Source organism: Albibacterium profundi, assembly GCF_042159835.1.
GTDB classification, from domain to species: Bacteria; Bacteroidota; Bacteroidia; order Sphingobacteriales; family Sphingobacteriaceae; genus Albibacterium; species Albibacterium profundi.
The window spans coordinates 115,344-173,014 of sequence record NZ_JBBVGT010000003.1 but is presented as its reverse complement, the minus strand read 5'-3'; the positions used below and the strand labels follow the sequence as shown (position 1 = coordinate 173,014).

The 57,671-nt window shown below is 41.1% G+C and carries 58 protein-coding genes and 5 tRNA genes (2 of these 63 cut by a window edge); 34 read left to right on the top strand and 29 right to left on the bottom strand.

What is annotated here, in order from left to right; all coding sequences use genetic code 11:
• On the top strand, nucleotides 1-78 hold the 3' end of the coding sequence (locus tag WKR92_RS12265; protein ID WP_375558124.1) for a hypothetical protein. The gene continues 129 nt to the left of window position 1, outside the view; 78 of the gene's 207 nt are visible here — the last part of the coding sequence; its start codon lies beyond the left edge, outside the window; the stop codon is at nucleotides 76-78.
• A gap of 91 nt (nucleotides 79-169) precedes the next feature.
• On the opposite strand, the gene WKR92_RS12260 is transcribed toward WKR92_RS12265, so the two are convergent.
• Complete coding sequence (locus WKR92_RS12260; RefSeq protein WP_375558123.1) at nucleotides 170-436, bottom strand: TFIIB-type zinc ribbon-containing protein; 267 nt, start codon at nucleotides 434-436, stop codon at nucleotides 170-172.
• A gap of 134 nt (nucleotides 437-570) precedes the next feature.
• Here WKR92_RS12260 and WKR92_RS12255 point away from each other — a divergent pair, with 134 nt between their 5' ends.
• On the top strand, nucleotides 571-1,260 hold the full coding sequence (locus WKR92_RS12255) for a DedA family protein (RefSeq protein WP_375558122.1): 690 nt from the start codon (nucleotides 571-573) through the stop codon (nucleotides 1,258-1,260).
• Nucleotides 1,261-1,283: 23 nt separating this feature from the next.
• Here the strand turns inward: WKR92_RS12255 and WKR92_RS12250 are convergent, their stop codons facing one another.
• Nucleotides 1,284-2,210, bottom strand: a complete 927-nt coding sequence (locus WKR92_RS12250; protein ID WP_375558121.1) for a DUF4412 domain-containing protein — start codon at nucleotides 2,208-2,210, stop codon at nucleotides 1,284-1,286.
• 101 nt (nucleotides 2,211-2,311) lie between these two features.
• Here WKR92_RS12250 and WKR92_RS12245 point away from each other — a divergent pair, with 101 nt between their 5' ends.
• From WKR92_RS12245 to WKR92_RS12210, 8 genes are all read left to right on the top strand, one after another.
• Complete coding sequence (locus WKR92_RS12245) at nucleotides 2,312-2,452, top strand: hypothetical protein (protein WP_375558120.1); 141 nt, start codon at nucleotides 2,312-2,314, stop codon at nucleotides 2,450-2,452.
• Between the two features lie 55 nt (nucleotides 2,453-2,507).
• Nucleotides 2,508-3,854 carry a sensor histidine kinase gene (locus WKR92_RS12240; RefSeq protein WP_375558119.1) on the top strand — a complete coding sequence of 449 codons (1,347 nt, stop codon included), beginning with the start codon at nucleotides 2,508-2,510 and terminating at the stop codon, nucleotides 3,852-3,854.
• 192 nt (nucleotides 3,855-4,046) lie between these two features.
• Nucleotides 4,047-5,993 carry a tetratricopeptide repeat protein gene (locus WKR92_RS12235; protein WP_375558118.1) on the top strand — a complete coding sequence of 649 codons (1,947 nt, stop codon included), beginning with the start codon at nucleotides 4,047-4,049 and terminating at the stop codon, nucleotides 5,991-5,993.
• A 1-nt stretch (nucleotide 5,994) separates the two neighbouring features.
• Nucleotides 5,995-6,765 (top strand): LytR/AlgR family response regulator transcription factor, encoded by a 771-nt coding sequence (locus WKR92_RS12230; RefSeq protein WP_375558117.1) that lies wholly within the window; start codon nucleotides 5,995-5,997, stop codon nucleotides 6,763-6,765.
• A gap of 262 nt (nucleotides 6,766-7,027) precedes the next feature.
• Nucleotides 7,028-7,264: a hypothetical protein gene (locus WKR92_RS12225; protein ID WP_375558116.1), complete on the top strand. Its 237-nt coding sequence runs from the start codon at nucleotides 7,028-7,030 to the stop codon at nucleotides 7,262-7,264.
• Between the two features lie 4 nt (nucleotides 7,265-7,268).
• On the top strand, nucleotides 7,269-7,976 hold the full coding sequence (gntA, locus tag WKR92_RS12220) for a guanitoxin biosynthesis heme-dependent pre-guanitoxin N-hydroxylase GntA (RefSeq protein WP_375558115.1): 708 nt from the start codon (nucleotides 7,269-7,271) through the stop codon (nucleotides 7,974-7,976).
• 31 nt (nucleotides 7,977-8,007) lie between these two features.
• The gene (locus WKR92_RS12215; protein ID WP_375558114.1) at nucleotides 8,008-8,595 is read left to right on the top strand and encodes a DUF1989 domain-containing protein; all 588 of its coding nucleotides are present in this window, start codon (nucleotides 8,008-8,010) and stop codon (nucleotides 8,593-8,595) included.
• 148 nt (nucleotides 8,596-8,743) lie between these two features.
• Entirely contained in the window at nucleotides 8,744-9,799 is a 1,056-nt protein-coding gene (locus WKR92_RS12210) for an NAD(P)-dependent alcohol dehydrogenase (RefSeq protein WP_375558113.1), read from the top strand.
• 30 nt (nucleotides 9,800-9,829) lie between these two features.
• Here WKR92_RS12210 and WKR92_RS12205 read toward each other — a convergent pair whose 3' ends face one another.
• Nucleotides 9,830-11,188, bottom strand: coding sequence for a hypothetical protein (locus tag WKR92_RS12205; protein WP_375558112.1), 1,359 nt, complete (start codon nucleotides 11,186-11,188; stop codon nucleotides 9,830-9,832).
• 169 nt (nucleotides 11,189-11,357) lie between these two features.
• Here WKR92_RS12205 and WKR92_RS12200 point away from each other — a divergent pair, with 169 nt between their 5' ends.
• Nucleotides 11,358-11,591 carry a PLDc N-terminal domain-containing protein gene (locus WKR92_RS12200; protein WP_375558111.1) on the top strand — a complete coding sequence of 78 codons (234 nt, stop codon included), beginning with the start codon at nucleotides 11,358-11,360 and terminating at the stop codon, nucleotides 11,589-11,591.
• A 48-nt stretch (nucleotides 11,592-11,639) separates the two neighbouring features.
• Here WKR92_RS12200 and WKR92_RS12195 read toward each other — a convergent pair whose 3' ends face one another.
• Nucleotides 11,640-11,855, bottom strand: coding sequence for a hypothetical protein (locus WKR92_RS12195; RefSeq protein WP_375558110.1), 216 nt, complete (start codon nucleotides 11,853-11,855; stop codon nucleotides 11,640-11,642).
• 103 nt (nucleotides 11,856-11,958) lie between these two features.
• Here WKR92_RS12195 and WKR92_RS12190 point away from each other — a divergent pair, with 103 nt between their 5' ends.
• Complete coding sequence (locus tag WKR92_RS12190; RefSeq protein ID WP_375558109.1) at nucleotides 11,959-12,501, top strand: HD domain-containing protein; 543 nt, start codon at nucleotides 11,959-11,961, stop codon at nucleotides 12,499-12,501.
• A 69-nt stretch (nucleotides 12,502-12,570) separates the two neighbouring features.
• Nucleotides 12,571-13,032, top strand: coding sequence for a methyltransferase family protein (locus tag WKR92_RS12185; protein WP_375558108.1), 462 nt, complete (start codon nucleotides 12,571-12,573; stop codon nucleotides 13,030-13,032).
• A 21-nt stretch (nucleotides 13,033-13,053) separates the two neighbouring features.
• Here the strand turns inward: WKR92_RS12185 and WKR92_RS12180 are convergent, their stop codons facing one another.
• On the bottom strand, nucleotides 13,054-13,533 hold the full coding sequence (locus WKR92_RS12180) for a DUF4488 domain-containing protein (RefSeq protein WP_375558107.1): 480 nt from the start codon (nucleotides 13,531-13,533) through the stop codon (nucleotides 13,054-13,056).
• Nucleotides 13,534-13,777: 244 nt separating this feature from the next.
• Between WKR92_RS12180 and WKR92_RS12175 the strand changes: the two genes are divergently transcribed.
• Together WKR92_RS12175 and WKR92_RS12170 are read left to right on the top strand one after the other, a co-directional pair.
• Nucleotides 13,778-15,223: a sodium:solute symporter family protein gene (locus tag WKR92_RS12175; protein WP_375558106.1), complete on the top strand. Its 1,446-nt coding sequence runs from the start codon at nucleotides 13,778-13,780 to the stop codon at nucleotides 15,221-15,223.
• Nucleotides 15,224-15,274: 51 nt separating this feature from the next.
• Nucleotides 15,275-15,880 carry an OmpH/Skp family outer membrane protein gene (locus tag WKR92_RS12170; RefSeq protein ID WP_375558105.1) on the top strand — a complete coding sequence of 202 codons (606 nt, stop codon included), beginning with the start codon at nucleotides 15,275-15,277 and terminating at the stop codon, nucleotides 15,878-15,880.
• A gap of 56 nt (nucleotides 15,881-15,936) precedes the next feature.
• Here WKR92_RS12170 and WKR92_RS12165 read toward each other — a convergent pair whose 3' ends face one another.
• Nucleotides 15,937-17,913: an alpha-amylase family protein gene (locus WKR92_RS12165; RefSeq protein WP_375558104.1), complete on the bottom strand. Its 1,977-nt coding sequence runs from the start codon at nucleotides 17,911-17,913 to the stop codon at nucleotides 15,937-15,939.
• A 345-nt stretch (nucleotides 17,914-18,258) separates the two neighbouring features.
• Between WKR92_RS12165 and WKR92_RS12160 the strand changes: the two genes are divergently transcribed.
• Together WKR92_RS12160 and WKR92_RS12155 are read left to right on the top strand one after the other, a co-directional pair.
• Complete coding sequence (locus tag WKR92_RS12160) at nucleotides 18,259-19,203, top strand: polysaccharide pyruvyl transferase family protein (RefSeq protein WP_375558103.1); 945 nt, start codon at nucleotides 18,259-18,261, stop codon at nucleotides 19,201-19,203.
• A 21-nt stretch (nucleotides 19,204-19,224) separates the two neighbouring features.
• Nucleotides 19,225-20,244, top strand: a complete 1,020-nt coding sequence (locus WKR92_RS12155) for a glycosyltransferase family 2 protein (RefSeq protein ID WP_375558102.1) — start codon at nucleotides 19,225-19,227, stop codon at nucleotides 20,242-20,244.
• Between the two features lie 15 nt (nucleotides 20,245-20,259).
• On the opposite strand, the gene WKR92_RS12150 is transcribed toward WKR92_RS12155, so the two are convergent.
• Entirely contained in the window at nucleotides 20,260-21,282 is a 1,023-nt protein-coding gene (locus WKR92_RS12150) for a glycosyltransferase family 2 protein (RefSeq protein ID WP_375558101.1), read from the bottom strand.
• 60 nt (nucleotides 21,283-21,342) lie between these two features.
• Between WKR92_RS12150 and WKR92_RS12145 the strand changes: the two genes are divergently transcribed.
• The 4 genes from WKR92_RS12145 (at nucleotide 21,343) to WKR92_RS12130 (ending at nucleotide 25,754) form a co-directional block, all read left to right on the top strand.
• Nucleotides 21,343-22,542 carry a glycosyltransferase family 4 protein gene (locus tag WKR92_RS12145; protein ID WP_375558100.1) on the top strand — a complete coding sequence of 400 codons (1,200 nt, stop codon included), beginning with the start codon at nucleotides 21,343-21,345 and terminating at the stop codon, nucleotides 22,540-22,542.
• A gap of 183 nt (nucleotides 22,543-22,725) precedes the next feature.
• A complete protein-coding gene (locus WKR92_RS12140) occupies nucleotides 22,726-23,520 on the top strand; it encodes a glycosyltransferase family 2 protein (RefSeq protein ID WP_375558099.1) in 795 nt (264 codons plus the stop codon).
• Between the two features lie 5 nt (nucleotides 23,521-23,525).
• Nucleotides 23,526-24,554, top strand: coding sequence for a glycosyltransferase (locus tag WKR92_RS12135; protein ID WP_375558098.1), 1,029 nt, complete (start codon nucleotides 23,526-23,528; stop codon nucleotides 24,552-24,554).
• Between the two features lie 6 nt (nucleotides 24,555-24,560).
• Nucleotides 24,561-25,754 (top strand): glycosyltransferase family 4 protein, encoded by a 1,194-nt coding sequence (locus WKR92_RS12130; RefSeq protein WP_375558097.1) that lies wholly within the window; start codon nucleotides 24,561-24,563, stop codon nucleotides 25,752-25,754.
• Here the strand turns inward: WKR92_RS12130 and WKR92_RS12125 are convergent.
• Nucleotides 25,751-26,167: an Hsp15 family ribosome-associated heat shock protein gene (locus tag WKR92_RS12125; protein WP_375558096.1), complete on the bottom strand. Its 417-nt coding sequence runs from the start codon at nucleotides 26,165-26,167 to the stop codon at nucleotides 25,751-25,753. The genes WKR92_RS12130 and WKR92_RS12125 overlap by 4 nt on opposite strands.
• Nucleotides 26,168-26,231: 64 nt before the next feature.
• Between WKR92_RS12125 and WKR92_RS12120 the strand changes: the two genes are divergently transcribed.
• The 7 genes from WKR92_RS12120 to miaA all read left to right on the top strand — a co-directional run bounded on the left by WKR92_RS12120 (nucleotide 26,232) and on the right by miaA (nucleotide 32,868).
• Complete coding sequence (locus WKR92_RS12120; RefSeq protein WP_375558095.1) at nucleotides 26,232-27,050, top strand: 2,3,4,5-tetrahydropyridine-2,6-dicarboxylate N-succinyltransferase; 819 nt, start codon at nucleotides 26,232-26,234, stop codon at nucleotides 27,048-27,050.
• Nucleotides 27,051-27,070: 20 nt separating this feature from the next.
• Nucleotides 27,071-28,189 (top strand): glycosyltransferase family 4 protein, encoded by a 1,119-nt coding sequence (locus tag WKR92_RS12115; RefSeq protein WP_375558094.1) that lies wholly within the window; start codon nucleotides 27,071-27,073, stop codon nucleotides 28,187-28,189.
• 5 nt (nucleotides 28,190-28,194) lie between these two features.
• Entirely contained in the window at nucleotides 28,195-29,289 is a 1,095-nt protein-coding gene (locus tag WKR92_RS12110) for a glycosyltransferase family 4 protein (RefSeq protein ID WP_375558093.1), read from the top strand.
• Between the two features lie 17 nt (nucleotides 29,290-29,306).
• A complete protein-coding gene (locus tag WKR92_RS12105; RefSeq protein ID WP_375558092.1) occupies nucleotides 29,307-29,879 on the top strand; it encodes an L-threonylcarbamoyladenylate synthase in 573 nt (190 codons plus the stop codon).
• Nucleotides 29,880-29,944: 65 nt separating this feature from the next.
• A complete protein-coding gene (locus tag WKR92_RS12100; protein WP_375558091.1) occupies nucleotides 29,945-31,360 on the top strand; it encodes a CCA tRNA nucleotidyltransferase in 1,416 nt (471 codons plus the stop codon).
• Between the two features lie 12 nt (nucleotides 31,361-31,372).
• Nucleotides 31,373-31,954 (top strand): IS1096 element passenger TnpR family protein, encoded by a 582-nt coding sequence (locus WKR92_RS12095; RefSeq protein ID WP_375558090.1) that lies wholly within the window; start codon nucleotides 31,373-31,375, stop codon nucleotides 31,952-31,954.
• Nucleotides 31,954-32,868 carry a tRNA (adenosine(37)-N6)-dimethylallyltransferase MiaA gene (gene miaA / locus WKR92_RS12090; RefSeq protein WP_375558089.1) on the top strand — a complete coding sequence of 305 codons (915 nt, stop codon included), beginning with the start codon at nucleotides 31,954-31,956 and terminating at the stop codon, nucleotides 32,866-32,868. The genes WKR92_RS12095 and miaA overlap by 1 nt, the downstream gene beginning before the upstream one ends.
• Here the strand turns inward: miaA and WKR92_RS12085 are convergent.
• The 17 genes from WKR92_RS12085 to WKR92_RS12005 form a co-directional block, all read right to left on the bottom strand.
• On the bottom strand, nucleotides 32,852-33,163 hold the full coding sequence (locus WKR92_RS12085; protein ID WP_375558088.1) for a DUF3467 domain-containing protein: 312 nt from the start codon (nucleotides 33,161-33,163) through the stop codon (nucleotides 32,852-32,854). The genes miaA and WKR92_RS12085 overlap by 17 nt on opposite strands.
• Before the next feature lie 121 nt (nucleotides 33,164-33,284).
• Nucleotides 33,285-37,562, bottom strand: a complete 4,278-nt coding sequence (gene rpoC / locus WKR92_RS12080; RefSeq protein ID WP_375558087.1) for a DNA-directed RNA polymerase subunit beta' — start codon at nucleotides 37,560-37,562, stop codon at nucleotides 33,285-33,287.
• Nucleotides 37,563-37,580: 18 nt separating this feature from the next.
• Nucleotides 37,581-41,390 carry a DNA-directed RNA polymerase subunit beta gene (gene rpoB / locus WKR92_RS12075; RefSeq protein ID WP_375558086.1) on the bottom strand — a complete coding sequence of 1,270 codons (3,810 nt, stop codon included), beginning with the start codon at nucleotides 41,388-41,390 and terminating at the stop codon, nucleotides 37,581-37,583.
• Between the two features lie 161 nt (nucleotides 41,391-41,551).
• Nucleotides 41,552-41,932, bottom strand: coding sequence for a 50S ribosomal protein L7/L12 (gene rplL, locus WKR92_RS12070; RefSeq protein ID WP_375558085.1), 381 nt, complete (start codon nucleotides 41,930-41,932; stop codon nucleotides 41,552-41,554).
• A 67-nt stretch (nucleotides 41,933-41,999) separates the two neighbouring features.
• On the bottom strand, nucleotides 42,000-42,521 hold the full coding sequence (gene rplJ, locus WKR92_RS12065) for a 50S ribosomal protein L10 (RefSeq protein WP_375558084.1): 522 nt from the start codon (nucleotides 42,519-42,521) through the stop codon (nucleotides 42,000-42,002).
• Between the two features lie 2 nt (nucleotides 42,522-42,523).
• The gene (gene rplA, locus WKR92_RS12060) at nucleotides 42,524-43,222 is read right to left on the bottom strand and encodes a 50S ribosomal protein L1 (RefSeq protein WP_375558083.1); all 699 of its coding nucleotides are present in this window, start codon (nucleotides 43,220-43,222) and stop codon (nucleotides 42,524-42,526) included.
• Nucleotides 43,223-43,246: 24 nt separating this feature from the next.
• Nucleotides 43,247-43,690 (bottom strand): 50S ribosomal protein L11, encoded by a 444-nt coding sequence (gene rplK, locus WKR92_RS12055; protein WP_375558082.1) that lies wholly within the window; start codon nucleotides 43,688-43,690, stop codon nucleotides 43,247-43,249.
• Between the two features lie 73 nt (nucleotides 43,691-43,763).
• Nucleotides 43,764-44,309 carry a transcription termination/antitermination protein NusG gene (gene nusG / locus WKR92_RS12050; RefSeq protein WP_375558081.1) on the bottom strand — a complete coding sequence of 182 codons (546 nt, stop codon included), beginning with the start codon at nucleotides 44,307-44,309 and terminating at the stop codon, nucleotides 43,764-43,766.
• 13 nt (nucleotides 44,310-44,322) lie between these two features.
• Nucleotides 44,323-44,517 (bottom strand): preprotein translocase subunit SecE, encoded by a 195-nt coding sequence (gene secE / locus WKR92_RS12045; protein WP_375558080.1) that lies wholly within the window; start codon nucleotides 44,515-44,517, stop codon nucleotides 44,323-44,325.
• Between the two features lie 17 nt (nucleotides 44,518-44,534).
• Nucleotides 44,535-44,605 (bottom strand) — tRNA-Trp (locus WKR92_RS12040).
• Nucleotides 44,606-44,675: 70 nt separating this feature from the next.
• Nucleotides 44,676-45,863: an elongation factor Tu gene (gene tuf, locus WKR92_RS12035; RefSeq protein WP_375558079.1), complete on the bottom strand. Its 1,188-nt coding sequence runs from the start codon at nucleotides 45,861-45,863 to the stop codon at nucleotides 44,676-44,678.
• A gap of 62 nt (nucleotides 45,864-45,925) precedes the next feature.
• Nucleotides 45,926-45,997, bottom strand: a tRNA-Thr gene (locus tag WKR92_RS12030).
• Between the two features lie 65 nt (nucleotides 45,998-46,062).
• A tRNA-Gly gene (locus WKR92_RS12025) sits at nucleotides 46,063-46,135 on the bottom strand.
• Between the two features lie 84 nt (nucleotides 46,136-46,219).
• A tRNA-Tyr gene (locus tag WKR92_RS12020) sits at nucleotides 46,220-46,303 on the bottom strand.
• Nucleotides 46,304-46,344: 41 nt separating this feature from the next.
• Nucleotides 46,345-46,417: transfer RNA gene (locus tag WKR92_RS12015), tRNA-Thr, on the bottom strand.
• A 296-nt stretch (nucleotides 46,418-46,713) separates the two neighbouring features.
• Entirely contained in the window at nucleotides 46,714-47,193 is a 480-nt protein-coding gene (locus tag WKR92_RS12010) for a Dps family protein (protein WP_375558078.1), read from the bottom strand.
• A 69-nt stretch (nucleotides 47,194-47,262) separates the two neighbouring features.
• Nucleotides 47,263-48,633 carry an NfeD family protein gene (locus WKR92_RS12005; protein WP_375558077.1) on the bottom strand — a complete coding sequence of 457 codons (1,371 nt, stop codon included), beginning with the start codon at nucleotides 48,631-48,633 and terminating at the stop codon, nucleotides 47,263-47,265.
• Between the two features lie 157 nt (nucleotides 48,634-48,790).
• On the opposite strand from WKR92_RS12005, the gene WKR92_RS12000 reads away from it, so the two are divergent.
• Nucleotides 48,791-49,684: a DPBB and LysM peptidoglycan-binding domain-containing protein gene (locus WKR92_RS12000; protein WP_375558076.1), complete on the top strand. Its 894-nt coding sequence runs from the start codon at nucleotides 48,791-48,793 to the stop codon at nucleotides 49,682-49,684.
• 6 nt (nucleotides 49,685-49,690) lie between these two features.
• Nucleotides 49,691-50,332: a uridine kinase family protein gene (locus WKR92_RS11995; protein ID WP_375558075.1), complete on the top strand. Its 642-nt coding sequence runs from the start codon at nucleotides 49,691-49,693 to the stop codon at nucleotides 50,330-50,332.
• A 32-nt stretch (nucleotides 50,333-50,364) separates the two neighbouring features.
• On the opposite strand, the gene WKR92_RS11990 is transcribed toward WKR92_RS11995, so the two are convergent.
• The 4 genes from WKR92_RS11990 to WKR92_RS11975 form a co-directional block, all read right to left on the bottom strand.
• Nucleotides 50,365-51,027, bottom strand: a complete 663-nt coding sequence (locus WKR92_RS11990) for a 3-oxoacid CoA-transferase subunit B (protein WP_375558074.1) — start codon at nucleotides 51,025-51,027, stop codon at nucleotides 50,365-50,367.
• 3 nt (nucleotides 51,028-51,030) lie between these two features.
• Nucleotides 51,031-51,726, bottom strand: coding sequence for a CoA transferase subunit A (locus WKR92_RS11985; RefSeq protein WP_375558073.1), 696 nt, complete (start codon nucleotides 51,724-51,726; stop codon nucleotides 51,031-51,033).
• A 324-nt stretch (nucleotides 51,727-52,050) separates the two neighbouring features.
• A complete protein-coding gene (locus WKR92_RS11980; RefSeq protein ID WP_375558072.1) occupies nucleotides 52,051-54,414 on the bottom strand; it encodes an endonuclease MutS2 in 2,364 nt (787 codons plus the stop codon).
• 12 nt (nucleotides 54,415-54,426) lie between these two features.
• A complete protein-coding gene (locus tag WKR92_RS11975; protein ID WP_375558071.1) occupies nucleotides 54,427-55,044 on the bottom strand; it encodes a DUF4296 domain-containing protein in 618 nt (205 codons plus the stop codon).
• A 61-nt stretch (nucleotides 55,045-55,105) separates the two neighbouring features.
• Here WKR92_RS11975 and WKR92_RS11970 point away from each other — a divergent pair, with 61 nt between their 5' ends.
• The 4 genes in view from WKR92_RS11970 to WKR92_RS11955 are tightly spaced (at most 19 nt apart) and all read left to right on the top strand, a layout consistent with a single transcriptional unit that may run on beyond the window.
• Complete coding sequence (locus tag WKR92_RS11970; RefSeq protein ID WP_375558070.1) at nucleotides 55,106-55,786, top strand: YggS family pyridoxal phosphate-dependent enzyme; 681 nt, start codon at nucleotides 55,106-55,108, stop codon at nucleotides 55,784-55,786.
• A 1-nt stretch (nucleotide 55,787) separates the two neighbouring features.
• Complete coding sequence (locus tag WKR92_RS11965; protein WP_375558069.1) at nucleotides 55,788-56,243, top strand: GNAT family N-acetyltransferase; 456 nt, start codon at nucleotides 55,788-55,790, stop codon at nucleotides 56,241-56,243.
• A gap of 19 nt (nucleotides 56,244-56,262) precedes the next feature.
• Nucleotides 56,263-57,102: a PdaC/RsiV family protein gene (locus WKR92_RS11960; RefSeq protein WP_375558068.1), complete on the top strand. Its 840-nt coding sequence runs from the start codon at nucleotides 56,263-56,265 to the stop codon at nucleotides 57,100-57,102.
• 8 nt (nucleotides 57,103-57,110) lie between these two features.
• Nucleotides 57,111-57,671 carry the beginning of an aspartate kinase gene (locus WKR92_RS11955; protein ID WP_375558067.1) on the top strand. 708 nt of this gene lie beyond the right edge of the window, so 561 of the gene's 1,269 nt are visible here — the first part of the coding sequence; the start codon lies at nucleotides 57,111-57,113; its stop codon lies off the right edge, out of view.

Below are 57,671 nucleotides of genomic sequence, written 5' to 3'. Positions count from 1 at the left end.
GAACAGGTTGCCCGTATCGCGGAGGTACCTGTTGAACTGGTGCGCAAGGTACGCACCGAACTAAACAATGAAAAATAAACACGCGCTATAAACTCATTAATGAGATCAAAAACGAACAAAGCCCGTTGCGTAAAGCAACGGGCTTTGTTCGTTAAATAACTTAAAAAATCTAATCAAAATCGAAGAAGTCTCCTAAGAAGGACTTTTTCTTGCGCGGTCTACGGTTGTAATCGTCGCTTCCACGTTGACCATAACCATAACGATCGTAATCGCGATCGTAATTTTCTTTTTTTGAATAGTGATCGGCGGAGCGCTCAATGATCTTATCTAATTCACCACGGTCCAACCATATTCCTCGACAAGAAGGACAATAGTCGATTTCAATTCCGTTTTTATCGCTTAGCAATAACGTTTCTTCACAATTAGGACATTTCATATACTCTGTGTTTCGTTTTTAAAAAAATAAATATAGGGATTAAGGAAAGTATATTTTTTTATCCACTAAGATTTTTACTTTCTGTTTACACTATTTGTTCGTTTCTTTGCAAACGAAATTATCAAAATAATCGTGTGGAAGTACTTTTAGAATTCTTCAATAACCTAAGTGACCCTGACTGGATTGTGGCTCACGGCGGCCTCTATCTCTTGCTCTTTATCATCTTTGCTGAAACGGGCATTTTGGTAGGGTTTTTCTTGCCGGGCGACCCGATCCTTTTTATTGCAGGGGTGATCATCGCGAACATGTCAATGGGCGCCGCACACCCCGAAATGACGCTTTTATACTGGATAGCATTGATAACGACGGCGGCTATTCTTGGTAATTTTGTGGGCTACTGGAGCGGTAGGTTCTTTGGTCATCGCCTGCTAAAAATGAAGGATACTTGGTTTTTCAAAAAGGAATATATTCACAAAGCACAGGCGTTTTATGATAAACGTGGCGGCGGCGCAATTATCATAGCTCGATTCTTGCCGATCGTGCGCACGTTCGCTCCTATTGTAGCTGGCATCGTGGAAATGGACTTTAAGAAGTTCGCGCTCTACAATATCATCGGGGGCATTATTTGGGTTGGCAGTCTGGTAACATTGGGTTACATGCTTGGCGAAAACCCTTGGGTTCAGCGCAATTTCGAATATGTGATTATGGGGATTGTCTTGGCGGCAACAGCGCCAGTGATCATCAAGTTGTTTACCGGGAAAAAGAAAACACCAGCCAGCATAGCCTCTATTGAAGAACAAGAGGAAGTTACGCAGGAGGTGTAAATCTTTATTTAATTGAATGCCTTTTAGTTCATAAATCCGCCGAACATAGATCCTTTTTTCTCTTTATAACCGTCGGGTATTTCAAATGTAGAAGCAGGCACATCTGTGTTTTGCATCTCAACGAGCTCCATAATAGATGTGGCCCCATCACTTTCAACTTTTAGCTTGACCATAAAACCAGCGCAATTGGCATCTTGCAGAGCTTTCCACATATTATCAGAGCCCATTCGCTGAGCCTTGCTGTATAAAGCGGCGATGTCTTCATATCCGGGTATTTCACGAGTAGTCCAGATTTCAAAGCGCTCCCCATCTTGATTAATGGCTTCTGCATGAATACAGTTGAGTCCTCTGAAATTAACGGTTCCTAACTTGTTGACTGTGTAGATTTCCTTGTCGTCTTTCAATTTTGAGTCTGAAAAATCGATTACCGAATATTGCTGCTTCTTGTCGTTAAGCATAACGGCACGCTGAGGGTTGTTCATATCGGTCAGTACGGACATTTTCATCTCCCCTAACATGGGAATCTCCATGACGGTCTCAGCTCTCCCCTTTCCGGTTTTGGGCGATGTATACATCTTCATAGACATGTTCATTTGCTGGCCATTCATTTGAGCACCATCGACATGCATACGATATTCCATATACAAATCGGGACCTGAACCTGTGATGGCTATCTGGTAGTCATCTGGAAGGGTTTTAAACTCGGATTGCTTAGTAGCACTCTTGTTGCCCTCCTTATCACCGGCCAAAGCGCCTTCTACTGCATTTCCTGTTTCATCTTCTGCTTTGTCCAGGCCTTTTTCAATGCCTTGGTCTACCTTTCGTTCTACTCGTCTTTCGACACTCTTTTCGATTTTTTTACCAATTTTTTTTAAAATCTGCGCTTCTGCGGTTCCAGGAAAGCTACAAAGCCCGCAAGCTAGTAAAGTCAATAATGCTATCTTTTTCATACCTGTGTTTTTATATTGGTTGTTGTATCACTTCTAAATTTACACCTTAAAAGTCAACAGAATACTTTATAATGTAAAGGCTCATTGATTAAACAGACGACATGAATGAGTATTTGGTTGATTTGAATGATTATTGGTTTTTAGGGCTGGAGAAAAACCAAGTACTCATTCATTCATGTAACTTACTCGCTGAACACAGCAAATCACTCAATTCATCAATTCACATTCTAATTTTCCAATAAATTTGCTGCTAGGTAAGTTATTTAGATAGTGGACGAATATTATAGAACGGCTTTTATGTACAGTGCCTTCATCAGTGGAGCTCTTGCTCTATTGGGCTTCTATGTTTGTTTGCTGTATTTTCAAAGTAGGAGTCGGATTTACTTGTATTATCTTCTTTTTCTGCTTTTCAATCTATTAGGGATTGTGGTGAATCTTGGAAACTATCATTGGAACGAAACCCTGGAATACTATATTTCGCATTCGGCCAGTCGGAAGTTAGAGGTGTTTACCTTGTTGGCATTTTCCTTCTATGGTGTTTTTGCGATACAATTGTTGGATTTAAAAAAGCAACAACCTGTCCTGTCTCATTGCATTATGTACTTTGCTTCAGCAACAGCTTTGTATGCAGTTCTTTATGGTCTTTTCTATCCGTTAATTCAAGAGCAGGCGTTCGTATATTTTGTTAGTTCGAGGGTGCTGATCTTGTCGCTGAGTTTGGTGGCTATTTTCTGGATTATGAGAAGTGTACGCTCTGCTTTTAAAGGTTTTTTTATCATCGGAACTTGCTTTTACTTCATAGGTGCAGCATTGTCTAATTTAGAAAGTATACTACCTAATTTAACGTTTCCGCTCTTGCACAAATTAAGCCCCAGCGCCTATTATGAGTTGGGGATTCTTCTGGAAATGATTTGTTTTTCGTTAGCACTAACTAAACGGATACGAATACGTAATAATAATAAACGCAAAGAAATGTATGTGCTTCATGAAAAAGCGGTTTACGAACGGGATTTAGCTTATTCACAGATGCTGGCGTCAAGGGTACAGGTAAATCCTCATTTTATCTTTAATTGTCTAAACTCGATTGAATACTTGATCCACATACATGATAATGCGAAGGCCACGAAGTACTTGAATGCTTTCAGTCGCTTTGTGCGATTGGTTCTTGATACGGGTCAGAAACCGTTGATCAGTATGGCAGATGAGTTAGATATTGTCAGGTTGTACTTACTGCTGGAAGCTAATAGGTTTAACGAGCAATTCAGCTATGATATTGAAATTGCCCCGGATGTTGACCTAAGGGGTATCGAGCTGCCTCCTTTGTTTTTGCAGCCGATTGTGGAAGACTCGATATGGCGAGGCTTGCTCAGCAGTCCTGAAACCGATAAGAAATTAAGAATAGGAATCGAGCGACGTGATGATAAGGTGGTTGTTGAAATTGAAGACAATGGCAGCAGAAAAAACAATCGGCCGCTAGGTAAATCGGAACGCTTTCACCAGACATTTGGTAGAACGCTGTTCCAAGAACGGGTGGACCTTCACAATAAAACCCATCCTCTTAAAATACATTATGAACCCGATAAAAAAAACCGTAGAAATGAACCGACGAGAAAGACATGTACTCGTGTTATAATTGACACTTAATATGTCTTGCGATTGGTTTTTCTCATTAAAATGACTAAATTCATCGACTTCCAAATGCTTGAAAGCGTAAACACGACATAAGCTATGCTTACCAATTGTAGACTAACCATTTTTTTTGTTGCGTTCTCAGGCTATATGAGCTTATGCTTTTCTGTTTCTCCCATTTTTGCACAGGGTAATGATCTGAAATTTATGGAAGATTCTCTTGCAACCGTTGCTAAGGATTCGGCCTGGGTTATGAAAACGATTGGTTTTACAAGAGAATTACATCGTAAGAAACATAACGCCGAGAGGGAGCATCAACATGCCGAAGAAGCTGTTGAGGTCGCATTACAATTGAACGACACGCTGCTTTATGCCAAGGCACTGGATAATTTGGGGCTCCTGTACCGCTATCACCAGTGGTATGCCCAAGCTGTTAATTTGCATACAAGGGCTTTCGATCTGGTAGAGGATAAAGCGGTAGATTCTTTGAACAAGATGATCTTCGGAAACAATGCAGGCGTGGCGGCCAGGTATGATCAACAATATGATTTGTCAATTTCTTACTACCTAAAAGCTTTGAAAATTGCACAAGAAGTAAATGATTTGAAGAATATAGCCATTTCAAGCAATGGGCTGGGGAATGCTATTAGTAATATTCCGGGACGGTCGGAAGAGGCTCTAGGTTATTTTCAACGTGCTTTAGCTGCTGAGACGGAACGGGGCGATAGTCTGGGGATGGCGATGGATTTGCTCTCGATAAGCGACTACTACATAGAGAAGGAAGAGTTTCAGCAAGCTTTCGAGCACCTGGGTCGACTGATGGAAATCAATCAAAAGCGTAATGACGTGTTCGGAGTTGCTATAACGAACGAATATTATGGCCATGCTTATTTCAAACAAAATCGGGATATCAACCAAGCTAACTATTACTACGATCGAGCTAGATCTCTGTACTTGCAGATGGAGAATGCATTAAAGGGCGGGCAGATGCTACATAGTCTAGGGAATGTAAAGAAGCGGATGGGTCAACTTGATGAGGCGTTGAAACTTTATCAGCAGTCGATGGTCATAGCAGATAGCCTCCTCAGCAAATCCTTGATTATGGAGAATGCCTATAAGATCTCAGATATCAAGAAAGAACAAGGCGACTACCGAGCGGCGCTGGCGTATTATCAGCAAGCGGAAAATTATGAAGATAGCATTGATATGGCCGAACAAGAGGTTCGGGTGGCCGGGCTGATCCATCAGTATAATCTTGAAAAAAAGGAGTCGCAGATAGCGCTATTAGAAAATGAAAAGTTGCTGGCCGCCGAACGACTGGAAACGCAGAAAAGAGAAGCCCGAACCGAACGGGTTTTTTACCTTATCTTGTTAATTGTTGCCAGCCTTACGATCTTCTTTATTATCGCTCAGTATAGAAACCGCAGGGCGAAACGCGAAGCGGAACTGAAATTAAGCGAACAAGAGAAAGACCTTCTCCAAGCTGAATATGAACGAAATCTTGCTCAGGCAGAAACGGTGATCTCAAGAATGCAGATGAATCCACACTTTATCTTTAATTGCCTGAACGCTATCAACCTACTCATTCATCAAAAATCCTTTAAAAAAGCGAGTGATTATCTAATTACCTTCTCGAGGTTCATCCGCATGATTTTAGAGATGCCGGTGAATGATACGATTAGCCTGTCGACCGAATTAGCGTTAATCCAACATTACCTGATTCTTGAAGAAAAGCGTTTTAACGACGGCTTGGATTTTAAAGTTGAGCTTGACAATGATCTTGACTGCTCAGATGTGATGGTACCTCCCCTGCTTTTACAGCCATTTGTGGAGAATGCGATCTGGCACGGCCTGTTACCCTCAAATAAAAAAGAAAAACGGCTGGTGGTATCAGTTTCACAACAAGAAGAGCATATTCGGGTTTTAATTGATGATAATGGTGTTGGAAGAAGGAATACCAGAAGTGTGAAAAGTATCAACGAACAACAAAGAAAAAGTCTGGGGATGAAGATCACTCAGGAAAGAATACATCAATTTAACGAACGTTATGATGCTTATATTGATCTGAATATACTTGACAAAGAGCAGCATGGCGGCACAACTATCATTTTAGATATTAAACAAACCATTTACACAGAAATCCAAACTAATTGACATGAGAATCGCCATTGTAGACGACGAGGTACATTGCATTGAAATTTTAGTTATTCACTTACAAGCTAACTTTCCAGATGCTAATATTGTTTATAAAACTAACAAAGTAGAGGAGGCGCTGGAAACACTTCCTAATTTGGATATCGACCTACTCTTCCTCGATATTGAAATGCCTGGAATGAGTGGGTTTCACCTATTGGAACAACTCCCTGATTATAAATTCGATGTAATTTTCACGACGGCCTACAGTCAATATGCCTTACAGGCTTTTAAAATTCGGGCCATTAATTACCTAATGAAGCCAGTAGACGAATCAGAACTCTTGGACGCTATTTGTATCTATCGTGAGAATAAAGGCGACCATGATTTCCCCACGGCCGACAAGATGGAAGCGCTTTTAAGCGAATTAAAGAAAGACGGGTTTATCAAGAGTAAGATATCGGTGCCTGTGTCAGACGGCTATGAGTTTATCGAGGTGAACGATATTATGTACTGTAAAAGCCAGAGCAACTATACAACCTTGTACCTAGCGGACGAGAGTGAGATTCTTGTCTGTAAGACCTTGAAGGAAGTAGCTGCTACGCTTGAGCAGTATTTCTTTGTGAGGGTTCATCATTCATACTTGATCAACCCAAATTACATGAAAAATTTCTCTAGGAATGACGGCGGCTATCTCGTTATGGAAGACAAGAAACAAATACCGGTCAGCAAAGCCAACAAAAACCTTGTTATCGGCCTGTTTGACACGGTCCGGAAAACACCGGGAGAATAATCAAATATTTAAATAAAGGTAGTAGCCGGCAAGACCGATAGTTACAATACAAAATGAAGCGATGTAGTACATACGAGAACGCTTATCTTTGGACAAATAACCAATGTACCTAAACAGAAAAGCATAAAGACCGACGGCCAAAACAATTAGTAAATAATATTTATCATCCATAATTAATATCGGTTTATAGATACTAATATAGTAAAAAAATCTAATACAACCCTCGGCTTGCCTTACAGCAAGTTTTTAAAACATTTCGCAAATGTGCCGTGTTATTTTCTCAAACATCTTAAATAAAATGACGATGGTAGAGGAAAATAACAAAAGGAATGATCAACGAGACCGCGATCGCCGAGAGGAAAACGATAAGGACGCTGCAGAGAATCATGGTCAAAATGCTTTAAGGAACGAATCGAACGATCCGGGAGATGAAGATATAGCGACTTCGGAAAAAAAGCTAAAGGAAGAAAAAGAGCGCAAGAAAGGACATCAGGAGTAAATTTATGAGTGTAAATCGTAATCAAACATATTTTAGACCTGAGGAGATAGACGGCAAGGCGCCCCAAGAAATTCAGCTGATAAATCAACATTTTGTAGAGAAGATTGATGACACCGACTATCCCTGCGTAGGCGCAAAATCGGCTCTTCACACCAACCAATACCGTTTTGGCCTTTATGGTGCTATGGGAGATAAAAAAACCACGGAGTCGATGGCGGTCGATCTGAAGCGCTACATAGACGAAACAGTAGAAGCAAATAGCCAGTATATGTCTATGATCGCAGTGTTCACAGATCAAGTAGCTAATGAACTGGATTTTGAACAGAAACTCTGGCTACAGTTGCAAGAACTGCATGATAGTGAAAAAGATCAGACTGGTTGGGACCCAAGTGTTGAAAATGATCCGGAAAGTGACGACTTTAGTTTCAGTTTTAATGAAACGGCCTTTTTTGTCGTGGGTCTACACCCACACTCAAGTAGAAAAGCACGGCAATTTGAATTCTGTGCCATGGCCTTTAATCTTCATCGCCAGTTCGAGCAGCTTCGGGAAGCCGATCAGTATGAAAAGATGAAACAGGTGATACGTGATCGAGAAATAAATTACCAAGGTTCTATTAACCCAATGCTGAATGATCATGGAGAAGGTTCGGAGGCTGCGCAATACAGTGGCCGAAAGGTGGAAGGCGGCTGGAAATGTCCCTTTCATCCCTAACAGCATGTAATCAATTATTACTAAATAACGAATGACAACGAGAATCGAAAAACAAACTGGTGCTGCTTTCCAGCTAAAAGCAGGCGACAAACTAAAAGTAATTGACCCACTTGGAGAACAGGTAAGTGATATGGTGCTCTTTAACGCAAATGATAAGCGGGAAAGGGTTTCTTCGGGAAAGACTCTGGATTTTGAAAATACGATATTGATTACCAAAGGTCATCATCTATGGAGCAACCGGAGTCAGAAGATGATGGAGATATTGGAAGACACGAATGGCCGCAATGACTTTCTTTTGGCACCTTGCAGTCCTGAAACCTTTCAAATTCTCTATAACAATCCCGACTATCATCCAAGCTGCTTTGAAAACCTGTATACGAATCTTGCGCAGTATGGTATTGAGCCTGACGATGTCCCGACGGCATTTAATATTTTCATGAACGTTCAGTTTGCTGCAGATGGTGAGCTATCGGTAGACCCACCACTTAGCAAAGCTGGCGACTACGTATTGTTCGAAGCTAAAATGGATTTGATTGTCGGGTTGACGGCCTGTTCTGCAGAACAGTCTAATAATTACTCGTTTAAACCTATTGAATACGAGATAGTTTCAGGGGGTTAAGACACCATCAAACAACTTATTGCCTTTACAAGTCGGTCGTAAAAACTTACTTGTGAAAAATTTCATAAAAATAATGATAGATTGATTTACAATCGGATGGATTCACTAAATTTAGCAATTAACTAATTTGAATAAATAAGATTTAACCATGAATACATTCGCAGTAAGAGCATTTGGGACTGAAGCTCCAGAAGCCAATCTAGAACAATTAAACATAGACCGTCGTGAGGTCACAGCAAAGGATGTTGAGATCGATATCCTATATTGTGGTGTCTGCCATTCTGATTTGCATACCGCGCGCAATGAATGGCACGGCACAGTGTACCCGAATGTTCCCGGACATGAAATCGTGGGCCGTATCACGAAGGTCGGAAATGATGTCAGCAAATTTAAGGTTGGCGATCTAGCCGCCGTTGGTTGCATGGTAGATAGTTGCCGTGACTGTGAATACTGCCGGGACGGACTGGAACAATACTGTGAAGAAGGTAATATTCAGACCTATAACGGTGCCGACAAGCACTTGAATAAGCAAACCTTTGGGGGTTATTCTGAACGAATTGTTGTGGACCAGGACTTTGTGTTGCGTATGCCCGAAAACCTCGATCTAGCAGCTGCAGCACCCCTCCTATGTGCCGGCGTGACTACGTGGTCGCCGTTGAAACATTGGAATGTTGGTCCCGGCCAGAAAGTCGGTATTGTAGGCATTGGCGGATTGGGTCATATGGGTGTAAAGTTGGCAAAAGCTATGGGTGCCGAGGTTGTGGTAATCACGACATCCCCGTCGAAAGTAGAAGATGCGAAACGCCTGGGGGCTGATGAAGTAATTCTGTCGACCGATAAGGAGCAGATGATAGCGAATAACAACACGCTGCATTTTATATTGGATTGTGTTTCTGCCGAACATGATGTAAACGCCTATCTGCGTCTACTTAAAACAGATGGTACATTGGCGATTGTGGGAGCTCCAGAGCATCCGCTACCAATAGCCGCGTTTAGCCTCATACCTGGACGTAAGAGTTTTGCAGGATCAACCATTGGTAGCATTGCGGAAACACAGGAAATGTTAGATTTTTGCGGTGAACACAATATCGTATCTGATATCGAGATCATCAAGATACAAGACATCAATGAAGCTTATGAGCGCTTGCTTAAGGGTGATATAAAGTATCGTTTTGTGATTGATATGGCTAGTTTGAAGGATTAGCAGGCGGAGATTATATTACATCCTTTAATATTACATCATCGACGGATAGATTCGTAAAAATACCTGTCCTGATGTAGGGTTCTTGCCGTATAGATCATCTAGCCGAGAGTCTGCTTCATAAACGTTAAACTGTCCGCCTGCTGCTATACGCATCTTGCCTAAGGTAAGAACATCATAATGAACTCCCAAACTTAAAGCGTTAACGGGATAAAGGTCATGCACTTCAAACTGCTCTGAATTCAGCACAAGTTCTTCGCCCGACTTTTGTACCCATTCATAACGGGTATATAGTTCAAGTTTGCGAACACGATAGGAAGCTTCGAGCAGCGCTGCATTTTCACCGTCATGTCCGTCCGACTTATTAAGTGCCCACAAGGCCGTTGCATTGAAGGTTTTTTGAACACCCATCGGTCTACTATAGATAGCAGAAGCAATGGTTCTGTTGACATCTTTATGAGCGTGGGTTGATTCTGGATTTTTAATCCAACCGTGAGAGACTTGCATTGCCCAGTTTTTGCTAGGATTATAAGAAAGGCGACCGCTATAGGAGTCAAAACGTGGCTTGTCAAAGTCAAAGCGATTTTCATCAGGCTCGCGACCTGTAAATGAGGAGGCTTCAATCTTGAATTTATCGTAACGGAATCCCAGCGTTGCCACTCCAAAGGTAATGTGAGTTGCGTCGTTCCAGTGGTGACTGATAGGCGCATCGGGATTAGATAGCGCAGATGGTCTGTGCATAAATGCAACAGAACCAAGGGCCGGCTCACCCGGATAGCCCAAATATACCGATAGATCAGATTTTTCAGATAACGCATGGGTATAACCAATGGCCAGTGCACTAAAGAGATCATGTGGGTGTTGCTTGTCTACCAGAGGCACACCCTTCCAACTTTCGCCCGTTTGAAACAGAAGCGGATAGCCTGCGCCGCCGTCGGTCAAGCGATCGAATGAAAGCATGACGTCGAAGTTAAACAGACCATTTCTCCCTACTTTTCGCTGCCCCATGGCCATAAACCAATTGGGAGCACTAAATTTATCTCCTCCCCGACTACCGTTATCGCCCAAGTCAGTTTTCGTATATCTTAGAGCGATATTACCGTGAAGCATGTACATCCACTTCTTAGAATGCAGCATTACACCATACATCGGAGAGGCATCAGGCAACCACGCTGTTCCCGATCCGTTTCTGCTCATTGGTAGATTCAATGAATACGCATGACCCATGGGTACGTCCATATTTCCATGCATAGTGGAAGTGGCTGTGTTATGGGACTGGTGATGGACTTCTTTATGGGGTTCTTGTCTATGAGCTTCTTTTGTATGCTGCGCAAACGAAAGTTGAAAGACAAATGCCAAGGCGCATGTAGCTATTATTTTATGATTCATCATTATTAGCATTAGTGAATGCCAAAGGTACTAGGTGTCACAGACCTACGCCTTACACAATTTTTATAAAAAGTTGTATAATTTATTGGTTAACGTCGGCACATTTATAAAAAAAGTATGTATATTTATATGTTATAACGCAAATATTACCGATCCATTATACCTGTCAATTATGCTAAACTTTGTTAATATCGGCGCAGCCGAAATGATTCTACTCCTAGCAATCGTACCCGCTTTCATTTTGTACATTTGGGCTTTTGTGAAATGCATAACTAACAAGACCCTCTCCTCTACAGACCGAATACTCTGGTTGTTGGTCATTTTTGTTGCTCCATTATTAGGTGCAATTGCCTTCTTGATTGTAAATAGGAACAAAAAGCCCAGACCGACCCAATCGGCATATTAGCTACGAATTTAAACCCTAGTTGACTTAAGTGCCTTAAGGTCATTTACATTAGATACTTTCAGGATCTGGATCAACCGTGTTGCTATCAATCATCATGGTGTCAACCGTGTCACTATCTAATTCCATATCATTCATATGGTCCATGTTGTCCATATTATCCATATCGTCATTGTTCATACTGTCATTATCAGTATTCGGATTGCCACATGCCTGAACTGCTAACCCAATGATTAGCACACCTAAGAATCTACTTAACTTTTTCATAATATTTATTGTTGTTTATCATCGGTCTAACAAGAATACGGGGCTTTAGTTTCAAAAATGAGAACATTTTCTTACCTTAAGAATTATAATAAGAGAAAACCCAATGGAAAAAGTACTTGAAGAAATTAAAGAATTTGCTGATCAGGCGCACGGAAACCAGTTAAGAAAGTATACGCCTGACAGGTACATCGTGCACCCTGTCCGAGTCATGTTGCTCTGTAGAGAATATACAGAGAACATGAGTATTTTAGCTGCCGCTCTTTTACACGATGTATTGGAAGATACTGCAGTTGATGAAGAGGAGATGAAAGAATTTCTTGTCGACCGGATGGACTTGGACGCCGCTATCGCTACCCTGAAATATGTGGTAGAACTCACGGATGTTTATACACATAAAGACTACCCAAAACTGAATCGCAAGAAAAGAAAGGAAAAAGAATTCCAGCGCTTAAAAGGAATCAGCGATGAAGCGCAAACCATTAAATACGCCGACATTATTGATAATTCAAAGGAAATAGCAGACCACGACCCTAGTTTTGCTCCCGTTTTCTTATCAGAATATCAGAACCTCCTTAAAGACCTCACCAATGGCAATTCGGAATTATACGAACGTGCGGTTAAAACCGTAAATGAAGCCATGCCCTAATACCCTTTCAGCTCGCTCCTAGTTTCGTTATTTAAAGAAAAAAGTGATATTTACAATTACAGCAATAATATGAGTATAGCGAGCAAAATACGTACGATCAAGCCTGACACTTATTTTATAATCGCCATTGTGGCAGCAGTTTCGTTTAACTTTGCTTTACCCGGAAAACGACTTATCCCTGACCCCTACACGTTTATCGGAGTCATTGCAGCTATGGTAGGATATTTAATAGCTCGCAAAGCGAACAGCACACTCATCAAGAACAAGACAACAATCTATGCTTTTGGCAAACCGACGCTACTTATAACAGATGGGCCATTCAAGTTCAGTAGAAACCCTATATATTTAGGTATGGTCATCATCCTGTTGGGTCTCGCCTGTTTTTTGGGTTCACTAACACCATTTATCTTCCCGCTACTCTTCGTCATTATTATAAATAACTATATTATTCCCCACGAAGAAAAGCAGCTAACACAAATATTTGGAGAGGAGTACCTGAGCTATAAAATGAAGGTAAGGCGATGGTTATAATAACTAGCCAATAGTTCCTTGCTAATTCTGCGACGCTTGAGATTGCATAATAGTTGAAACATGTTCAACTCGCTTCCATTCTTCCACATAATTGAAGGTATCGATAACACTTGGGTTCGTTCTGTTCGGAGTAGTAACATTACCATCCAAATCTAGTTGACCGCCGTTTACGTGGTAAAGGATATCGTAGGTGCGTCCAATCATTCTCTGATTTATTGCAGCTTCAATAGTTTCAGAATAAGTCGAATCACTTGTAATCTGATAGGTTCCTTTGATAGTCTGAAAGGTTTTACCGGGACCCGTTGTGACAAATACCTGAAACACTCCATTGTCAAGATATTGTTTCAACTGAACAATACGGTTGACATTTGTTTCATGACCATTATTGACCGCTTTCCCTAGCTGCCACATACCAACAATTGGATGATCTTCATTTTTCTGAGCCAAAGCTAGAGTGGAGAATATGAGTCCGAAGATCAGAGTGAAACAGGTTTTTTTCATAATTAATTAGTTAGTAACAATAAAAGTATGAAAAATATATTTTAATTAAGCTCGGAAACGATAAATATTTGAACATCTGTTAAATTCATTTATAAAACTCAATTTTATTACCTTTGTCTACCAATAACCGGAGAACCTCTTTCGAAAGGCTATAGGAGTCATGCGCTCTGTCTTGATAGCAAACGTTCTCTTTATGATAATTTGGAGCTAGGGCTCTGTCATTTTATAAAAATCCCCAAACTATATGAATTGGATTGATACAATCATCTTCATTGTTTATTTTATTGTTATGCTCGGCGTGGGCTTCTTCTTTTCAAATAAGAATAAAGATGAAAAGGACTATTTCATTGGCGGTGGAAAGATGAAGGCTGGCCATGTAGGTTTATCAGTTGTGGCCACCGATGTGGGTGGTGGTTTTTCAATCGGCTTAGGTGGGGTCGGCTTCACCATGGGGCTTTCGGGTTCCTGGTTGCTCTTCACCGGACTTATCGGTGCTTGGGTGAGCGCCGTTATCCTCATCCCTTTGGTATACAAGTGGCAATCGCAACATGGCAAACACTTTCTAACCATGGCACAGGTATTCGGTTTTCTGTATAACCGGAAAGTGGCCGTCGTAGCGGCCATTATCTGTATCATTGGTTATACCGGCTTTACAAGCTCGCAGTTCCTGGCAGGCGCAAAGTTGACTTCCGTGACTTTTCCTTCGATGGGTATCGATAACATGCTGCTTATTATGGGGGGTATCGCTGTTCTATATACCATGCTAGGCGGTATGAAAGCAGTAATCTATACGGATATGATTCAGTGGATTATTTTACTGGGCGGATTGATGTTGGTAGCAGTTCCACTTACATGGGTGGCTTTGGGCGGCTATGATGGGATTATGCCTTATCTGTCGGCAGATATGGTTTCGGTAACGGCCAACTTGAAATGGCAGCATATTGTCAACTGGAGTGTAACCATTATACCCATCTGGTTTGTGGGCATGACGCTCTATCAGCGGATTTTTGCATGTAAAAATCAAAAGGAGGCACAGAAAGCATGGTATTTCGCCGGTATACTGGAATGGCCCTTCATGGCTTTTACGGGCGTGTTGCTGGGTATGTTAGCGAATGTAGCGATACAGCAAGGGGTCGTGCCGGTGGAGGGCGGAGCTATTACAGATAGTGAGATGGGTATGCCTTTATTAATTAAAAATATTTTACCCATAGGTTTAACGGGCATTGTCATAGCTGCTTATTTCTCCGCAGTCCTTTCGACCGCCGATAGTTGCTTAATGGCCGCCTCGGGCAGTTTTGTGGGCGACTTGGTTCCCGAACGAAAAAAGAATGAAAAGACTATCGTTCGTTTTTCACAAATTGCCACCCTAGTCTTTGGTGTGCTAGCCATCTGGTTGGCTTCCAGTATGGAAAATGTTCTTTCTTTAATGCTCTATGCCTATGCCTTTATGGTTTCGGGTTTGTTTATGCCCATCATTGCGGCCATGTTCCTAAAAAAGGTCTATTCAGAGGCTGCATTAGCAGCTATGATTATTGGTGGGACGGTGACCATCACGCTGATTATCTCTGGTGTAGATCTGCCCTATCAATTGGATGCCAACGTGTTTGGCTTAAGTGCATCGGCAGTAATTTACGGCCTAGTTCACTGGGCGATGGCTACAAGATCACGTCAATTAACATATAATACTTGACATATAGATTGGAAATTCTATATTTGCGATGTATAGAAAAAGAACATTAAAATGAAAAATACATTTGTAAAAGCTGGCTTAGCCCTCTTAGTATCAGCAAGTATGGTAGCTTGTAACAATCAGGGAACAACTGCCACAACAGCATCAAACGATAGCACATCGACCGGTAAGGTGCTGACTGCTGAATCCATTGTCTATGTAAATTCAGACTCTTTGTTGAGTAACTACGAATATTTCAAGGATGTAAGAGCACGCTTTGAAGAAAAAGCAAAGAAAGCACAAGCCGATTTACAATCGAAAGGCACCGCTTTTCAGCGTGAGGTAGCAGATTACCAAAAGAATGCAGGAACGATGACTGCCGAACAACGTGCTAATACGGAAGAAAGATTGGCCCGTAAGCAAGAAGAACTGGGTCGCCTTAACCAAAATGCGAGCAGTTCATTAGCTCAGGAGGAAATGGAAGAAAACGCCAAATTATATAATAAAGTTTCCGACTACCTAAAAAAGCACTCGAAAGAAAAAGGATATACGTTTGTATTGACCTATTCTACTTCAAACCCAGCCGTACTCTATGCTGACGAAGCTTTGGAAATTACGAAAGAAGTGGTAGAAGGGCTGAATGCTGAATACGCAAAAGAACAAAAAGAGAAAGAATAATTTGCTTGGGAATAAGCAAAATTACAGCCGATCGTCATGCCAATGGTCGGCTTTTTTTATTTCTTTTTTCTTAAGATAAACAATTTACTATCCCTCGCTCCGACGATGGTCTCAAACCCCTGATCCAACTGACCAAGGTGTTCTATCCCTGAATAAACCTCCAACATCTGATAATTGCCCGAAGGAATATTTAAACGTGACAGCGGAAGCTTGTACTGCTTTCTTGCATGATAATTCATGATCGCAATATAATGTAAGTTCGTGTCGACATGTTTTACAAAGACCTCACTTGCTTCACCGTCTTCTTTGTGCTCTACCGGGATAAAGGCCTCGCCATCCATGGACAACTGTAACAGCGTGGGGTTATTCAATAATTCTTTAGCATGCTGAACAGCTTTACTCTGAACAGAGTAATCATCACCCAAGGTAATGGTTCCGTTGATTATTGCTGAGCTAAGTCGGGCCCGATTAACAGCTATCTCTTCTTTGCCAAAGACAATATGGTCTGCATCAATAAAATCGTATAGATCTCCTAACCACCAACCATAGGTCGTGCTATTCAAGGTATATTCTGTCGCCGCAATATCTGCATAAGCATCGCAAGCGATCCGTCGTGAATGTGCATAGGGATAAGTTGCTAGACTGGGAGAAATAGCAACATATATCAGCATCTTGTTGTCTATTTTGTCGATCAAGTACTGCATCCCACTATGAAATGCTTGCATACCTGTTGATACATTTTTATCATAAAAGGAGTTTGCTTCGACCGATGCATGACCGATGAAGTCAATTTTAATAAGCTTGAAGCCGATATCGTTAAACTTATCGATAACAAGATCGATCCGTGCGCGTGTGGCCGGGTGGGTCGGATCCATCGCTCTGGCACCGTCTATATCATGATACCTGTTGCCGGTTTTTGTCCACACGTCCTCATATTCATACTGAGATCCTTCTACCCGTCGGTTTTCTTTAAACCAATCAACAAAAGGCGCCCAATAGATCCCGGGTTTTAAACCCTTTTTGCGGCAATAGTCAGCGAACTCTCTCAGCTTACTAAAGTCGCCTTCTAACCCACCGTCGATCATGTTATCCCAATAGGAGTCCAAACCGATGTAGGCCACTCCATTGTTCCTGAAATAAGGAATTGAATCTGCGAAAAAGTCGACCACAGCAGAGGCATTTTCTAGATTCAGTTTTGTTTGTACCGCGCCCCAACTGTTCCATGAATAGGGTGTCTCAAAACTCGACTGCACATAGCGAGGTGTTTCGATTTTCAACTGTTCTGCATATTGACTCATACCCGAACGCCAATCATTATAGTAGCCGACAAAAACACGAGAAGATTTTAATGTGTCCGCTTTTACCAGTCCGTGCAGAATAGAGTCTCTAGTTATCTCTGCGTCTACAAATCCGTTCAGCGCCTCTATCTGTGCTCCTTGCCTGTCCGTCCATTCTATTAAAATGCCGGTTTTCCAAAGCGACTGGCTCAGTGAACCTATAACCAATCCCTTCCTCGTCTCGTTATTATACAGACTGCTAACTTCCGCGCTTTGGGAGGTTATGCCAGCCTGTACAACATCGGTATCATAGCGAATAAAAGTATCATTATCGTATGGGACCTTCATAAAGCTTTGGGAACCCTCTTGTGGATTTTGCGCTTCCGCGACAATCGGTGATATCGAACGGCTCGACAGATTATCTCCGATAATTTGTAATTCCGTTACGATATAGGGTTGCTCATCGAAGATATAAAAATGCTGAACGATCGTGGGGCTCCCACTCTTTTGATGCCGAACTTCCACCACGGTACCCTTTGAAGGGTATTTATCATCGGAGATTGGCTTCTTGGCAATATGATGTTTCTCATACGCTTTGGTGTTGAGCAATTGGCCATCAACAATGGCCTGTGCATATCCATCCTTCAAAACGAGTATGGAATCAATATACAAATCGAAGCTCCCCTGATCTAGGTTGAAATCGACCACTGCCCGTGCACCGAACGAGTGAACAGGAGCTGATAGTTGTTGTTTCAAAAAGCAGCCTAACATCAAAAGGCCAATTGATATAAAGATGATCGACAATCGGGACGTGGAGCTCATAAAACCAAAATAGACATTCATCCATACATCGGCAACAGTTACCCGATCTTTTAATCATTTTGCAGACCTGTTCTAACATTAGAAAAATAAGCGCTGGAGAAATAGATTTTAAACACTATCTAATCGCTGTTTATATAGAATAAAATCTGATCAATTTCGGCACACGCCATGGAAAAATTCGTTAAATCTTACTCATATTGTAACGTAAATATGATTGTTTGTACAAGCAATTTTCTCTATGTTTGATAGCTATAGCATTTTAAATAATTAGCATGAACGATGCACTTCGCCGAGAAAATACAATCATTAAGAGAGAGAGTCTTTGAGCAGATTAGTCCACTGATTACGGAAGACTTCATTTATCTGGACTTACCCTATCATAATAATATCGGTGATACATTGATCTGGGAAGGCACACTACAATTTTTCAAGCAGCTCCCCCACCGCTGTACCTATAAATCTTCTGTTGCAACATTTAAGGAATCACGGATTCAGGTTGACGGTGGAATTATTCTACTGCATGGTGGTGGCAACTTCGGCGACCTATGGCCTGACCATCAACGCTTTCGAATGGATATTATCCGAAAGTACCCTAAACACAGGATTATCATTCTACCTCAAACGTTCTTTTATGAGGACCAAGACCTGATGAAACAAGACGCTGAAGTCATGGCTAAGCACCCTGACCTACATATTTGCGCACGTGATAACAAATCGCTCGCCATACTTCAGGAACATTTTGGTAAAAACAACATTCTATTGGTGCCCGATATGGCCTTCTGTATTCCGAAGCAGCTACTAGACAAATACCGTATCGCGGAAACGGATAAAACATTGATTTTAAAGAGAAAAGATAAAGAACTATCTGAAGCCAGTATTGAAAGGCTAGCGCCTAAAGGCAAGCATGTGGAGATACGCGACTGGCCGTCGCTCGAAATGAGCAAAGCACCCTCAAAGCGCCTCTACGACATACTCAACAACAAGTATACATCAAGGAGTATGGTGGACTGGTACGCTCATCACTTCTTTAAAAATAAATTACTAAACATGGGTATTGCTTTTGTCAGCCAATACAAAGAAATTTACACAACTAGGTTACATGTCGCCATCTTAGCTGTTTTATTACATAAACATTGCTTTTTTTTGGATAATTCTTATGGAAAAAATAGTACATTTCATGACACGTGGTTTAACGATTTAGAAGGGATTTCATTTTTGAAATAAAAGGAAGGTTTTAAGAAGAGTATGAAAGTTTCAATCATTATTCCGATTTATAACGTAGCTGACTACATAGAGAGGTCACTCGAGTCGGCATTAGATCAAACTTATAAAGATATTGAGGTTGTTTTGGTTGATGATTGTGGAACAGATAATAGCATGGAGGTTGCTCAGACCCTTTTAAAGACTCATCCTCGTGCTTCTGTAGCTTCCATTATAGTCCATGAAAAAAATCGCGGTTTGTCTGCTGCGCGGAATACAGGGGTAGAACATGCGAACGGTGATTATGTTTATTTTCTGGATAGCGATGACGAGATGCATCCAAACTGCATCGAATTGTTGATGGAGCCTGTGGCCGACATGAAACCCGACTTCGTCATCGCTGATTATGAGGTAAAGGGTACGGATACGCCGTATCCGCCGCTACGTTTAGCTCGCGGACCTTTGCGCTCGAACGAACGAGTCTTGATGAGCTACCTAAACGAAGACTGGTATATGATGGCTTGGAATAAGTTGGTTAAGCGACAGTTTTTAAACAGCCATCAACTTACTTTTAAAGAAGGCCTGCTTCATGAAGACAACCTCTGGTCGTTCCAGTTGGCTTGTCTGGCCGAGTCGGCTTTTGTTGTTAGCGATACGACCTATATCTATCATATACAAGAGAGTTCCATTACACAAAAACCTACTCTGAAAAATTTCAAATCCTATTTGCGGATTATTGATAATATGGAGGCATTTATTGAGCAGGATTCAAAACTGAAATCCATGTTTGAAGTGTACCAGTTTAAAGAGCGTTTGAAGTCGTTTTTCTTCTTCCGGACCATCTCTTCTGATATAGACGAACGTTTTAAGATAGCCGCCTATAAACACCTGCGGAAAGATACTTACAAAGGTGCGTTACTCTACCTGTCGCAGCATAAGTTCTTGAAATCGAAAGTACGTATCAAGTTTCATTCCCGATTGGTTATGCATTACTTGATGCCGGTAGACCGCGGTTATCAGAATTACAAGAAGTTGGTGACGGATATTTATGGTGGTGAGAGTTGAAACTCTGCTGCATGGTTAACCAGTTATTCCCAACCCTTGTTTAAACAGTTTCCTTAACATCACAGCCCGAACCCATTTTTGTTGGTATAAATCGCTCGTCAACAGAGTCCACAGGGCGGTGCGACTTTTGGAGCTGCGCAGTTTATTGTAAAAAAGATTAAACAGCAAGCATTCAAAGCTTTCTAATGGATAAATAAGGGCCTTCCGATTGGCGTCTCTTAGTCGTATGAATAAATCTTCAAAATCGCGAACAGTAATAGGTCTGCTACCTTCATCGACACTGTATAGAGTATTCAGAACGCGGTGGTGTACGTCAATCCAATGAGCATCTGGTTTAATCCCTAATTGCCGGTGAATAAGCGAAAAGACAGCCCGCTCCCCTTCTTGCATCTTTGACAACTGCTGCTTAGACAAACTACCTTGATGTGATCGGTAGTGTACTAAGGTGTCAGGCAGATTACTCAGATTACTGTATGCGTTTAATTGAGCTGCTAGGTGGTAATCCTCACTGAGCCCATTATAATAGCCTTCTGTTTTTCTTAGAGCGGTCATACGGAACATCATACTGGAGTTCACAAACTGGTTCTGAAAGGCCAAAAGAACCTTAATCTCTTCTTTGTTAGTTGGGACCTCTATTCTTTGTCCCGTATCGTGTCCGTCTGCATCAATAATAGCAGCTTGCGTGCCGCAAGCTACCACATCTGGGTTTTGATCAAAGAATGCAAGCTGTTTTGCCAATCGCTCAGGTACGGACAGATCATCTGCATCTAATAAAGCAAGAAACTCGCCTTTGGCTTCTTGAATACCTCGATTTCTGGTAAAAGAAACTCCTCGGTTTTCTCCATTCTGCAATACCCGAATACGCTGATCTTTTGTAGCATAATGTGCGGCGATTTCGTAACTCCTATCACAGGATCCATCATCGATAATCAGCACTTCGAAATCGGCAAAGCTTTGACCGAGCATGCTTTCGATGCTTTCAGCCAGATAACGCTCTGCTTGATAAACAGGTATAAAGACAGTGATACGTGGACTCATACAATTAATCACCAAAGGTGCAGAAAATAAACGAATCGGTTTCACGTTACATAGTTACTTATGATAAGAATAAGAAAAACGAAAGAAACGATGGTTTCTTTGTTGTGGTACGGAAAAATCATCCGCGATTTAAGAAGAGTCAATTCGAATATTTTTTTCGTATTCCCGACCTACCAGATTGGTGGCGCCGAACGTGTTCATGCGGATATCATGGCATTGGTTGCTGATCAAAAACCCACCTGTATCATTACCGAGTTACCTAAAAATAGTGGCTTTAAAAAAGATTTCTATGAAGCTGGAAAGGTGATCGAACTGAAACGCTGGGGAACAAAAAAAGCGTTCGTGCCGATCATGGCCAAAAAAATAGCAAAGATTATTAATAGACAGAACAAACCGGTTGTATTCGGTTGCAATACAGATTTTCTGTATACGCTTACTGACTATCTGAATGAGAATGTAGAAGTGATTGACCTGACACATGCCTTTACTCCTAACTTAATGGGTATGGAGTTCTACAGTTTGCCCTATGTCAGTAGAATAAATCAGCGGATTGTTATTGGGAAAAAGACCAGAAACGACTACAAGGAATTGTATCAAAAAAATGGCATTTCCCTTGACTACATGGAACGTTTTAAAATTATCCCGAACCAGATTGATGCTCCGAAGGAGTACACAAAGAGAGACTATTCCCTGCCACTGACTGCCATTTTTGTTTCTAGAAATTCGCCGGAAAAGCGACCGGAAGTTTTTTTAGAGCTTGCTAAAAAAGCTCGTGCTTCAGACCTGTCGATTCGATTTATAATGGTGGGAGATTTTGGAGAATATCAAGCTGAATACGGTGAGTTTATTGATTTCATAGGACCGGTTACTGATAAGCATGAGCTAAATGAGCTTTATGAGAAGTCCGATATTATCTTGATTACATCGGTTTTGGAAGGTTTCCCCATGGTTCTGTTAGAAGGAATGGCTCTAGGAGTAGTACCAATTTCAACGGAAGTTGGAGAGATTCCGTCTTTAATAAATGAAAACCTGAACACAGGATACCTAATAGCTACCTTGGACGATACTGAAAAGTTAATTGAGTCTTTCCTTGAGAGGTTAAAAGCGTGCACAAAAGACTTGGATTCTCTTGCAGTGTTCTCTAGACAGGCTCATACTTTGGTTAAGAAGGAATTCAGCTCAGAAAAGTTCACTGAAAACTATCGGAACCTTCTTAAGCCTCACTTTAAACAGCTGATGGTTATAAACGGAGGAAATTAACAAATTGTATACGTATTTGCATTCAAAAGTGTAGCACAATGGAACGCTTCTCCGTTTATTGATGTAGAATGTGAGAACGATGCCCTAAAGAGGCAAGGTTATTGCACTAAGGCAAGACTATTGTATATAAATTATTGTATATAAACAGACTTTTGAGACAAAAGCACGACTAGATTTTGACATATGACCGTTAGTTTAATCATATCGACCTATAATTGGCCAGAGGCTCTGGAATTAGTTCTATTGAGCGTGATGAAACAAAGTATCGCACCCGATCAGGTAATCATTGCGGACGATGGCTCTGGATTGCGGACAGCAAATTTGATAAAGAGTTTTAAAGGCCGCCTGCCGGTGGAGCATGTGTGGCATGAGGATAATGGTTTTCAGAAAACGTTAATTTTAAATAAAGCACTGAAGATTTGTACATCCGACTATATCATTGAGATTGACGGGGATATCATTTTACATAAGCACTTTATAAAAGACCATCTGGCGGCGGCGCAAAAAGGCTACTTTGTACAGGGTAGTCGGGCGATGATCGGTGAGCAGCTGACGAAAAAAGCACTAGGTAGTAAGCGACTGAATTTTAATTTTTTAACTCGCGGAATGACGACTAGATTCAATGCAATCCGATTTCCTTTATTGTCTTTCTTGTTTAAAACCGACCCGTGCAGTTCACACAATGTAAAAGGTTGTAATCTGGCTTTTTGGTTGGATGACTATGTCCGAATTAATGGTTATTTCAATGGATTCACCGGTTGGGGCTGGGAAGATTACGAATTCGCAGAGCGTCTGATTAACTCCGGTGTCAAGAAAAAGCGTTTGAAATGGGCAGCCGTTGGTTTTCATATCTTCCATCCTCTTTCTTCTCGGGCTAACTTTAAACCGAACGAACGAATCTACAAGGAAACGGTCGAAAATAAAATGTGGCGCCGTTCTCCTGGTTTCCGTGAAGTAGCTTTCTATAAATCTGCTTAGGTGAATTGACTAATCTACAGGAAATAAAAACCTTGGAAGCAGGCATATCGGTCATTCTATGCACCTATAACGGTGCCGACAAACTACCGCAGACAATTAAAGCGCTGGCCCAGCAGCAAGTTCCTCCCGAGATTCCTTGGGAAATTATATTCATTGACAACAACTCTTCTGATAATTCAAGTGAGATAGCCACCGCAAGCTGGGAGGCTCTGAGCGAGAAACTCGATGTACCTTTCATCAGTCTATCGGAAACAATACCCGGCAAATATTATGCACTAAACAAAGGCTTAAGAAACGCAAAATTTAGTTATTTTATTATCGTAGATGATGATAACTGGCTTAATCCCAATTACGTAGCCCAGGCATTTAAATCCATTGACGGTCGCCCGGAAATAGGTGCTATCGGCAGTCGTACGGAAGCAGCTTTTGAGGCTGACAATCCACGAGACCCGGTATGGTTGAATAAAAAACCGGAACGCTTTGCGATTGGAGAACAGGGAAGCGACGGGGATGTAACCTATCGGAAACATCTCTGGGGCGCGGGCTTGGTTTCCCGGACAGAACTTTATTTACGCATATACGATAAATACCCTTCGTTTTTAATCGACTACTCGACTAAAAACATACTGGTTGTAGAGGACACGGAGTACTGCTTACGGCTGATTTTGCGTGGCTTTCGCTTGTATTACGCTTCAGAGCTAAAGTTATTTCATTTTGTACCCAACGAGCGTCTCACCAAAGAGTATTGGACAAAGCTGAACAGTAATATCGACCGGTCTTTTGAAGTTATTGATGTTTATTACATGGCGGTTAAGGTGTATTCGGATAAGTATAAAAACCCTTTGCTACTTTTAAGGTTAAAATTATTAACACATCTCCGATTTAGAACGCGAACGGGAATAAAGAAACAACGCCAGCGAATATTACTGGGCTTACTGTTCCCAGAATCAGCTTATAATACGCCACTTATTGATGCCGTTCGTCGGTTTATCCAAGATGACGAGTTGCCACGTAATACGACAACGATGGAATAAACAAGTATGAAAAAGCTCACCAAATGGAAGGAAACACTGCGTGCGCTGCTTTTGTATCCACTGATTCGGAAAAAGACAAAGCATATAGACGCTGATATCCTCTTCTTCTTTCCTCAGTACCAAACGGGAGGCGCAGAGCGCGTTCATCTGAATATTATGAAGAGCGTGAGCGACCGGAAGCTGACTTGCTTTATAACCAATCATTCGGTCAATAGCGACCTTCGTGAAGACTTTAGTCAACAAGCTAAGCTGATCAACCTGCATAGGTGGGGATGGAAAACATCTTTCCGAAAAAAGATGACAAAAAAGCTTGCCGCGGAAATCAATAAGATAGACAAGCCTGTGCTTTTTGGAAGTAATTCTGAATTCTTCTATGACCTCTTCCCTTACCTTAAAGCGGATTGTGTGAAAATAGACCTGCTTCATACGGACCTGAGTAGTTTTCCTTTATCGATCGAGAACTATGCAGCCCCTGTTACGCATATGCTTACGCGGCGAGTTGTGCTGGGCGAAGGACATAAGGAAAAGTTGAAGGAATTTTACTTGAAGAAAGATGTGCCTCTAACAGAAATTGACAAGATTTGTGTGATTCCCAATGGTATCTCCATTCCGGATGATGCACCTGATGTGAAGGACTACTCAGGAAAAATGCGCGTGCTGTTCGTCGGCAGAAATAGCCATGAAAAAAGGCCGGAGATCTTTGTTGAAATAGCACAGGAGGCTTCCAGATTGAAGCTCCCCTTCGCTTTTCAGATGATTGGTGATTTTGACTCATTTAGCCATAGTAAACCTGACAACCTAGAGATTATTGGCAAAATAACCGATGTGCAGCAGCTGAATGCTTATTATGAAAAAGCACATTTCATTTTTATTACGTCATTATTTGAGGGCTTTCCAATGGTACTTTCAGAAGGCATGGCACATGGGGTGATCCCGGTGGCGGTCGATGTAGGTGAAATCAGTCGCGATGTGAACGAAGAAGGTAGAACTGGCTTTATCATTCCCAATTTCTCTGACGTCGATGAGATTGTTAACGGCTTTATTAACAAAATGCGGGAAATTGACGAGAGCCGGGCTACGCTACCGAACATAGCTGCTAATGGCTATAAGTTAGTGGAAGCGAAATTCTCTATCGACAGGTTTCGCGAACGCTATCGTGATCTACTGATCAGACAAGAGAACGCTAACAACCAGGATTAGTCTTCATAGTCTTCATCATCGCTTTTAAATCGCTTTTGTAAGGAATCTATTTCGCGACGGTCTCTTTTGGTAGGGCGGCCGGCGCCACGGTCTCTTTTGAGAACGGGTGCATGAAACACCGATTTATACTTATAGGTTTCTTCTACCGGGGTCAGATCCTCATAAAAGGTAACTGCGGTTTTGGCATCACTGCGACGGGCTAATAAACCAAGTACCTTGATGACCTTTTTTTCAATTCCCTTCTGGATATGATAGGTCTCGCCTTCTTTAACCAAATAAGAGGGTTTAACGTTCTGACCATTTAATTTCACCTTCCCGGCTTTACAAGCTTCGGTAGCTAAACTTCGTGTTTTGAAGATACGGATGGCCCATAAATATTTGTCAATCCTTAGTTTTTCTGGTTCGTTCGACATATATCAAAGTTAGCCATTTTCAATTAATAAAAAATTCATACTTTCGTGATTAAACTATTTTACAATGACTACAGAATACAAAAAACTGATAGAAGACGCGTGGGAAGACCGCCAGCTGCTTGAGTACAAAGATTATCAAATAGCGATTGAGACGGTAATTATGAATTTGGATAAGGGTGAGTTGCGTGTAGCCGAACCAATAGGAAACCGTTGGCATGTGAACGAATGGATCAAAAAAGCAGTGGTACTGTATTTTCCCCTACGACAGATGAAGGTGACGGAGGTTGGCCCGTTTGTGTTTCATGACAAAATGAAGTTAAAAACAAATTATAAGGAGCTGGGTGTACGGGTTGTGCCTCATGGTATTGCTCGCTATGGAGCTTTTCTGGGTAAGGGTGTGGTAATGATGCCTTCTTATGTAAATATAGGCGCTTATGTGGATGAAGGCACGATGGTGGATACTTGGGCAACGGTAGGATCTTGTGCACAAGTTGGTAAGAATGTGCACCTAAGCGGCGGTGTTGGTATCGGTGGCGTTTTGGAGCCATTGCAAGCTGCACCTGTGATCATTGAAGATAACTGTTTTTTAGGTTCGCGTTGTATTGTAGTAGAAGGCGTTCATGTTGAATCGGAAGCGGTATTAGGCGCGAATGTAGTTCTAACAGCTTCCACAAAAATTATCGACGTAACCGGTGATGAACCAAAGGAATATAAAGGTCGCGTGCCAGCACGTTCGGTTGTTATTCCGGGATCGTATACAAAAGAGTTCCCAGCGGGTCCATACCAGGTTCCTTGTGCGCTGATCATTGGTACACGTAAGGAGTCTACCGACAAGAAGACGTCCTTAAACGATGCGCTTAGGGATCATCAGGTGGCTGTTTAAAGCCTTTCAGTAAAACGATAATGAATATAGGTTTTGATGCAAAACGGATTTTCCATAATTCGACCGGACTTGGAAACTATAGTCGGGAGATTGTAAAGACCCTGAGCACCGAATTCCCTCAGCATCAATACTACTTATACAATCCGAAACCGAGTAAGAAAGGTTTATATTATCCAACGCAGCAGCATGTGGTTGAAAAATTGCCTGTCGCTGCTTTGGATAATTTGTTTTATAACCTTTGGCGGCAGAGGAATATTGTCCGCGACTTGAAGCGAGACGGAATAGAGCTCTTTCATGGTCTTTCGGGAGAAATCCCGATGGGACTGGCAGCGCACAATATCCGAAGCGTTGTGACGATTCACGATTTGATTTTTGTGCGTTTCCCTCAATTCTTTAAGTACATAGACCGCAATATCTATTTTAAAAAGTTTAAGGCTGCCGCCGAACATGCGGACCAAATTATTGCAATCAGCGAACAAACCAAAAGCGACGTTATGCAGTTTTTGGGAGCACCGGAAGAGAAGATAACGGTTGTTTACCAAAGCTGTGATTCAGTTTTTAAGCAGAAGTATGATCATGAGCAGAAATGGAAAGTGGCAAAAAAATACGACCTGCCGGAAAGATTTATCCTAAGCGTGGGTACCGTTGAAACTCGTAAGAACCTGCTTACAGTGGTAAAGGCCATGAAAAATATTGATGCTCATTTGGTGGTGGTGGGCTCGACGAAAAGCAAGTATGCAGCGGAGGTATTAGATTATATCCGAACAGAAAGGTTGGGTGTTAAAATCACGTTCTTAAAGGGCGTAAGCAATGAAGAGCTAGCTATGATCTATCAATTGGCAACGGTGTTCGTCTACCCTTCCCTTTTTGAAGGCTTTGGGATACCGATTATAGAGGCTCTCTACTCGAGGACGCCGGTGATAACGACCCAAGAAGGTTGCTTTAAAGAAGCTGCCGGACCGGGTGCACTTTATGCTCGGAATCCCTTGGATGTTGCCGATATGGAATCGAAAATAGATCTATTATTAAAAAACGACAATGTTAGATTGGATTTAGCAGACAAAGGACATAAGTTTGTACAGAAATTCAAAAGTGAAACCATTGCAGACGAGATCATGTCTGTTTATGGAAAAACCTAAATTAGATGATTGAAAAGGGTGCCATCGGTTTTTTTAACTCGGTTATGTCTTGGGGAGGTGGTGAGAAATGGCATTACGAAGCTGCAGACTACTTTGCTCAAAAGGGCTATAGGGTGTATTTTTTTGCAAGTGAAAACAGCGTCTTACACAGCAAACTGAAGGGTCATCATTTGATCCAACTGGAGTTGGTACGAGTAACGGGTACGAGTTTTCTAAATCCAATAAAGGTTCAACGTCTCAAACGAATTTTTAAGCAGGCGAATTTGGATACGCTAATTATCAATTTACCGAACGACCTGAAAATCGCTGCTTTTGCAGGAAAATTGGCTGGTGTGAAGAAGATCATTTATCGCAGAGGAAGCGCGATTCCCATTCGAAACAGCCTGATGAATCGCTTTACATTCAAAAATTGGGTAACCGACGTATTGGCAAACTCGCAAGCTACAAAACGAACGATCCTTCAATATAATTCTAAACTGTTCCCGGAAGAGAAAATTAAGGTGATCTATAATCCGATAAACACAAAGGAATTCATGGAACGGGATTACAATCTGATTAATCAGGCCGAGGAGCATGAACTAATTATTGGTAATCTTGGGCGATTGGAACACGAAAAAAATCAGCAGTTCTTGATTCTGCTTTCGGAGAAGCTAAAACAACAGGGGGTTAAGCATAAAGTTATAATTGGTGGTTCAGGGCGATTAGAAAAGGATTTAAAAGAGGAGGCGCGAAGAAGGAAGGTTCAAGATCATGTGCATTTCCTCGGTTTTGTAACCAATGTTAAAGACGTGCTGATGAGTTGTGATGTGTTTGTCTTACCGTCTTTATGGGAGGGCTTTGGCTATGTTTTGGCTGAAGCGGCTTTGTGCAGAAAACCGATTATTGCATTTAACTTAAGCAGCATCCCGGAGATTGTGATCGACGGAAAGTCGGGTTTCCTAATCGACAATAATGTGGATGCCTGCGTTAATAAAATTGAGACTTTACTGGAACATAGGCAGTTGATGAAAGAAATGGGCGAATGCGGCTACCGTTATGTTTCTCAAAAATTTGATAGTGAAAAAATTATGGCTGATGTAGAGGAGTATGTCCTCGCCTAAACGTAGATTCATGGTTTATGATTTCATTGAAAGACGATATTAATAATGCCCTAAAAGTGCTAAACGCCGGAGGCATTATCTTATACCCTACTGACACCATCTGGGGGATTGGCTGCGACGCAACGAACGAGGAAGCAGTAAAGAAGGTAAACGAGCTAAAAGGTAGAATTGTGGGAAAACATCTGATTGTTTTACTAGATACGGAAAATAAACTGGCTAGCTACGTCCGTGAAATTCCCGACGTCGCCTACGAATTGATGGATGTGACGGATAGACCGTTGACAATAGTTTATTCGGGAGCGAAAAACTTAGCAGGTTCTTTAATAAGTGGAGATGGTACGATCGGAATTCGGGTTGTAAAACATGATTTTTGCAAGCAGTTGATAGCACGTTTTCGGAAGCCTATTGTTTCTACATCGGCTAATTATTCCGGTCAGCCTAGCCCTGCCTCCTTCGCCGACATCGATGCCGAGCTGATAGCGTCAGTCGACTATGTAGTTCAACACGGGCAAGAGGAATATTCGGAAGGCAAATCATCTACGATCATTAAACTTGGGCCCTCTGGCCAATTTGAATTGATACGAAAATAAGTAAGTTTGGCTCCTATTTTGTATTTTTGCGGGCAAAATACGATTCTATTAGTTTCCCATACATAATGAAAGAGCACTTACAGCATCCAGTTTTCAAGATTCTTGGTGATTTAGCCGACCAGAACCACATGGAGATCTATGTTATTGGAGGTTTTGTACGTGACCTGATCATGGAAAGAGGCTTTAAAAATGACATCGATATCTTGGTGATAGGAAGTGGTGTTGAATTCGCTGAAAAAGCCGGTGCCATACTGGACGTCAAAGTGAGTGTTTTTAAGAGCTTTGGAACAGCGATGCTTCGATATGAAGATGTGGATGTTGAATTTGTGGGTGCTAGAAAGGAGTCATATCGAAGTGATTCAAGGAAGCCAATTGTAGAGGATGGAACGCTGGAGGACGATCAGAACCGGCGTGACTTCACGATCAACGCCATGGCTTTGGGCCTTAATAAAGACAACTACGGCGTTTTGATAGATCCCTTTAACGGAATAGATGATATAAATAAACAGGTTATACGTACCCCATTGGATCCGGAACTTACGTTTTCAGATGACCCATTACGTATGATGCGTGCCATTCGCTTTGCTACTCAGCTTCGTTTTGATCTAGATGAAAAAGTTTTTGATGCGGTAAAACTAAACAAAGACCGTATTAAAATTGTATCAAAGGAAAGGATTACGGATGAGCTGCAGAAAATCATCGCTGCAATTCGACCGTCAACAGGATTTAATCTCCTGTCTGACAGTGGTTTACTGGAGATTATCTTTCCTGCCTTTGCCAAGCTCCAAGGAGTAGAAACAATCCGTGGCAAAAGCCATAAAGATAATTTCTATCATACGCTGGAGGTGTTAGACAATGTGGCTGAGGTCAGTGATGATATTTGGCTACGATGGGCGGCAATTATGCATGATATTGCAAAGCCGGCAACTAAGCGCTTTGATGAGCAGTTAGGCTGGACTTTTCACGGACATGAAGATAAGGGTGCGCGGATGGTTCCCAGATTGTTTGCTGAACTAAAGCTGCCGCTAAATGAAAAAATGAAATTTGTGCAAAAGCTAGTTCTCTTGCACCTAAGACCAATCGTGCTGGCTCAGGATATAGTTACGGATTCGGCAGTACGACGCTTATTGTTTGAAGCCGGTGATGATATCGATGACTTGATGAAGCTGTGTCATGCAGATGTAACGACAAAAAATAAATACAAGCGAAAGAAATATCGAGAGAATTTCCAGCTGGTAAAACAAAAACTTAAGGATGTGGAGGAGCGTGACCAGATTCGTAATTGGCAGCCGCCTATTCATGGTGGTGATATTATGAAGTTTTTTGATATTAAGCCGGGACGTAAAGTTGGGATTATTAAAAATGCTATTAGGGATGCGATACTCGACGGTGAAATTGGTAACAATCGAGAAGAGGCCCTGCAGTTTATGATTGAGAAGGCTAAATCATTGGGACTGGAAGTTAAACACGAACAAAATTAAAAATTGTTAGATATGGCCATTTACAGGTTTAAGGTAACATTTGAGGATTATGATGAAATCATCAGAGAAATCGATGTCTTATCAAAACATACATTTTTGGATCTGCACGTAGCTATTCAGAAGTCTGTTAACTATGACCCTGAAAAGCCGTCTTCGTTTTATGTGAGCAACGATCAATGGAAGAAAGGTCAAGAGATTGCCTATCTGCCTACGGAAGGAAAGAAAAATAAAGGGGTGGTGTTAATGGAGGTTGCTAAACTGAATAAGTTCATTGATGATCCCCATCAAAAGTTTTACTACACGTATAATTTTGAAAAGCCGTATGATTTCCATGTTCAACTGATTAAGATTCTGAAAGAAGAGGAAGACAAGGAATATCCAGTGGTCTTTAAGAGTGTGGGCGTAGCACCAAAAGCAAGTGGAACTATAACAGCAGATGCAGAGGGGTCCGATAAGGACGAGAAGTCTGATTTTGATTTCCTAAATGATATGGGCTATGATACTGAAGATGACAGTGATCTAGACATGATGGATGATGAAAGCGGACAGAGCACCGACTTCTCTGACGGGTCTCCGACTGAAGACGATTATTAATGGATAAGCGATACGCTAAGACCTTGGTTTGTATTGTGGGGCCGACAGCTGTCGGGAAAACATCAATGGCTATTGATTTGGCGAATGCTTATCAAACGGAGATCATCTCAGCAGATTCCAGACAGTTTTATAAAGAAATGAATATTGGCACCGCCAAGCCAAATGCGGAAGAATTGGCTGCTGCACCTCATCACTTCATTGATTCACACAGCATTTCTCAAGATTATTCAGCCGGAGATTTTGAAGTCGACGCATTAAAGCTACTCGAACAGCTATTCGAAAAACATAATATCGTGATCCTGACTGGTGGATCTGGCTTGTTTGTTAACGCGGTATGTTACGGGCTGGACAAGCTACCAAAGCCGGCTGCGGGTGTGCGAGAGACGCTAACACGCACCTATGAGAGTGAAGGAGTCACCTATCTACAAGAAAGGCTGAAGGAAGTTGATCCAGAATATTATAATGAAGTGGATCATGGCAATCCGCAGCGGATGATCCGAGCGCTGGAGGTATTTGAGACGACGGGCCTTGCATTCTCGAAATGGAGAAAAAAGGACTTAGAGCTACGAAATTTTAATATTCTACCGATCGGCTTGCATATGGATCGAGAATTGCTTTATGAACGGATCAATAAGCGGGTAGATAATATGATCCGCAACGGTTTGTTGGACGAAGTTAAAAAACTCCTTCCCTATCGGGAAAAAGGACCGTTGCAATCAGTCGGCTACTCGGAACTATTTGATTATTTAGATGGGACTATATCGTTAGAACGAGCCATTGAGCTCATCAAACGCAACTCAAGACGTTATGCCAAACGTCAATTAACTTGGTTTAAGAAAATGCCGGAAATCGAATGGTTTCAACCCCACGAGCAAAAAGGCATTAAAGATTATATTGCTACGCTTGAGCTGTAGGTCCGCCAAAGTTCATGGGAAAAGGAGGAACTTCGTTCGTATCGATTTGACCATGAATATCTTCAAACTTTTTAATGTTATCTTTCATTGCTGCTAAAAAACGCTTGGCATGTTCTGGTGTTAACACAATTCGTGACTTCACCCTCGCCTTGGGTGTTCCAGGCATAATGCGGATAAAATCAACTACAAATTCGGTATTGGAATGAGTGATAATTGCAAGATTTGAATATATTCCCTCTGCAATTTCTTCGGATAGTTCTATGCTTAATTCTTGTGCTTTCTCTTGTTCTGCCATAATCAAAAATAGAGAAATAATTCTATTAAAAAAAAGAGCCTGCTCGGAAATTCCGAACAGGCTCTGATATGTTTGCTTAATTCTCCAGTCTCAAATAGACTTCGAATTTCAGCTTGTCAACTTAGTCTTCTTTTGAAGCTAATAGTTGATCGTATTCTTCTTGTGAACCTACGATAATGCTTTCATACTCACGAAGACCGGTACCAGAAGGAATCAAATGTCCAACAATTACGTTTTCTTTCAATCCTAACAAGTCGTCTTGTTTAGCATGGATAGCAGCCTCGTTCAACACCTTGGTAGTTTCCTGGAAGGAAGCAGCCGAGATAAAGGACTTAGTTCCTAAGGAAGCTCTCGTAATACCCTGAAGAATCGGACTGGATGTTGCAGGAATAGCATCACGCACCTGAACAAGTTTCAAGTCACGACGTTTTAAGCTCGAGTTCTCTTCACGTAACTTACGCGAAGAAACAATTTGCCCAGCTTTCAACTCGTTAGAATCTCCCGCGTCGACAACAACTTTCTTATCGAACATATTATTAGTCTCTTCGATGAAATCCCACTTGCTTACATTGTCCTTTTCAAGGAACATAGAGTCGCCCGGATCTTCGATATGCACTTTCTGCATCATCTGGTGAACAATGGTTTCGAAGTGTTTATCGTTAATCTTCACACCTTGAAGTCGGTACACTTCCTGAATTCCATTAACGAGATACTCTTGTACCGCTGCAGGACCTTTAATCTTGAGGATGTTTGCTGGTGAAATCGATCCGTCTGACAATGGCATACCGGCTTTCACAAAGTCGTTATCCTGAACCAAGATATGCTTCGATAAAGGCACCAAGTATTTTTTGATTTGGCCATCTCTAGATTCGATTGAAATTTCGCGATTCGCACGCTTCACTCCACCCAAGGTCACAACACCGTCTATCTCTGTAACAACTGCTGGATTCGATGGGTTTCTAGCCTCAAATAACTCAGTTACACGTGGTAAACCACCCGTAATATCTCGTGTTTTACCAGTAGAACGAGGGATTTTAGCGATAATCGCTCCCACTTTAGCCTCTTCCCCATCATTAATAGAAATATGCGCTCCTACCGGGATGTTATAATTCCGGATAAGTTCACCCTTCTTATCAAGGATGCGGATAGCAGGGTTTTTCGTTTTATCACGAGTTTCAATGATTACTTTTTCGCGGTGACCTGTTTGCTCATCTGATTCTTCACGATAAGTAACACCGTCGATAATCGACTCAAATTCTACTTTACCGCCAAATTCGGATATAATCACAGCATTGTACGGATCCCAAGAACAAATCAGATCACCGTTTTTAACTGTATCACCGTCGTTGACAAATAAGTAAGAACCATAAGGAATGTTATTTGTCATAACAACCTTGTTGGTGTCAGTATCAACGATTCTGAATTCACCAGATCTACCTAATACGACATTTTGTTTTTCTCCGTTATTTTCACGCTCAACAACACGTACGTTTTCAAACTCGATACGCCCGTTAAACTTAGAAACAATTTGAGACTCAGCCGCAATGTTAGATGCAGTACCCCCTACGTGGAATGTACGTAATGTTAACTGCGTTCCTGGCTCACCAATTGATTGCGCAGCAATAACACCTACAGCTTCACCTTTTTGAACACGTTTACCGCTAGCTAGGTTACGCCCGTAACATAATGCACAGACACCCCGCTTGCTTTCGCAGGTTAACACCGAACGAATTTCGAGTCCATCAACTGATGATTGCTCTATCTTATAGGCTATTTCTTCATCGATATCTTGATCAGCTTTAACCAATAATTCATTCGTAGCTGGATCATATACATCATGAAGTGCTGTTCTACCCAAGATACGCTCATATAATGGTTCAACAACATCTTCGTTATCTTTCAATGCCGTTGTATAAATACCCCTCAATGTACCGCAATCTTCTTCAGTAACAATCATGTCCTGAGCAACATCATGCAGACGACGAGTTAGGTATCCAGCATCAGCTGTTTTCAACGCTGTATCCGCCAAACCTTTACGTGCACCGTGTGTCGAAATAAAGTATTCTAATACAGACAAACCTTCCTTAAAGTTGGATAAAATCGGGTTCTCGATAATTTCCCCTCCAGAAGATCCGGATTTTTGCGGCTTAGCCATCAAACCACGCATACCACACAGCTGACGGATCTGCTCTTTCGAACCACGAGCACCCGAATCTAACATCATGTAAACCGAGTTGAACCCTTGATTGTCTTCCGAAAGAATCTTCATTACTGAAGCCGTTAGACGGTTGTTAATACGTGTCCAGATATCAATAATCTGATTGTAGCGTTCGTTGTTCGTAATGAATCCCATGTTATAGTTGTTCATTACTTCGTCAACCTCTGCTGTTGCTTGCTCAATCAAATCACCCTTCGCATCTGGGATATTTAAATCTTGTAAGTTGAACGAAAGACCTCCGCGGAATGCCATTTGGAAACCTAGTTCCTTGATGTCATCCAAGAACTCAGCTGCACGAGCCATACCTGAAATCTTAACAACTTTACCAATGATATCACGAAGTGATTTTTTCGTTAATAATTCATTGATATAACCCAATTCTTCAGGTACTCGTTGATTAAATAGAATTCGTCCTACGGTTGTTTCGATAATTTTGCTTTCAACCGAACCGTCTTGAGCCCTAATATTAACTTTCACGTTAATGAATGCATGTAAATCTACCCGACCTTCATTATACGCGATAATAACTTCATCTGCCGAATAAAACGTCATTCCTTGACCTTTCATTACGCGAGTATCATCCGTCTTTCTTCCTTTGGTAATGTAATATAATCCCAATACCATATCCTGAGAAGGAACTGTAATCGGTGTACCATTAGCAGGGTTTAAGATATTATGAGAAGCCAGCATTAAAATCTGTGCTTCTAAAATTGCAGCATTTCCTAAAGGTAAGTGCACTGCCATCTGGTCACCGTCAAAGTCGGCGTTAAACGACGTACATACCAATGGGTGTAACTGAATTGCTTTACCCTCTACAAGTTTCGGTTGAAACGCCTGAATACCCAATCTATGGAGCGTAGGGGCACGGTTAAGTAATACTGGATGTCCTTTAAGAACGTTCTCAAGAATATCCCAAACTACCGGATCCTTACGATCAACGATCTTCTTGGCAGACTTAACTGTCTTAACAATACCGCGTTCTATCATCTTTCGAATGATAAACGGTTTGTAAAGTTCAGCGGCCATATTCTTAGGCAAACCACACTCGTGTAATTTAAGGTTTGGACCTACAACAATTACGGAACGAGCTGAGTAGTCAACACGCTTACCAAGTAAGTTCTGACGGAAACGACCTTGTTTACCTTTCAAAATATCAGAAAGTGATTTCAAAGCACGGTTACCTTCCGTTTTAACAGCATTTACTTTCCGTGAATTATCAAATAGTGAGTCTACTGCTTCCTGAAGCATACGCTTCTCATTACGTAAGATAACTTCTGGAGCCTTAATCTCTAACAATCTCTTCAGACGGTTATTACGAATTATCACACGACGATATAAATCGTTCAAGTCAGAAGTGGCGAAACGCCCACCATCCAAAGGCACCAAGGGGCGCAACTCTGGTGGAATAATAGGAACGATTTTCACAATCATCCATTCCGGACGATTTTCGATACGATCTCTCGACCCACGGAAAGCTTCTACTACCTGCAGACGCTTCAAAGCCTCTGTTTTACGTTGTTGAGAAGTTTCATTTGCAGCTTGGTGACGCAAATTGTATGAAAGCTGATCAAGATCTAAACGCTTAAGCAGTTCTTCCAATGCCTCAGCACCCATTTTGGCTATAAACTTCTGTGGATCTTTATCATCTAAGTACTGGTTCTCCTTCGGAAGTGTATCAAGAATATCTAAGTATTCTTCTTCTGTAAGGAAATCCATATAGTTGATACCGTCATCTTCCTTTAAACCTGGTTGAATTACTACATAACGTTCGTAGTAAATGATCATATCAAGCTTTTTAGTTGGAAGCCCTAATAAGTATCCAATTTTATTGGGTAGGGAACGGAAATACCAAATATGAGCAACAGGTACAACAAGATTGATGTGTCCCATACGCTCTCTACGTACTTTCTTTTCGGTAACCTCAACCCCACAGCGATCACAAACAATACCTTTATAACGTATACGCTTGTACTTACCGCAATGACATTCGTAGTCTTTTACCGGACCGAAAATACGCTCACAAAACAAGCCGTCACGTTCTGGTTTGTAAGTCCGGTAGTTAATCGTTTCCGGCTTTAAAACCTCACCACTGGAGCGCTCTAAAATCACCTCAGGTGATGATAAACTAATGGTAATTGACGTGAAGTTACTTTTTATTTTACTATCTTTTTTATAAGACATAATTCTTAATTAAGAGTACTAATCTAAAGTGATATCTAAGCCCAGTCCGCGTAGTTCATGTACTAATACATTAAACGATTCAGGAACAGAAGGCGTTGGCAAATTGTCACCTTTTACAATTGCCTCATATGTTTTAGCCCTTCCAACAACATCGTCGGATTTAACAGTCAAGATTTCCTGTAAGATATTGGCCGCGCCAAATGCTTCGAGCGCCCAAACTTCCATCTCACCGAAACGTTGACCACCAAATTGAGCTTTACCACCCAGAGGTTGTTGTGTGATCAATGAGTATGGTCCAATTGAACGAGCATGCATCTTATCATCCACCATGTGACCAAGTTTCAACATGTAGATAACACCAACTGTAGTAGGTTGATCGAAGCGAACGCCGGTTAAACCATCATACAGGTAGGTTCTTCCTCCTTCTGGCAATCCAGCCTTTTTAATCCACTCCTCAACTTCTTCAGTCTCAGCACCATCAAAAATCGGAGTAGCAAACTTCACTCCCAGTTTCTGACCAGCCCAACCTAGAACAGTCTCATATATCTGACCAAGGTTCATACGAGAAGGTACCCCTAGTGGGTTAAGGACGATATCAACCGGAGTACCGTCTTCCAAGAATGGCATATCCTCATCGCGAACGATACGAGCAATAATACCCTTGTTCCCGTGACGTCCAGCCATCTTATCACCCACCTTTAACTTACGTTTCTTAGCAACATATACTTTAGCCATTTGAACGATACCTGAAGGAAGTTCATCTCCTACACTAATCGCAAACTTGTCTCTCTTATATGCTCCTAACTCCTCGTTAATCTTGATGTTATAGAAATGAAGCGTTTGTTTAATCAGCTCATTTTTATCTTCATCCGTAGTCCATTTTGTTGGGTTGATATTGGTGTAATCTAAGTCGGTCAGAATCTTCTGTGTAAACTTAGCACCTTTTGCAACCAACAATTCTTTGTAAACGCTATAAACTCCTTGTGATGTTTTACCGTTAACAATGCTGAAAAGCTTCTCAACCAATCGGTCTTTTAAGCTCTTGGTTGCTTTATTAAAACGGTTCTCCAATTCTTCAAGGGCAGCTTTTTCTTCGGCTTTAGACGTTTTCTTCGATCTAGAGAACAACTTGGTATCGATAACAACCCCTTGGATTGAAGGAGGTGTTTTCAATGAAGCGTCTTTAACATCCCCGGCTTTATCTCCGAAGATAGCACGTAAAAGTTTTTCTTCCGGTGAAGGATCAGACTCTCCTTTTGGAGTAATCTTACCAATAAGAATATCACCGTCTCTAACTTCTGCACCAACGCGAATAATACCGTTTTCATCAAGATCCTTCGTAGCTTCTTCTGATACGTTTGGAATATCTGGAGTCAATTCTTCCTCTCCACGTTTCGTATCACGAACTTCTAGTTCAAACTGATCTATATGAAGAGAAGTGAAGATATCCTGACTTACTACACGCTCAGAAATCACAATCGCATCCTCAAAGTTATATCCTTGCCAAGGCATGAAAGCAACCTTTAGGTTGCGACCCAGCGCCAACTCGCCATTCTGCGTTGCATATCCTTCACAAAGTACCTGACCTTTTTCGACCTTCTGTCCTTTAACAACAATAGGTTTCAAGTTTATACAAGTACTCTGGTTCGTTTTCTTGAATTTAATAAGTCGATACGTCTTTACATCGTCATCAAAGGATACAAGTTTCTGATCCTCTGTTCTTTCATAACGAATTTTAATCTCGTTTGCATCAACATATTCCACGACACCATTACCTTCAGCGTTAATTAACGTACGAGAGTCTCTTGCAACCCGTCCTTCAAGACCTGTACCAACCACAGGAGCTTCTGCACGCAATAATGGTACGGCTTGACGTTGCATGTTTGACCCCATCAAAGCACGGTTGGCATCATCATGTTCCAAGAAAGGAATCAACGACGCAGCAATCGACGTAATTTGGTTTGGAGCAATATCCATTAAGTCCAAACGCTCAGGTTCAATGATCGGGAAATCACCTTCCAAACGTGCCTTAACACGTGGAGTGATGAAATTACCTTTATCATCATACTCAGCATTTGCTTGAGCGATTACCTTACCATCTTCATCTTCAGCAGATAAGTACACAACCGGCTCTTCTACCACTACTCTACCTTCTTCAACTTTACGGTAAGGAGTCTCAATAAAACCTAAATTATTGATCTTCGCATGCACACAAAGTGATGATATCAAACCGATATTCGGCCCTTCAGGTGTTTCAATTGTACAAAGACGACCGTAATGAGTATAGTGAACGTCACGAACCTCAAAACCCGCGCGCTCACGAGAAAGTCCTCCAGGCCCTAAAGCCGAAAGGCGACGCTTATGCGTAATCTCAGCAAGTGGATTTGTTTGGTCCATAAACTGCGATAACTGATTTGTTCCAAAGAACGAATTAATTACCGAAGATAATGTACGCGCGTTGATAAGATCAGTCGGTGTAAAGACCTCGTTATCACGTATATTCATACGTTCACGAATAGTACGCGCCATACGAGATAAACCAACACCAAACTGAGCGTATAACTGCTCACCTACAGTACGTACACGACGATTTGACAAGTGATCAATATCATCAACTTCTGCTTTCGAGTTGATTAAGTTGATCAAGTACTTCACAATCGCAATGATATCTTGCTTTGTAAGCACCTTAATGTCTCCGTCTGTATCAAGTTTCAATTTACGGTTAATGCGATACCTACCAACATCTCCTAGATCATAACGTTTATCAGAGAAGAATAAACGATCAATGATACCACGAGCTGTTTCTTCATCAGGCGGTTCCGCATTCCGCAATTGACGATATATATGTTCTACCGCTTCTTTCTCAGAATTGGAAGTATCTTTTTGTAGTGTATTATAAATAATCGAGTAATCCGCGTTGCTAGAAGCATCATCTTTCGACAAAATGATTGTTTTAGCACCTGAGTCAATGATCATCTCAATATGCTCTTCTTCTAATATCGTTTCACGTTCTAAGATAATCTCATTACGATCAATCGAAACAACTTCACCCGTATCTTCGTCAACAAAGTCTTCCACCCATTTTTTAAGAACACGAGCGGCTAACTTTCTTCCAAGTAATTTTTTTAAGCCTGATTTACTTACTTTAACCTCATCCGCCAATTCGAATAATTCTAATATATCCTTATCAGAATCATATCCAATTGCCCGAAGAAGCGTAGTAACCGGGAATTTCTTTTTACGATCGATATAAGCATACATGACATTATTTACGTCTGTAGCAAACTCAATCCATGAGCCCTTAAATGGTATTACTCTTGCCGAGTATAATTTAGTACCATTTGTATGGCGGCTCTGGCCAAAAAATACACCTGGCGATCTGTGTAATTGAGAAACAATCACCCGCTCAGCACCGTTGATGACAAAAGTACCCTTCGGCGTCATGTAAGGAATCGTTCCTAAGTACACATCCTGTACGATTGTTTCGAAATCCTCATGTTCTTCGTCATTACAAGACAGACGAAGCTTAGCTTTAAGTGGAACACTATAAGTCAATCCACGCTCAATACATTCCTGTATATCATAACGCGGAGGGTCAATAAAATAATCTAAAAATTCAAGGACAAAAATGTTTCTTGAATCAGAAATTGGGAAGTTTTCAGAAAATACTTTGAATAGCCCTTCCTGGTGGCGGTTATCTGAAGTTGTTTCTAACTGAAAAAACTCCATAAAAGATTGAAGTTGCACATCCAGAAAATCCGGGTAATCAATTACCTTTTTACTGGTCGCAAAATTTACTCTTTCGTTACGAATATCTTTATTTGCCAAGGGAATAAGAATTTAGTTTAAATAAACTGCACGTTAGACTATATTTTTTATCCTAAAAGGAAACTTGAATAGTCAAATCAAGTATATTTTACTTTTATCTACAAACAGCAATAGACCCCGAGATATTTCGGAGTCTAATGCTAATAGAACTATTTAGAGAACTATTTAATCTCAACAGTAGCTCCTGCTTCTTCTAGTTGTTTTTTCAACGATTCAGCTTCGTCTTTAGCAACACCTTCTTTTAATGCTTTTGGTGCACCGTCAACTAATTCTTTAGCTTCTTTTAGTCCAAGACCTGTTAAGTCTTTTACTAATTTAACAACTGCTAATTTTGAGCCACCAGCTTCAGTAAGAACAACATCGAATGATGTTTTTTCTTCTGCTGCAGCACCACCTTCAGCGCCTGCTGCTGGTCCTGCTACCGCTACAGCTGCTGCAGCTGGTTCGATACCATACTCATCTTTTAAGATTTGAGCTAACTCGTTAACTTCTTTTACCGTTAAGTTTACCAACTGTTCAGCAAACGATTTTAAATCTGCCATTTTATTTAAATTTTTGAATTGTGCGTAATAAAATAATTAATAATTTATCGAACTTTTAAGGAGTCCGTTAACCTTCCTTTTCTTGTAAAGTTTTAACAATTCCAGCAAGCGTATTTCCACCTGATTGAAGGCCAGAAATAACGTTCTTCGCAGGAGACTGAAGTAACCCAATGATTTCACCGATAAGCTCATCTTTAGATTTCAAGCTTGCCAATGAATTAACCTGATCATCGCCTACATAAACAGACGCATCAATATAAGCGCCTTTCAGTACAGGTTTATCACCAGACTTTCTAAGCTCTTTAATTAATTTCGCAGGTGCGCTTCCTGTTTCGGAGAACAATAGAGTTGAAGACCCCTTTAAGGTATCTCTCAATTCTTCAGAATCAACGCCAGCAGCTTCCATAGCCTTGCGAATCAAGGTATTCTTCACCACTTGCATCACGATCCCTTTCTCAAAACATTTACGACGAATGCTAGTTACTTTTTCTACAGTCAAATCAGCAGTGTCAGTAATATAGAAATTACCATAGTTTTTGATCTGATCTGCTAAAGCTTCTACAATTTCTTGTTTTTCTTCTTTTCTCATGATTAGATCCCCACTACTGATTTAGTTTCAACTTGTACACTTGGGCTCATCGTTGATGAGATGTGTATACTCTTAAAGTAAGTTCCTTTCGCTGCAGAAGGTTTTAATTTAGAGATCGTTTGAATAACTTCCAACGCATTCTCATAAATTTTATCTGCAGAAAATGACACTTTACCTATTGAAGCATGAATGATTCCGGTTTTATCAACTTTGAAATCAATTTTACCGCCTTTTACATCAGTCACAGCTTTACCCACATCTTGAGTAACCGTACCTGACTTAGGGTTTGGCATAAGGTTACGAGGTCCTAAAATACGACCCAATCTACCTACTTTTGCCATAACGCTAGGCATGGTAATAATGATATCTACGTCTGTCCATCCTCCTTCAATCTTACTGATATATTCATCCAAACCTACATAATCTGCACCGGCTGCTTTAGCCTCTTCCTCCTTATCAGGAGTACAAAGTACCAAAACACGTACGGTTTTACCAGTTCCGTGAGGCAAGGTCGCTATACCACGTACCATCTGATTTGCTTTACGTGGATCAACGCCCAAACGAACGTCAATATCTACGGATGCATCAAATTTAGTCGTAGTAATGTCTTTTACTAAAGACGAAGCTTCTTCTAATGAATAAACTTTACCAGCTTCAATTTTGGTAAGTGCCGTCTTTTGATTTTTTGTTAATCTAGCCACTTTTTTAAATTGATATCTGTTTAATTAATTTGTCCAGGGTGCATCACCACTTACAGTAATACCCATACTACGCGCGGTTCCTGCTACCATTCTCATGGCCGACTCTACCGTAAACGCATTTAAATCAGTCATTTTATCTTTTGCGATGGTTTCTACTTGTTCCCAAGATACGGAACCTACCTTCTTACGGTTAGGTTCACCAGAACCACCTTTTAATCCTGTAGCTTCGATTAGTTGAACCGCTACCGGAGGTGTTTTAATGATAAAATCAAAAGATTTATCGGCGTAAACAGTAATAACCACAGGTAATACTTTACCTGCTTTGTCTTGTGTGCGCGCATTAAATTGCTTGCAAAATTCCATGATGTTCACCCCTTTTGCACCTAAAGCAGGTCCAACTGGAGGAGAAGGGTTGGCTGCGCCACCTCTCACCTGTAATTTCACTAAGCCACTGACTTGTTTTGCCATTTTTTAAATTTAATTTAATTACTAAATGTTTGTTAGTAAGTTGGAAGCATATAACGTAACATTTACTTGTATTCTATTCTTTTTCTACCTGCATGTAGTTTAACTCAAGTGGAGTCTTTCTACCAAAGACTTTTACCATCACCTTAAGTTTCTTTTTCTCTTCATTCACTTCTTCGATTTCACCTGTAAAACCGTTGAATGGGCCGTCGATTACCTTAACAGATTCACCAACGAAATAAGGAACGTTAATGGATTCAACCTGCTCGGACATCTCATCAACCTTGCCTAAAATTCTATTAACCTCCGCTGGTCGAAGTGGAATTGCATTACCCTCCTTGTCTCCAAGAAAACCTATAACGCTATTAATTCCTTTAATCAAGTGTTCTAATTCACTATCAAGTGCAACTTCTATTAACACATAACCAGGATAAAAGTTTCGTTCTTTGGCGATTTTCTTACCATCCCTCATTTGGTAGTATTTTTCCATTGGAATCAATACCTGAGGAACCTGCTGTGTAAGACCTAAGCGATTAATTTCAGCTTCAATATATTGCTTTACCTTCTTTTCTTTTCCACTTACAGCACGTACTACGTACCATTTTAATTTTTGATCTGCCATCAATTTCCTTTTTTTATCCTAATGATTGATAAAACAACTTTAAAATAGAACTTGAAGACTCATCCATTGCCAATATTAATAAAGCAATAATAATAGATGCAATCAGCACAACAACTGCTGAATTTTGTAACTCACCCCAAGTAGGCCAAGTAACCTTATGCATCATTTCATTGTAAGACTCTTTAAAAAATTCAAGTACACTTGACATAAACGCTCTTTATTTTGCACGGGCACAAGGATTCGAACCCTGATCAAAGGTTTTGGAGACCTCTATTCTACCATTGAACTATGCCCGTAGTTTTTATAAACAGAGTACCCTAGATAATTTATAGGGTACTCTGTTATATATTCAAGCCGAAGCCTATATTATGCAGTGATCTCAGTTACCTGTCCAGCACCTACTGTTCTACCACCTTCACGGATAGCGAAACGTAGACCTTTTTCCATTGCGATCGCGTTAATCAATTTAACATTGATTGTTACGTTATCACCTGGCATAACCATTTCAACACCTTCTTGTAGGGTAATCTCACCCGTTACGTCAGTTGTGCGGAAATAGAATTGAGGACGGTATTTGTTAAAGAATGGAGTGTGACGTCCACCTTCTGCTTTTGATAACACGTATACCTCTGCTTTAAACTCAGTGTGAGGAGTTACGGAACCTGGCTTACAAATAACCATACCACGACGGATATCAGTTTTCTCAATACCACGTAGCAACAATCCTACGTTGTCACCAGCTTCACCGCTATCCAAAATCTTACGGAACATCTCAACACCTGTTACAGTTGATTTTAAGTTCTCAGCACCCATACCTAGGATGTCAACAGCGTCACCAGAGTTGATTACACCACGCTCAATACGTCCGGTTGCAACAGTACCACGACCAGTGATCGAGAATACGTCTTCAATCGGCATTAAGAATGGAAGGTCAGTCAAACGTGGAGGAAGTGGAATGTAGTTATCAACTGCTTCCATCAATTCCATAATTTTATCAACCCATTGTTGCTCTCCGTTCAATGCACCTAATGCAGATCCACGAATTACAGGGATATCGTCACCAGGGTACTCATAGAATGATAATAATTCACGAATTTCCATCTCAACCAAGTCTAACAACTCAGGGTCGTCAACTAAGTCAGTTTTATTCATGAATACTACCAAAGCAGGAATACCTACTTGGCGTCCTAATAGAATGTGCTCACGTGTTTGTGGCATTGGTCCATCAGTAGCAGCAACAACGATAATAGCACCGTCCATTTGAGCAGCACCAGTAACCATGTTTTTAACATAGTCAGCGTGACCTGGACAGTCAACGTGCGCATAGTGACGATTTGCAGTTGCATATTCTACGTGTGATGTATTAATTGTAATACCACGCTCTTTTTCTTCAGGAGCTGAGTCGATTGAATCGAATGAACGAGATTCTGATAATCCAGCGTCAGACAATACTTTCGTAATAGCTGCTGTTGTAGTCGTTTTACCGTGGTCAACGTGACCAATAGTACCTATGTTTAGGTGGGGTTTACTGCGGTCAAATTTCTCTTTTGCCATGTTGTATGCGAATTAGTAGATAAGTTAATTTTTATTTTGGTTTCAATTATTAAACGCTTACGAGCCAATGATGGGACTTGAACCCATGACCTCTTCCTTACCAAGGAAGTGCTCTACCGCTGAGCTACATCGGCTTGTTTTTTTGAAACGCTAAAAAGCCAATACCTTTACCAAAGGAATTAACTTCTTAACTATTTCGAGCGGAAGACGAGGTTCGAACTCGCGACCTATAGCTTGGAAGGCTATCGCTCTACCAACTGAGCTACTTCCGCTTGTATGTCTTATTTTAATTCGGTAAAAACCTAAACATTTAAGGACCGAACAAAGTTTACAAAACATCATAAACTTTTAAATCCTGGTGGGGGGAGAAGGATTCGAACCTTCGAAACCGAAGTAACGGATTTACAGTCCGTCCCATTTGACCGCTCTGGAATCCCCCCAACACCTTTATATTTCAACAAAGCCCTATGGCTTCTTAACGAGCCCCCTGCCGGGATCGAACCAGCGACCTACTGATTACAAGTCAGTTGCTCTACCAGCTGAGCTAAGGAGGCCTTTTTCCTAAATTTAATTGACAATTCGCCTTTTTCCTTTAGGGACTGCAAAGATATACAAAGTTGTAATAATACAAAAGAAAATTTAAATATTATTTTTTACCTAAACCTTGTTTTCTTTCAGCGCACAAAGAAAGAAAAAATATGTGGAATAGCACCAACATTTTTCCAAAAAAAAACACTCAAATCACCTAGTGTTAATCAACTGCCTTAATTTTAATTATTTACAAAAAAAAAGAGTGAAACGTCTATATAGCATAGACGCATCACTCTTTTCATCAGATCGAGAAAAATTCTTAAATCTTCTTAACAAAAGATCTCAACATCCAGTTCTGCTTTTCATTAAACTGCATAAATGCATTCACCATATCGTTTGATCCTTCATCATCCGCTTCACTCGTAATCGCAAGCAAGTCCCTTTCCAGACCTATTAAGACACTTAAATTCTCAACAATAGCCTTAACCATATCGGTGTCTTTCATGCCCACAGTATCAATTTCGTCAATTTCAGATTGCTTATTAAATACTGAATAACGACTTTCCGGATCTTTACCCAAGGTCAAAATCCGCTCTGCCAATTCATCTATCGTAGTGATAGCCGCATTATAAAGCTCCTCAAACTTTGCATGCAAAGTAAAAAAATGAGGACCTTTAATATTCCAATGGCAGCCTCTTAAATTTTGATAGTAAATATGATAATTCGCTAATAAGTCATGTAAGTTCTCGACAACCGGTTTCAACTTCTTCTCTTCCAAACTAATTGATTTTGCGTTCATGATATATTTTATATTTAAATGTTAATTGAATAATATTACTCTCTTAAAGGTTTCGGGAGCCAAATTGTTTTACACTTCAAACTTTTTTCTAACAAAAAGATTATAATTCTCGTGCCGCTCAACGTGAACTGTTGTCCCCTTCTCTATATAGCCTCCTAGTGCAACCGCGTCAAACCACTTCCCGTCTATTTCTACTTTCCCCGATGGACGCAGATCAGTTCTAGCAATACCTTCCTTACCAATCACTTGGGAGTCAAACATAGATGAAACATAACCTTGTGAAGAAGACTGCTCATCGGCTAACACCAACCGTTTAAACGCACGGCTATTCAGAATACTCTTACCAAAAAGCACCGATAAAACAACTGCTGCGACAATGGATAATATAACCAATAAAAACGATCTAAACAAGAAATAAGGCGGCATCATCGAAAAATCAAAAGATTCGTTAGGAACCATACTAAAGGCGAAACTACAGACTAACAAAACAATACCGCTTATCCCCGCTACGCCGAATCCCGGTATAACGAGAATTTCCAGTAGCAATAATATAACCCCAACGACAAACAACAGAATTTCCCAATTGGCTGCAAAGCCTTCAATATAAAGAGGAGCAAAATATAAGATTCCCGATACCAAAGCAACGGCAAAGGGTAAGCCGATTCCCGGCGAGGTCATTTCAAAATAAATTCCGCCCATAATCAGCACAATCAAAAATCCTTGTACAGCTGGATTCGTCAAGAAGCCGATTACGTTGTCAACCCAGGTTGTTTGATGAACCACAAGTGATGAACCCGAAAGGCTCTCCAATGCCAATATTTCGTCTATTGAATTCACCTCTCCGTCTGCCAGCCCAATATTGACCGCTTCTTTAGACGTTAAACTCAATAGCTTACCATCGTCTTTCAAGTCCGGCAAATCAACGTCCTGATCTACAAAAGCTTCCGCCACCTGAGGATCACGACCCGTAGCTTCCGCTGTCGATCGCATCAGAGCACGCATATACGATTGGTACTTCTCTGGCATTACTTCTCCCTGCCCATCTACCACACTCGCAGCACCAATGCTTGAACCTTTCGCCATATAAATCTTTTCGCTCGCCAAAGAAATCAGCGCACCAGCAGATGCCGCATTATGATTGATAAACACGATGGTTTTTATAGGTGAATCAAGAATCGTACTTCGAATCGAATCCGCAAAATTGACCAGTCCTCCAAATGTATTCATATCGATCAGCATCACATCAGCACCCCGTTCTGAAGCTTTCAAATAAGCTTGTTTCGTATTTCTCCATGATGTCGCGTTGATATCATCGCGAATAGAAAACTTATAAACAGTTGGCTTTGCCTCCTGTGCCCACGCGCCTTGCGCAAATAGCAGCACCAACATAAATAGGGTAAAAAAGAAGATATAAAATCTTCTATCCGTTATCGTCGCCATAAAGTATGGTTTAAATTACTAATTTTGTAAATGAAATATTTGTATTGTTAACATCTATAAATATACATCAATTCATAAATTTTATTGCATTTTAGCGATACAAAAATCAGATCAGCAAACGTTCTAATAAAATAATTTGCAAAACAGATAAGCGCGCATGAACAACTCTCTTCACTATATCGCCGGATTCATCTTTCTTATTGTATTCACATTCCATACCAAAACTACAGAAGCCACTCCTGTCTTCGGCATTGATTCTATTGGTATCGAAAACAACAACGGAAAGCAGGTTATCGTCCATCAACTTGAAAGTAAAGAGACCTATTATTCATTGTCTCGGAAATATGGTGTTTCACACCGTGAAATCATGACATTCAATAATAACAAGTCACTTAAAATAGGTGACATAGTAAAGATTCCGTCGAATCGGCCTTATCAAAACACGTCGACATCGGGAGCCCCTTCAAGCGAAGAAGCGTCTGAATCAACTACTCCTGATCAACCTTCGGATAGCGGCATTCGTTATAAAGTAGGCGCCGGTGAAACCCTTTATACGATCGCAAAGCGGTTTCAAGTCAGCGTTGCACAAATCGTAGCCAAAAATAATCTAGAAAATGGCCGGTCGATTAAAGCAGGTCAGACAATCCTTATACCCGATGGCACAGAAGAATCGGAACCGGTGACCGAGACACCAGAGCCAGAAGCGACCGGTGATCCTATCATTATTCCAGAAAAGAATACATCCTTACCTGCTCAACGATACGGCTTACGCCAGATAGATGAGCGCGGCGTGGGTGTTTGGCTGGAAGGGCTAAATTCCGATAGTGGAAACATGCTGGCTCTCCACAAAACAGCACCTGTAGGCACCGTGGTAAAAATAACAAACCCGATGAACCAAAAAATAACTTTCGCTAAAATTGTAGGGAAGTACACCGAAAACGCTACTACTCACGATGCGGTGATTGTCATATCCAAAGCCACGGCCGATTTATTGGGGATCTTAGACAAACGCTTTTTGATTAACATTAGTTACGGGGTGCCGGACAATTAAAAAGAAATGACCCGCCCACTCAATAAGCCTTATATTATTGGAGTCGCTGGCAGCAGCGGTTCTGGAAAGACCGAATTTCTCACAAGCTTTTCGAGCAATTTTAATCCGGGGGAAATTGCTGTAATTTCTCAGGACGACTACTATGTCCGTATCCAGGGCCTAACCAAAGAAGAGAACAAACTTTATAATTTCGATCTTCCAACGGCAATCGACCGTCAGGCCTTTCACCAAGATATCGTTTCTTTAATCAACGGCAAGAGTATAACAAAGGAAGAGTACACCTTTAACAATCCAAACAGGGAAAGTCGTACACTAAACATCGAACCAGCTCCAATTCTCCTTATTGAAGGTCTGTTTATCTATTATTTTGAAGAGATTAACGAGCTATTAGACCATCGACTATTCTTACATGCAAATAACGAGATAGCCTTAGAAAGGCGCATCAAGCGAGATGCTGTCGAAAGAGGGTATAACAAAGAAGATGTCACTTATAAATGGCACAATCATGTCGTCCCGGCTTATGAACAATATTTAGAACCCTATAAAGCTATTTGTAACCAAATAATAGAAAACAACAGTCAGAAGCTGACTGACATCCAACAGTCAGCAAAAGATATCTCAAGCTATCTAAGACAGTTTTTCTTTTAAGGGTCGGCCGTCCCAACAGTCGACAGTCATCATCAGTTAACCTGCATCTCAGGCACATCACCTTCGATGATCAACCGACCTGCAGTTGCATTTTTAATTTCATCCACACTGACCCCTGGCGCTCGCTCTAACAACCTAAACCCTCCTTGCTCTTTGTCTATTTCAAGTACCGCCATTTCGGTTACAACCTTACTGATACAGCGCTTTCCTGTCAGTGGCAAGCTACATTCAGGCAGCAGTTTGCTAGCACCGTGTTTATTCACCTGTTGCATAGCTACGATGATATTCTTTGCCGACGCCACCAAGTCCATGGCGCCTCCCATCCCCTTCACCAGTTTACCAGGAATCTTCCAGCTGGCAATATCCCCAAATTCAGAAACCTCCATCGCTCCCAGAATCGTCAGATCCACTTTCTGACTTCGAATCATTCCAAAACTCATTGCAGAATCAAAAATTGCCGACCCGGGCATCGTCGTTATCGTTTGTTTCCCCGCATTAATCAAATCGGCATCCTCCGCTCCTTCATACGGAAAAGGACCAATGCCCAACAGACCGTTTTCAGATTGAAGAACAACGTTCACATCCTCCGGTATGTAATTAGCCACCAAAGTAGGTATGCCAATCCCTAAATTAATATAATAACCATCTTTTATTTCCTTTGCTATCCGCTTAGCAATTCCGTTTTTGTCTAACATAGCTTATGATCTTAAGGTACGCTGTTCAATACGTTTTTCGTATTTCTCTCCTTTATATATTCGGTGTACAAATATGCCCGGAGTATGAATATGATCGGGATCCAACTCCCCCGCCGGCACCAGCTCTTCAACTTCCGCAATGGTGACCTTTCCCGCCATCGCCATGATCGGGTTAAAATTACGTGCCGTTAACCTGTAAATTAAATTCCCGGCCGTATCCCCTTTCCATGCTTTAACAATTGCAAAATCGGCATCAAAAGCTTCTTCCAACAAGTATTCCTTACCATTAAAGACCCTCACTTCTTTTCCCTCTGCCACTTCAGTACCAACACCCGCCGGGGTAAAAATGGCCGGCATCCCATAACCTGCTGCCATACATCGCGTCGCCAGCGTCCCCTGTGGCACCAGCTCAACATCGAGCTCACCGCTCAATAATTGACGCTCGAACTCTGCATTCTCTCCGACATACGATGCGATCATTTTTTTCAATTGATTTTTCTGCAACATCAAACCAATTCCAAAATCATCGACACCGGCATTGTTAGAAATACATGTTAAATCCTTTACCCCTTTCTTTACTAAGGCTGCAATTGTATTCTCCGGTATACCGCATAAACCGAAGCCGCCCAACATCAAAGTCATTCCATCCTGAATACCTTGAATAGCTTCCTCCGCATTGTTAACTACTTTATTAATCATGTTATTGGCTTATTTTGGGTAAACATCCTGCATAGACAAAATACGGAAAATATTATAAAAACCCGATATTTTTGAATAATATCAATTCACTGTCTGGAAAAACATTCAGCCAATTAGAATAATTCTAAATAATAATCTACCTTTGCTTCCATCTATTAATCAGGAAGATGAAATTTGAAATAGCGGCAAACGATGGGAAAGAAATCGAATGGGAAAAATTCAAGGGACTAAACCCGTACGATTGTCAAGCGTGTGAGTTTAAAAAATGTTGCAAAAAATATAAAAAGGGGAAACGTTGCAAAAAATGTCCGAAAGGATAAGTCTTTATACAAAGTAAACATAGGTAACACCATCCCCGCCCCGGTCTAAGTGTTCATCTTCTAAACGATCGACTTCCTTATATTTTCTTAGATAATCACGAATCATTTTTCGGAGAATTCCATTCCCCTTTCCATGAACAATCTTCAGCGAAGGAAAGCTCATCATAATAGCTTTATCCAAATACTTTTCGATCTCGTACAAAGCCGCTTCTGTTCGCATACCGCGCACATCAATTTCCGGATTGAAGTTCGCAAGGCTCTCGGTCAACTGCGTTCCGTGGGCTCGCTTAAGCGATTTAGAAACCTCTTTATTGCTCGTCTTTTCCACGCGATTTTTCTTCACAACAGACCTTAAGTCTCCGATTGCTAAAATCAAATTACCTTTTGCAATCTCAATAATCTGAGCCATAGTCCCCGTATCAAGGATCTTGACCCAATCACCGATAGCAAGTTCTTCATCTTTTTGAACGGTTTTTTTGTTCGGGGCGATCGATTTATTTTTCACAAGCTCTGAATCAAGCACTTTTCTCAACTCCTTGGTCTTCTCCTTATCGGCGTTGGATTCCTTAATCTGAGCAATGGTATTCTCAACGAGTCGATTGGCATTCTTCAACACCTCCTGAGCTTCCAACTTCGCCTGCTTCATCATCTGCTTTTTGTTTTCTTCCAAAAAAGCAGACCGTTCTTCATTTTCCTTGAGAAGACGGTTAAGCTTATCCTCATTCCTTTTTAGCTTCACTTTAGCTTCGTGAACCTCCTTTTTCTCCCGCTCCAAATCGACCAACAGATGATCTACCTTCTTCTGCTGCGTACCTATCTTTTGTTTTGCTCCTTGAAGTACATCTTGCGGAAGGCCTATCTTATATGCTATCTCAAACGCATAAGAACTACCAGGCTTCCCAATCTCTAAAATATACCTAGGCTGCATCGCCGCATTATCAAACAGCATCGAAGCATTTTCCAAGCCTTCCGTTGCATTGGCGAACAACTTTAAATTTGAATAATGCGTTGTAATCACACCTCGCACCTTCTTTTTATTCAAATTCTGAAGCACAGCTTCCGCAATCGGGCCGCCAAACTGAGGATCGGTACCAGCACCAAATTCATCAATCAATATTAATGAACGCGAATTACTATGCTCCATAAAATAACGCATCTTAGACAAGTGTGCGCTATAGGTACTCAGATCACTTTCAATCGACTGATCATCGCCAATATCCGCAAAAAAGTTTCTAAAAACACCTACTTTTGAATTCGGATCTACAGGAATAAGTAAGCCCGCTTGAACCATCATCTGCAACAAACCGATCGTTTTCATACAAACCGACTTACCGCCGGCATTGGGACCAGACACCACAATGATCCGCTGCGTCTCGTCAATTGCCACATTCAGCGGAACAACGGTTTGTCCTTCTCTTCTAAAGTTCAAAAATAAAAGCGGATGCCGTGCATTGATGAAATTAAGAGATGCCTCTTTTTGCAGCTCGGGCATCGTAGCCTCTATGTCAATGGCGAACAGTGCCTTTGCCCTTACAAAATCCAACTTGCTCAATAAGCCATGATAAGATATAAGCGATGGCACAAAAGGTCTCAATTCCGTTGTTAAAGCAATCAGAATTCTAACTTTTTCCCGACGCTTATCAAACTCCAGATCCCGCAACTGATTATTTAACTGAAAAACTTCTTCCGGCTCCAGGTATACTGTCTGACCGGTCGCCGATTCATCATGAATATAGCCCTTAATTTTTCTTTTATTCTCCGCTAAAATCGGGATACACAGTCGCCCATCCCTCACGGTCAATCCACCATCCGCAGTCCATCCCGCATCTTGCGCCTTTTTCAATAGAGCATCCATCCTTTTTCGCGACTCTCTTTCAGCATAGGCAATTTCTCGGAATATCTCTTGTAGTTTAGGTGATGCGCTCGGCTTCATCGAGCCGTTCTGATCGATAACGTTATCTATATTTTTTACAATCGTCCGCTCAATAGTCAAATGTTCAAAAAGCATTTCAAGAGCTTCATAGACACCCTTTCGTTCATTGAAATAATTGATGACACTGAACACCGTTTTCAGCGAAAGGGAAATCTGAAAAAACTCCTCTTCCGACAGAAAAGAACCCTCTACGCGTATCCTATCCGCAAATGTTCTAATCGGATACAGGTGATCAATCGGCAGCGGAGAATCATTCTCTAAAATATCCTTAAACTCATGAGTTTGCCTTAAAAACTTATCAATCTGTCCGTATTGATGCATGGGTTGAATTTTATCAACCATCTCCTTACCCATCATACTAAGACAGTTTGCCTTGATAAGTTCTTTAATTTCTACAAATCCCAGCTTTTCCGCTGCATTTTCGGGATAGATCATTTCAACACATTGTTATTCTAGGGTCGGCACAGGTTGAGGCATCAGCTTCAAAGACGTATCTGCTGTCAATGTATCCGGATAATTCTCAAGCACCTCCTCCTTCAACAGGGGAAATCTTGAACTATTCTCCCATGTCCATGGCTTCGGCTTTAAGCTTGTTGAATCCGGACTTTTCCAATACAAGAGGTGCTTTGTGTTTTCTTGTCTTATTGAATCGAGCTCAATCCTCCGTAAGCTATCAGCAACGGCAGCACGTTTAATTGAATCTGCAACAAATACTGATCGGTATCGATCATTCTCGGCCGTCCGCATTTCTTCGTCGATCGTTTTCAACCGCGCCCCTATCTCATTATAAATTTCTTGAAGGATCTGCGGGCGACTGGCATAATATTCCAGACTTTGCCGAACAGTTGCCGAATCCGTCTTATAGTGCTGATAGATACCTTCATTAAAATCAGCTGTTTTCTGTCGCATTGAATCGACCGCGCTTGTAAACAGGTAACCTTCGGAAAGATGTATCTCATATAGAACATTTGTCATCACATCCTTTTTCAATACACCCTTTGGCGGGCCTTCTTTACAGCCAATAAATAAAATCAAAAGAAGGAAAGTTCCTAAACACCGTTGCATTTGTTAAATTTGCAACAAAAATACAAATAAATATTTGCCATTGGCAGAAATTACCTACCGTATGACAACAGCAGAAAAAATTGAAAAAATTAATAATGAGCTGGAAAACTATCCAACTTTATTGATTGCCGTATCGAAGACCAAGAGTGTAGAGGAAATTAAAGGAGCTTATGCTGCGGGTCAGCGCCATTTTGGTGAGAATCAAGTTCAAGAACTGAATGAAAAGCAAGCGCAGCTACCTGATGATATTGTCTGGCATCAAATCGGCCATCTGCAAAGAAATAAGGTAAAATATATTGCTCCCTATGTCGGTCTCATTCACTCGGTCGACAGCCTTAAACTTTTACAAGAAATAAATAAGCAAGCGCTTAAAGTAGGCAGGATTATTGATTGTCTTTTACAAATTCAAATATCAGGCGAGGACACCAAGTTTGGTTTAGAATATGCCGATGCGATCGACTTGCTCCGTTCCGAAGAGTATAAAGGCTTAGAGAATATCCGGATTGTCGGTTTGATGGGTATCGCATCAAACACGCCAAATGAAAAAATGATTAAAGAGGAGTTCCATGATCTAAACGTACTTTTCTCCGGTATCAAAGAGAGCTTCTTTAAGGAGGACACTGCATTTAAAGAGTTATCCATGGGCATGTCTTCTGATTATAAAATCGCTTTAGAAGAGGGAAGCACCATGGTCCGCATCGGAAGTTTGGTTTTTGGAGAACGCAATTACGATAATAAATAGAATGGGAATTCAAATAAGAAAAGCTCGTATTGATGACTGTCCGCGACTGCTTGAACTGATCAAGGAACTAGCAGAGTATGAACAAGCACCCAATGAGGTCACCGTCAGCATGGACGAGTTTGAAGCTGCCGGTTTTGGTCCCGACGCTGTTTGGAAAGCTTATGTCGCTGATGTTGATGGTCGCATTGAGGGGATGGCTCTTTACTATATCCGATATTCTACCTGGAAAGGACGCCGACTGTATCTGGAGGATATTATCGTTACCGAAAAACAACGAGGTAAAGGCCTTGGAAAATTATTGTTTGACAAAGTCTTAGACCTTAGCAAAGAGAAAGGTTACTCAGGCATGGTTTGGCAAGTCCTCGACTGGAACGAGCCTGCGATCAAGTTTTACAAAAACTACGGTGCTGCAATCGAGGACGGTTGGTTAAACGCGTCCGTTACGCATCATAATTAATCTCACAAAAATTCTTGTTATGACTAAATTTATTATCTCTTCCCTCTTTCTCGCAACAGTCACTTTATTTGCGTGTAATTCACCCCAACAGAATAACGAGGCAGACTCTACTGAATCGGTAGACTCTACAGCAGTTGACACGATTGCCTATACCCGAGAAAATTATCGTTTAGAAAGTCAAATAGAAACGGAGACCACAGATTCGATGGGAAAAACATACTATCAGGTTAGTTATCCTAAATTTGACGAAGGAAGCTTAGGCGAATTAAACCACTACCTTGAATCACGTTTATCATTCATTTATCCCGATACAAGCTCAGAAACGATTGAAGAGGCGGCTAAGGAATTTATCAGCGAGTATGACAATTTCCAAAAAGAAGCTGTGCACAGCCCCTTTCCGTGGTACACCAATACCGAGGTTTACGTTCCTATCAACACCCCACTTTATTTGGGACTGGAGGTAAGGACTGACAATTATACCGGCGGTGCTCACGGTTCCTACGGCGTATTATTTACGAACTATGACCTTAACGAAAAGAGGGAAATTGCCCTAAATGAGATTATTGCAGAAGGAAAAATGGATTCGCTAACCCACATTGCAGAAACTATTTTCTTAGAAAACGAAAAGAAAGCACGTGGAGAGGATACCCCTATCAGTTCCTTTTTCTTTGAGGACAACACCTTCAGTTTAAACGACAATTTCCTATTGAAGAAAGATAGCCTTCTTTTCCTTTATAATATATACGAAATCAAACCATATTCAGACGGAATCACCGAATTAACGATTCCATATACTCAAATAGAAAATCTTTTGACACCAAAAGCAAAAGAGCTCATCAGTCAACACTCGAAATTGTAATAAACTCAATGCACATATTTAAATTTGGCGGAGCCTCCGTTAAAGATGCAGAAGGTGTAAAGAACGTACTGCAGATTATTGAACAACATAAAGGCGAACCATTGCTAGTGATTATCTCAGCGATGGGTAAGACGACTAACAGGTTAGAAGAACTTTTAAACGCATTTTTCTACAGACAAGAAACGCATCATCAACTATTCGATGAGATCAAGCACTTCCATTTTCAAATTATGGATTCGCTCTTCGAAGACAAAAACCATCCGGTTTTTGATGATGTACTCAATACATTTGTTGAAATCGACTGGATCATCGAAGAAGATCCCCAAGACCCCTATGATTACCTATATGACCAGATTGTCTCCATCGGCGAAATGGTTTCAACTAAAATCGTAAGCGCCTATTTACAGTACCGTGGCCTGAATGCGCAGTGGATTGATGTCCGTAATTACATTCACACGGACAATACCTATCGTGATGCGAAAGTTGACTGGGTTAAAACCGAAGCGGCCATCCAAAAGGATATTCCCTCGATCATGCAAAATGCGATACCGGTTACGCAAGGATTTATT

Coding starts and splice junctions, on each gene's coding strand:
- WKR92_RS12260 (WP_375558123.1), bottom strand. CDS start 436: ATGAAATGTCCTAATTGTGAAGAAACGTTATTGCTAAGCGATAAAAAC.
- WKR92_RS12250 (WP_375558121.1), bottom strand. CDS start 2,210: ATGAAAAAGATAGCATTATTGACTTTACTAGCTTGCGGGCTTTGTAGC.
- WKR92_RS12245 (WP_375558120.1), top strand. CDS start 2,312: ATGAATGAGTATTTGGTTGATTTGAATGATTATTGGTTTTTAGGGCTG.
- WKR92_RS12240 (WP_375558119.1), top strand. CDS start 2,508: ATGTACAGTGCCTTCATCAGTGGAGCTCTTGCTCTATTGGGCTTCTAT.
- WKR92_RS12235 (WP_375558118.1), top strand. CDS start 4,047: ATGGAAGATTCTCTTGCAACCGTTGCTAAGGATTCGGCCTGGGTTATG.
- WKR92_RS12230 (WP_375558117.1), top strand. CDS start 5,995: ATGAGAATCGCCATTGTAGACGACGAGGTACATTGCATTGAAATTTTA.
- WKR92_RS12225 (WP_375558116.1), top strand. CDS start 7,028: ATGTGCCGTGTTATTTTCTCAAACATCTTAAATAAAATGACGATGGTA.
- gntA (WP_375558115.1), top strand. CDS start 7,269: ATGAGTGTAAATCGTAATCAAACATATTTTAGACCTGAGGAGATAGAC.
- WKR92_RS12215 (WP_375558114.1), top strand. CDS start 8,008: ATGACAACGAGAATCGAAAAACAAACTGGTGCTGCTTTCCAGCTAAAA.
- WKR92_RS12210 (WP_375558113.1), top strand. CDS start 8,744: ATGAATACATTCGCAGTAAGAGCATTTGGGACTGAAGCTCCAGAAGCC.
- WKR92_RS12205 (WP_375558112.1), bottom strand. CDS start 11,188: ATGATGAATCATAAAATAATAGCTACATGCGCCTTGGCATTTGTCTTT.
- WKR92_RS12200 (WP_375558111.1), top strand. CDS start 11,358: ATGCTAAACTTTGTTAATATCGGCGCAGCCGAAATGATTCTACTCCTA.
- WKR92_RS12195 (WP_375558110.1), bottom strand. CDS start 11,855: ATGAAAAAGTTAAGTAGATTCTTAGGTGTGCTAATCATTGGGTTAGCA.
- WKR92_RS12190 (WP_375558109.1), top strand. CDS start 11,959: ATGGAAAAAGTACTTGAAGAAATTAAAGAATTTGCTGATCAGGCGCAC.
- WKR92_RS12185 (WP_375558108.1), top strand. CDS start 12,571: ATGAGTATAGCGAGCAAAATACGTACGATCAAGCCTGACACTTATTTT.
- WKR92_RS12180 (WP_375558107.1), bottom strand. CDS start 13,533: ATGAAAAAAACCTGTTTCACTCTGATCTTCGGACTCATATTCTCCACT.
- WKR92_RS12175 (WP_375558106.1), top strand. CDS start 13,778: ATGAATTGGATTGATACAATCATCTTCATTGTTTATTTTATTGTTATG.
- WKR92_RS12170 (WP_375558105.1), top strand. CDS start 15,275: ATGAAAAATACATTTGTAAAAGCTGGCTTAGCCCTCTTAGTATCAGCA.
- WKR92_RS12160 (WP_375558103.1), top strand. CDS start 18,259: ATGCACTTCGCCGAGAAAATACAATCATTAAGAGAGAGAGTCTTTGAG.
- WKR92_RS12155 (WP_375558102.1), top strand. CDS start 19,225: ATGAAAGTTTCAATCATTATTCCGATTTATAACGTAGCTGACTACATA.
- WKR92_RS12150 (WP_375558101.1), bottom strand. CDS start 21,282: ATGAGTCCACGTATCACTGTCTTTATACCTGTTTATCAAGCAGAGCGT.
- WKR92_RS12145 (WP_375558100.1), top strand. CDS start 21,343: ATGATAAGAATAAGAAAAACGAAAGAAACGATGGTTTCTTTGTTGTGG.
- WKR92_RS12140 (WP_375558099.1), top strand. CDS start 22,726: ATGACCGTTAGTTTAATCATATCGACCTATAATTGGCCAGAGGCTCTG.
- WKR92_RS12130 (WP_375558097.1), top strand. CDS start 24,561: ATGAAAAAGCTCACCAAATGGAAGGAAACACTGCGTGCGCTGCTTTTG.
- WKR92_RS12125 (WP_375558096.1), bottom strand. CDS start 26,167: ATGTCGAACGAACCAGAAAAACTAAGGATTGACAAATATTTATGGGCC.
- WKR92_RS12120 (WP_375558095.1), top strand. CDS start 26,232: ATGACTACAGAATACAAAAAACTGATAGAAGACGCGTGGGAAGACCGC.
- WKR92_RS12115 (WP_375558094.1), top strand. CDS start 27,071: ATGAATATAGGTTTTGATGCAAAACGGATTTTCCATAATTCGACCGGA.
- WKR92_RS12110 (WP_375558093.1), top strand. CDS start 28,195: ATGATTGAAAAGGGTGCCATCGGTTTTTTTAACTCGGTTATGTCTTGG.
- WKR92_RS12105 (WP_375558092.1), top strand. CDS start 29,307: ATGATTTCATTGAAAGACGATATTAATAATGCCCTAAAAGTGCTAAAC.
- WKR92_RS12100 (WP_375558091.1), top strand. CDS start 29,945: ATGAAAGAGCACTTACAGCATCCAGTTTTCAAGATTCTTGGTGATTTA.
- WKR92_RS12095 (WP_375558090.1), top strand. CDS start 31,373: ATGGCCATTTACAGGTTTAAGGTAACATTTGAGGATTATGATGAAATC.
- miaA (WP_375558089.1), top strand. CDS start 31,954: ATGGATAAGCGATACGCTAAGACCTTGGTTTGTATTGTGGGGCCGACA.
- WKR92_RS12085 (WP_375558088.1), bottom strand. CDS start 33,163: ATGGCAGAACAAGAGAAAGCACAAGAATTAAGCATAGAACTATCCGAA.
- rpoC (WP_375558087.1), bottom strand. CDS start 37,562: ATGTCTTATAAAAAAGATAGTAAAATAAAAAGTAACTTCACGTCAATT.
- rplL (WP_375558085.1), bottom strand. CDS start 41,932: ATGGCAGATTTAAAATCGTTTGCTGAACAGTTGGTAAACTTAACGGTA.
- rplJ (WP_375558084.1), bottom strand. CDS start 42,521: ATGAGAAAAGAAGAAAAACAAGAAATTGTAGAAGCTTTAGCAGATCAG.
- rplK (WP_375558082.1), bottom strand. CDS start 43,690: ATGGCAAAACAAGTCAGTGGCTTAGTGAAATTACAGGTGAGAGGTGGC.
- nusG (WP_375558081.1), bottom strand. CDS start 44,309: ATGGCAGATCAAAAATTAAAATGGTACGTAGTACGTGCTGTAAGTGGA.
- secE (WP_375558080.1), bottom strand. CDS start 44,517: ATGTCAAGTGTACTTGAATTTTTTAAAGAGTCTTACAATGAAATGATG.
- tuf (WP_375558079.1), bottom strand. CDS start 45,863: ATGGCAAAAGAGAAATTTGACCGCAGTAAACCCCACCTAAACATAGGT.
- WKR92_RS12010 (WP_375558078.1), bottom strand. CDS start 47,193: ATGAACGCAAAATCAATTAGTTTGGAAGAGAAGAAGTTGAAACCGGTT.
- WKR92_RS12005 (WP_375558077.1), bottom strand. CDS start 48,633: ATGGCGACGATAACGGATAGAAGATTTTATATCTTCTTTTTTACCCTA.
- WKR92_RS12000 (WP_375558076.1), top strand. CDS start 48,791: ATGAACAACTCTCTTCACTATATCGCCGGATTCATCTTTCTTATTGTA.
- WKR92_RS11995 (WP_375558075.1), top strand. CDS start 49,691: ATGACCCGCCCACTCAATAAGCCTTATATTATTGGAGTCGCTGGCAGC.
- WKR92_RS11990 (WP_375558074.1), bottom strand. CDS start 51,027: ATGTTAGACAAAAACGGAATTGCTAAGCGGATAGCAAAGGAAATAAAA.
- WKR92_RS11985 (WP_375558073.1), bottom strand. CDS start 51,726: ATGATTAATAAAGTAGTTAACAATGCGGAGGAAGCTATTCAAGGTATT.
- WKR92_RS11980 (WP_375558072.1), bottom strand. CDS start 54,414: ATGATCTATCCCGAAAATGCAGCGGAAAAGCTGGGATTTGTAGAAATT.
- WKR92_RS11975 (WP_375558071.1), bottom strand. CDS start 55,044: ATGCAACGGTGTTTAGGAACTTTCCTTCTTTTGATTTTATTTATTGGC.
- WKR92_RS11970 (WP_375558070.1), top strand. CDS start 55,106: ATGACAACAGCAGAAAAAATTGAAAAAATTAATAATGAGCTGGAAAAC.
- WKR92_RS11965 (WP_375558069.1), top strand. CDS start 55,788: ATGGGAATTCAAATAAGAAAAGCTCGTATTGATGACTGTCCGCGACTG.
- WKR92_RS11960 (WP_375558068.1), top strand. CDS start 56,263: ATGACTAAATTTATTATCTCTTCCCTCTTTCTCGCAACAGTCACTTTA.